The organism is Klebsiella sp. CSG-1, from assembly GCF_056521145.1.
In genome coordinates, this window is record NZ_JBWNLD010000001.1 from 341514 (window position 1) to 398642 (window position 57129).

Below are 57129 nucleotides of genomic sequence, written 5' to 3' on the forward strand. Positions count from 1 at the left end.
GTTGATCTCGTAAAACAGCTGAACAGCGCGGCCGTGTATCGGCTCATTGACCAGCACGGCCCCATTTCGCGCATTCAGATCGCGGAACAAAGCCAGCTTGCCCCTGCCAGCGTGACTAAAATCACGCGTCAACTGATTGAACGCGGGCTGATCAAAGAAGTCGATCAGCAGGCCTCCACCGGGGGCCGCCGCGCCATCTCTATTATTGCGGAAACCCGCAACTTCCATGCTATCGGCGTGCGCCTTGGTCGCTATGACGCGACCCTGACCCTGTATGATTTAAGCAGCAAGACGCTGGAAGAAGAACATTTTCCGCTGCCGGAACGTACCCAGGAGACGCTGGAACATGCGCTGCTGAATATCATTGCGGCCTTTACTGAACGCTGCCAGCGCAAGATCCGCGAACTTATCGCCATCTCCGTGATCTTACCCGGACTCGTTGACCCGGAAAGCGGTGTGATTCGCTATATGCCGCATATTCAGGTCGAGAACTGGGGGCTGGTTGAAGCGTTGGAAAAACGCTTTAAAGTCACCTGCTTTGTTGGCCACGATATTCGCAGCCTTGCGCTGGCAGAGCACTATTTTGGTGCAAGTCAGGATTGCGAAGACTCTATTCTGGTGCGCGTCCATCGCGGTACCGGCGCGGGAATCATCTCCAACGGACGCATTTTTATCGGTCGTAACGGCAACGTCGGTGAGATAGGTCATATTCAGGTCGATCCGCTGGGCGAACGCTGTCACTGCGGGAATTTTGGCTGCCTGGAGACCGTCGCGGCGAACGCCGCCATCGAACAACGCGTGCGCCACCTTCTTGAACAGGGCTACCAGAGTAAACTGACTGCGGATGAGTGCACGATCAAAGCTATCTGCAAAGCCGCTAACAAAGGCGACACCCTGGCCTGCGAGGCCATCGAATATGTGGGACGTCACCTGGGTAAAACCATTGCTATCGCCATTAACCTGTTTAATCCACAAAAAGTGGTGATCGCCGGCGAAATTGTCGAAGCAGAGAAGGTGCTGTTACCGGCGATTGAAGGCTGCATTAACGCTCAGGCACTGAAGGCGTTTCGCAAGAATCTGCCGGTCGTTCGCTCCACGTTAGATCACCGCTCCGCAATCGGCGCTTTTGCGCTGGTGAAACGCGCCATGCTCAACGGTATACTGCTCCAGCGTTTGCTGGAAAGCTAACGCGGCTATATAGTTTCGCCTTTCTTCAACGATGTCGGACTGTCCATGACCATTCAAAACGTAATCTGTGATATTGACGGCGTGCTGATGCACGACAATGTGGCCGTGCCGGGCGCTGCTGAATTTATCAAACGCATTCTTGAGAAAGATATGCCGTTGGTGATGTTGACCAACTACCCTTCCCAGACCGGGCAGGACCTGGCAAACCGCTTTGCGACCGCCGGGATCGACGTGCCGGATAGCGCCTTTTATACCTCCGCGATGGCCACCGCTGATTTCCTGCGCCGCCAGGAAGGCAAGAAAGCCTACGTGGTCGGGGAAGGCGCGCTGATTCACGAGCTTTATAAAGCCGGCTTTACCATTACCGACGTCAACCCGGATTTTGTTATCGTCGGTGAAACCCGCTCCTTTAACTGGGAGATGATGCATAAAGCGGCCTTCTTTGTCGCCAACGGCGCGCGCTTCATTGCCACCAACCCGGATACTCACGGCCGCGGCTTCTATCCGGCCTGCGGCGCTCTCTGTGCCGGAATTGAGAAGATCTCCGGCCGCAAGCCGTTCTACGTGGGAAAACCCAGCCCGTGGATTATCCGTTCTGCGCTGAATAAGATGCAGGCGCACTCCGAGCAGACGGTTATCGTCGGCGACAACCTGCGTACCGATATCCTGGCCGGTTTCCAGGCCGGTCTGGAAACCATTTTGGTTCTCTCCGGCGTGTCGACGCTCGACGATATCGACAGCCTGCCGTTCCGCCCTTCGTGGATCTATCCGTCCGTTGCCGAAATTGATATTTTCTGAACAAAACCACGTCCCAGGACGTGGTTTTTCATTTATCGCACTTCAAAAAACAAACACATCTAATAAAAACGCCATGTCACTGCATATTCATCAATAAAGATGCTCAAAACATGTTCTTTTTTTAATATTCAGCAATCGCCATTGCGTTTTTTCTTTTACTGACCGTAAATCTCTTGCGCCTCCCTCTCCTTTGCGGCATTTTCTTAGACATGCACTGAGACCTCGCGATAAGACGACGTCTGCACAACATCACAACACGACAGGGTAATGGAGAAGGTTATGTGTTCAATTTTCGGCGTACTGGATATTAAAACTGACGCGGTCGAGCTGCGTAAAAAGGCACTGGAACTTTCCCGCCTGATGCGCCACCGCGGTCCGGACTGGTCCGGCGTCTACGCCAGCGATAAAGCCATTTTGGTCCATGAGCGTCTGTCTATCGTCGACGTGAACGCCGGGGCCCAGCCGTTGTACAACGCGCAAAAAACCCACGCGCTGGCGGTAAACGGCGAAATTTACAACCATCAGGCGCTGCGTGCGGAATATGGCGACCGCTATACCTTCCAGACCGGCTCCGACTGCGAAGTTATCCTCGCCCTGTACCAGGAAAAAGGCCCGGCATTCCTCGACGATCTGCAGGGGATGTTCGCCTTCGCCCTGTACGATAGCGAGCAGGACGCGTATCTGATTGGTCGCGACCATATCGGCATCATTCCGCTGTATATGGGTCACGATGAGCACGGCAACTTCTACGTCGCCTCAGAAATGAAAGCGCTGGTACCGGTCTGCCGCACAATCAAAGAATTCCCGGCAGGTAGCTACCTGTGGAGCAAAGACGGCGAGATCCGTCAGTACTATCAGCGTGACTGGTTCGACTATGATGCGGTTAAAGACAACGTCACGGATAAAAACGAACTGCGTCAGGCGCTGGAAGAGTCCGTCAAAAGCCATCTGATGTCTGATGTGCCTTATGGCGTGCTGCTGTCCGGTGGTCTCGATTCGTCGGTTATCTCCGCCATCACCAAAAAATTCGCCGCTCGCCGGGTTGAAGATCAGGAACGCAGCGAAGCCTGGTGGCCGCAGTTGCACTCTTTTGCCGTCGGCCTGCAGGGCTCGCCGGATCTGAAAGCCGCGCAGGAAGTGGCGAACCATCTGGGTACCGTCCACCACGAGATCCACTTCACCGTGCAGGAAGGCCTTGATGCCATCCGCGACGTTATCTATCACATCGAAACCTACGATGTGACCACCATCCGCGCCTCGACGCCGATGTATTTAATGTCGCGTAAAATCAAAGCGATGGGTATTAAAATGGTGTTGTCAGGCGAAGGTTCTGATGAGGTGTTCGGCGGCTATCTCTATTTCCATAAAGCGCCAAACGCTAAAGAGCTGCATGAAGAGACCGTTCGTAAGCTGCAGGCGCTGCATATGTTTGACTGCGCCCGGGCAAACAAAGCCATGTCAGCCTGGGGTGTGGAAGCGCGCGTCCCGTTCCTCGACAAGCAGTTCCTTGACGTTGCGATGCGTATTAACCCGCAGGACAAAATGTGTGGTAACGGCAAAATGGAAAAACATATCCTGCGTGAATGTTTTGAATCCTATCTGCCGGCCAGCGTCGCATGGCGCCAGAAAGAGCAGTTCTCTGACGGCGTAGGCTACAGCTGGATCGATACGTTAAAAGAGGTGGCGGCAAAACAGGTCTCCGACCAGCAGCTGGAAACCGCCAGCTTCCGTTTCCCGTACAACACGCCGTCTTCCAAAGAAGCGTATCTGTATCGTGAAATCTTCGAGGAGCTGTTCCCGGTTCCTAGCGCTGCCGAATGCGTACCTGGCGGCCCGTCAGTCGCCTGTTCATCGGCTAAGGCGATTGAGTGGGACGAAGCGTTCAAAACCATGAACGATCCGTCAGGACGCGCCGTGGGCGTTCACCAGTCAGCTTATAAATAATCAATTTGTACGATCGGCGGACCCCTCGGGGTCCGTTTTTTTATTGCTTTTTTTACCGCAGAAAAGCGATAAATAACCAATAATTGCCGATTATTCCATCACGCTGTTCGCAACCTAACCAAACAGTCACATTCCGGCGATTTTCATTGAAAAAGGGGTTGACGCTCGCAGGCCCAATACGCATAATGCGCCCCGCAACGCCGATAAGGTAACGCGAAAAAAAGATGGCTACGTAGCTCAGCTGGTTAGAGCACATCACTCATAATGATGGGGTCACAGGTTCGAATCCCGTCGTAGCCACCATCTTTTTTTGCGGGAGTGGCGAAATTGGTAGACGCACCAGATTTAGGTTCTGGCGCCGCAAGGTGTGCGAGTTCAAGTCTCGCCTCCCGCACCATTCACCCAAAGCGTTGCACGGATGGGGTATATCCAGGCTGTAAGATAGCCATCAAGGCTGCCGTAATAAGTTTGTAGATAACCTCATCTGGAAGTAAAAGATTTTTTTGTTGGGGTATCGCCAAGCGGTAAGGCACCGGTTTTTGATACCGGCATTCCCTGGTTCGAATCCAGGTACCCCAGCCATTTTCTTCGATGTTTGCGGTTCACCGCGACGGTTATTGGGGTATCGCCAAGCGGTAAGGCACCGGTTTTTGATACCGGCATTCCCTGGTTCGAATCCAGGTACCCCAGCCATCGAAGAACATGATAAACTTGGCTACGTAGCTCAGCTGGTTAGAGCACATCACTCATAATGATGGGGTCACAGGTTCGAATCCCGTCGTAGCCACCATATAAAGGACTTATTGATTCATTTCGATAAATCCAGAAAGAATTGTTGGGGTATCGCCAAGCGGTAAGGCACCGGATTCTGATTCCGGCATTCCGAGGTTCGAATCCTCGTACCCCAGCCAATTTTAAAAAGTCGTTCACACTGTGGACGCACCCGTTGGGGTATCGCCAAGCGGTAAGGCTCTGGTTTCTGATACCAGCATTCCGAGGTTCGAATCCTCGTACCCCAGCCACTTAATAACAAAAAAGCTCGCTTCGGCGAGCTTTTTTGTTTTCTGCATTCGCTTCAATTCGCATCACGGTGTTAACGTCATATTCAGGCGATGTACAAGGCGCCGCGGTGATATCCCGGCTAAGCGGCGCGCCAGCCGGGAACCGGGTTTACAATCCCAAGGCGTATTTCAGCGCCTGGCGCTTTAAAACGCCCGCATGTGCCGCAGCCATTAAGCCGATATTGCGCAGCACGCGCACCGGCGCCAGATCGTTGCTGAAACCGGCATAAAACAGATCCATACCCGACTGCATAATAAAATTATCCGCTCTGCGTCGCGCCTGGTAGCGTTTTAGCACCGGCAGGCTTGCCCATGCTTCCCCCTGGCTTTTCGCCTCGCTCAAAATATCCAGCAGCGCGTCAACATCGCGATAACCCAGATTCACCCCCTGCCCCGCCAGCGGATGAATGGTATGCGCGGCATCCCCCACCAGCGCCAGTCCCGGCTGTACATACTGTAGCGCATGGCGACGGGTCAGTGGAAACGCCCCGGCACTCAGCGGCGTGACCTGACCCAGTCGGGACGGGAAGTGGCGCGCAATCTCCTGCTGTAGCTGCGGCATAGTCATGCCCTGCAGCTGGCGAATACGCGCAGGCGTGTCATACCACACCAGCGATGCCCACTTGTCAAACAGCGGCAGAAACGCGCGCGGGCCCGATGGCGTAAACTGCTGCCAGGTGCTGTTGCCTGGCTCCTGCACGCACTGCACGCTAATCAACATGCAGGATTGCTGATACTGCCACGCGTGAACACCAATGCCTGCCAACTGGCGCACCTGCGAGTTGGCGCCATCCGCGCCGATAACCAGGCTGGCCGCACACTCGCCGCCATTGGTCAGACGCAACGTCGTGCGGGTCTCCCCCCGCTGCATCTCCTGTAACGAGGCGCCAACCTGCAGCGTGACGGCCTCATGCGCCGTCAGCGCCTGCCATAGGGCGAGCTGCAGAACGTTGTTCTCCACCATATAACCCAGCTCAGGCAGCTTCAGCTCGACGGCATCAAAGGTCACATGCGCGTCCTCCCATTCCCAGGTCTCCAGCCGGCGATAGGGATGCGCACGCATGGCACGCACCGCATCCCAGACGCCAAGGCTTTTCAGTAACCCGACGGAAGCGGCGCTAATCGCCGAAATACGAACATCCGGCGGCGCTGAAGGCGCAAATGCTGGCGGTGCCGATGGCTCGATGACCGTTACCGTAAAACCGTGCTGCGCCAGCCCCAGCGCCAGGGCTCCGCCAACCATTCCGCCACCCACAATGGCGACATCTGTTGCATGAATTGTCATGGCAATTATCCTTAAACCTGAATCCGTTAAGTTTACCGGATTTTTCCCCACCTCGGGGTGATAACGCTCGCACTGGTCAGGGCGCGACCAAAGCATTACAATACGCGCCCTGCAATCCTGGCTTTATACCCGCTATCCTTCACATTGCAGAGTCATTCCCGGTGAAGAAAATAGCTTTGGGTATATATACTTAAGCATGAGCAAGTCGATGACAAAAAAACTCCATATTAAAACCTGGGGCTGTCAGATGAACGAATATGATTCATCAAAGATGGCCGATCTGCTGGATGCCACGCACGGGTATCAACTGACCGAAGTGGCGGAAGAAGCGGATGTGCTGCTGCTCAATACCTGCTCAATCCGTGAGAAGGCTCAGGAAAAAGTCTTCCATCAGTTAGGCCGCTGGAAGCTACTGAAAGAGAAGAACCCCGACCTGATTATTGGCGTCGGCGGTTGTGTCGCCTCTCAGGAAGGCCACCATATTCGCCAACGCGCCCACTACGTCGATATTATTTTCGGGCCGCAGACGCTGCATCGTCTGCCGGAGATGATCAACTCCGTTCGCGGCAACCGCAGTCCGGTAGTGGACGTCAGTTTCCCCGAAATCGAAAAATTCGATCGTCTGCCGGAACCGCGCGCCGAAGGCCCAACGGCATTCGTCTCGATTATGGAAGGCTGCAATAAATACTGTACTTACTGCGTGGTGCCTTACACCCGCGGTGAAGAAGTCAGCCGCCCCTGCGACGATATTCTGTTTGAAATCGCTCAGCTGGCCGCTCAGGGGGTCCGTGAAGTTAACCTGCTGGGTCAAAACGTCAATGCCTGGCGCGGCGAGAACTACGACGGAACGACCGGCAGTTTTGCCGATCTGCTGCGTCTGGTCGCGGCGATCGACGGTATCGACCGCATTCGCTTTACCACCAGCCACCCGATCGAGTTTACCGATGACATCATTGATGTCTATCGCGATACGCCGGAGCTGGTGAGCTTCCTGCATTTACCGGTGCAGAGCGGTTCCGACCGGGTGCTGAACCTGATGGGACGTACCCACACGGCGCTGGAATACAAAGCGATTATCCGCAAGCTGTACGAAGCGCGCCCGAATATCCAGATTAGCTCCGACTTTATCGTCGGCTTCCCTGGCGAAACCAACGAAGATTTCGAGAAGACCATGAAGCTGATTGCCGATGTGAATCTCGATATGAGCTACAGCTTTATCTTCTCTGCCCGTCCGGGAACGCCGGCGGCGGATATGGTCGACGACGTCCCGGAAAAGGACAAGAAGCAGCGCCTGTATATTCTGCAGGAGCGCATCAACCAGCAGGCTATGGCCTGGAGCCGCCGCATGCTTGGCACTACCCAACGCATTCTGGTTGAAGGCACCTCCCGCAAAAGCATCATGGAGCTCTCAGGGCGCACCGAGAACAATCGGGTAGTCAACTTCGAAGGCACCCCGGATATGGTCGGTAAGTTTGTCGATGTCGAAATCGTTGACGTCTACACCAACTCGCTGCGCGGTAAAATTGTGCGTACCGAAGAGGAAATGGGGCTGCGTATCGCGGAATCTCCGGAATCCGTTATCGCCCGCACCCGCAAAGAAAACGACCTCGGCGTCGGAACCTATCAGCCGTGATCCGTTCAGGCCTGCCGCCCCCGGCAGGCCTTGTATTTCCTCTCCCCGGCCCAATATTCATCGCAATGCTTGCGCCATATTCCCATGACGTGAATAATTTCCTTACTGGCCGGAGACGTTCGCTGTCCGGCAAAACGTGTAAAGAGGAACAGCTTGAACATAGAAACCCGTGAAATTACCCTGGAGCCAGCGGATAACGCACGCCTGCTGGGGCTGTGTGGCCCGTTTGACGACAACATCAAACAGCTGGAACGCCGATTAGGCATCGAAATTAATCGCCGTGACAATCACTTTAAACTGACCGGGCGCATGATATGCGTGAACGCGGCAGCCGATATCCTGCGCAGCCTGTACGTCGATACTGCGCCGATGCGCGGACAGATTCAGGATATTGAACCGGAACAGATTCATCTGGCCATTAAAGAGGCGCGGGTGCTGGAACAAAGCGCCGAGAGCGTGCCGGAGTACGGTAAGGCCGTCAATATTAAGACCAGGCGTGGCGTGATTAAGCCGCGTACGCCAAACCAGGCGCAGTACATCGCCAACATTCTCGATCATGATATTACCTTCGGCGTCGGCCCTGCCGGGACCGGGAAAACCTATCTGGCGGTTGCCGCGGCGGTCGACGCGCTCGAACGCCAGGACGTACGCCGTATTCTGCTGACCCGCCCTGCCGTCGAAGCCGGGGAAAAGCTCGGTTTCCTGCCCGGCGACCTGAGTCAGAAAGTCGATCCGTACCTGCGCCCGCTGTACGATGCGCTGTTCGAAATGCTCGGCTTTGAGAAGGTCGAGAAGCTGATTGAGCGCAACGTTATCGAAGTCGCACCGCTGGCCTATATGCGCGGCCGTACGCTGAACGATGCGTTTATTATTCTCGATGAAAGCCAGAACACCACCATCGAACAGATGAAGATGTTCCTGACCCGTATCGGTTTTAACTCAAAAGCGGTGATCACCGGCGACGTCACTCAGATAGACCTGCCGCGCAGCACCAAATCCGGCCTGCGCCACGCCATTGAGGTGCTGGCGGAAGTTGATGAAATCAGCTTCAATTTCTTCCATAGCGAAGATGTGGTACGCCACCCGGTGGTAGCTCGCATCGTGAATGCGTATGAAGCGTGGGAAGAAGCTGACCAAAAACGTAAAGCAGAACTGGCCGCCGAGCGCAAACGCGAAGCCCAGGAACAGGAGCAGAAATGAGTCAGGTTATTCTCGATTTACAGCTGGCTTGCGAAGATAACGCGGGGTTGCCGGATGAAGCCCAGTTTCAACGCTGGGTCGATGCCGTCATTCCTCAGTTCCAGGAGGAGTCAGAAGTGACCGTGCGCCTGGTAGACGAAGCCGAAAGCCATGAGCTGAATCTGACCTATCGCGGCAAGGATAAGCCGACAAACGTGCTGTCGTTCCCGTTTGAAGCGCCGCCGGGTATCGAACTGCCGCTGCTTGGCGACCTGATCATCTGCCGTCAGGTCGTTGAACAGGAAGCCAAAGAGCAAGACAAACCGCTGGAGGCGCACTGGGCGCATATGGTGATTCACGGCAGTCTGCACCTGCTGGGCTATGACCATATCATTGATGAAGAAGCGGAAGAGATGGAAGGCCTCGAAACAGAGATAATGCTTGCTCTGGGCTATGAGGATCCGTACATTGCCGAGAAGGAATAGCCTGTCGCCGGTTTAACCGGCGAGCGGCCCCCATGCCGTCCGGCGCTGAACACACGCGCGACGAGCGACAAATTAACTGACATGAGAACCCACACGACGCCATGAGCGACGACAATTCACACAGTAGTGACACAGTAAACAGCAAAAAGGGATTCTTCTCCCTGTTACTCAGCCAGCTTTTTCACGGAGAACCGAAAAACCGTGATGAACTGCTGGAGCTGATCCGTGATTCCGGGCAAAACGACCTTATCGACGAAGATACGCGCGATATGCTCGAAGGGGTAATGGACATCGCCGACCAGCGCGTCCGCGATATCATGATCCCCCGCTCGCAGATGATTACCCTGAAACGCAATCAGACCCTGGACGAATGCCTCGATGTGATCATCGAGTCCGCCCACTCGCGTTTCCCGGTCATCAGCGAAGATAAAGATCACATTGAAGGGATTCTGATGGCCAAGGACCTGCTGCCGTTTATGCGCAGCGATTCCGAAGCATTCAGCATGGAAAAAGTGTTACGCCCGGCGGTTGTCGTGCCTGAAAGTAAGCGGGTTGACCGCATGCTGAAAGAGTTCCGCTCCCAGCGTTACCATATGGCTATCGTGATCGATGAGTTCGGCGGCGTCTCCGGTCTGGTGACCATTGAAGACATTCTCGAGCTTATCGTCGGCGAGATAGAAGACGAATACGATGAAGAAGAAGATATCGATTTTCGTCAACTGAGCCGCCACACCTGGACGGTGCGCGCCCTGGCCTCCATTGAAGACTTCAACGAAGCCTATGGCACTCACTTCAGCGATGAGGAGGTGGATACCATTGGCGGGCTGGTGATGCAGGCCTTTGGCCATCTGCCGGCGCGCGGTGAGTCTATTGACATCGATGGTTACCAATTCAAAGTCGCCATGGCCGATAGCCGACGTATCATCCAGGTACATGTCAAACTTCCTGATGACGCACCGCAGCCGAAGCTGGAAGATTAATTACACGGGACGATTAACCTAAATGGTATTTGCCTCTCTAATCGAACGCCAGCGCGTACGTCTGCTGCTGGCGCTATTATTCGGAGCCAGCGGAACGCTGGCTTTTTCTCCTTATGACATCTGGCCGGCGGCGATTGTTTCGTTAATCGGCCTGCAGGGGTTGACCCTTAACCGACGTCCGCTGCAAAGCGCCTGGATCGGCTTTTTCTGGGGGATGGGGCTGTTCGGTTCCGGCATCAACTGGGTCTATGTCAGCATTGCCCAGTTCGGCGGCATGCCCGGCCCGGTCAACGTATTCCTTGTGGTACTGCTGGCGGCATATATGTCGCTGTATACCGGACTGTTCGCCGGTCTGCTGTCGCGCCTGTGGCCCAGAACAAACTGGATACGTGTCGCCGTCGCCGCCCCGGTCGTCTGGCAAATCAGCGAATTCCTGCGCGGCTGGGTGCTGACCGGCTTCCCGTGGCTGCAGTTTGGCTACAGCCAGATTGACGGCCCGTTGAAAGGGCTGGCGCCCGTGATGGGCGTTGAAGCCATTAACTTCCTGTTGATGGTGGTTAGCGGCCTGCTGGTTCTTGCGCTCATTCAACGCAGCTGGAAACCGTTGGTTGCCGCCATCGTGCTGTTTGCGCTGCCCTTCCCGCTGCGCTACATCCAGTGGTATCAGCTGCTGCCGGAGCGGGCAACCCAGGTATCTTTGGTGCAGGGCGATATTCCCCAGGCGCTGAAATGGGATGAAAACCAGCTGGTGAATACGCTGAAAACCTATCTGGATTTGACGCAGCCGCATATGGGTTCCTCCCAGCTGATCGTCTGGCCAGAATCGGCGATCCCGGATCTGGAAATCAACCAGCAGAATTTCCTGAGTATGATGGACGACCTGCTGCGCGCGAAAGACAGCTCGTTGATTACCGGTATTGTCGACGCCCGGCTTAACAAGCAGAACCGTTACAATACCTACAACACCATCATTACGCTGGGCAAAGATAACCCCTACAGCTACGATTCCAAAGATCGCTACAACAAGAATCATCTGGTGCCGTTTGGTGAATTCGTGCCGCTGGAGTCCATTCTGCGCCCGCTGGCTCCGTTCTTCGATTTACCGATGTCCTCATTCAGCCGCGGTCCGTACGTCCAGCCGCAGCTGGTGGCACATAACATGAAGCTGACGGCGGCTATCTGCTACGAGATTATTCTCGGCGAGCAGGTGCGGGATAACTTCCGCCCGGATACCGACTACCTGCTGACCATCTCCAACGATGCCTGGTTTGGCAAGTCCATCGGTCCGTGGCAGCACTTCCAGATGGCGCGGATGCGTGCCCTGGAGCTGGCGCGTCCGCTGCTGCGCAGCACCAATAACGGTATTACCGCCGTCATCGGTCCGCGTGGGGAAATTCAGGATATGATCCCGCAGTTTACCCGTGCAGTGCTGACCACCAAAGTCACTCCGACGTCCGGCCTGACCCCGTACGCCCGTACCGGTAACTGGCCGCTGTGGGCGCTGACCGCACTGTTGGGTTTTGGCGCGCTGATCATGAGTCTGCGCCAGCGTCGTCGCTAATCGTTACAGCCTGCGGATCTGAGTGTCGATCCGCATAGCCCCGGCCGGCAGCCGTCGCCGGGGCAGCCTTTCTCTCCATGCTTCCTTCTCGCCACTCGCCAACCTGGCACGCCCATTGCTTAATATTCTCAGGTCGCGGCGACATTTATTGCTGGTATAACCCGGTTGCACCAGCATCGCTCGCCTCAAGCACTAACCTGGTGCAATGGACGATTTTTGCCTTTAAATGGTGCGGAGCACTTCGCAAAAATAAACAATAAAGCAGCAAAATCTTTACATTAAGCCAAACTAAATGCTAACAAACACATACAAATGCTGCGCGTCAGCGTCGCAGCCATAATAACGCACACACACATTCACAATGGGTATCAAAAGCGTCAGTGACGCTGAGGATAAGGAGTTGGATATGCAATTACGTAAACTGGCCACAGCGATGCTGGTCATGGGCATGACCGCCGGTCTGGCGCATGCGGAAGATGCCGCCCCGGCAGCAGGCAGCACACTGGACAAAATCGCTAAAAACGGCGTTATCGTCGTCGGCCACCGTGAATCCTCCGTACCGTTCTCTTACTACGACAATCAACAAAAAGTGGTCGGTTACTCTCAGGACTACTCCAACGCTATCGTTGACGCCATCAAGAAACAGCTGAATAAGCCTGACCTGCAGGTAAAACTGGTTCCGGTGACCTCGCAAAACCGTATTCCGCTGCTGCAGAACGGGACTTATGACTTCGAGTGCGGCTCCACGACCAATAACCTTGAACGTCAGAAGCAAGCCGCCTTCTCCGATACCATTTTCGTCGTGGGTACCCGCCTGCTGGTGAAAAAAGGCGGGGCGATTAAAGATTTCCCGGATCTGAAAGACAAAGCGGTTGTCGTCACTTCCGGTACCACTTCCGAAGTTCTGCTGCATAAGTTGAATGACGAGAAGAAAATGAACATGCGCATTATCAGCGCCAAAGACCACGGCGACTCCTTCCGTACTCTGGAAAGCGGTCGCGCGGTGGCCTTTATGATGGACGATGCGCTGCTGGCTGGCGAACGCGCGAAAGCGAAGAAACCGGATAACTGGGAGATCGTCGGTACGGCACAGTCGAAAGAAGCCTACGGCTGTATGCTGCGTAAAGATGATCCGCAGTTTAAAAAGCTGATTGATGACACCGTCGCCACGGCCCAGACCTCCGGCGAAGCGGAAAAATGGTTTGATAAATGGTTCAAAAACCCAATTCCGCCGAAAAATCTGAATATGAACTTCGAACTCTCCGACGACATGAAGACGCTGTTCAAGACCCCTAACGACAAAGCTCTGAACTAATTAAAAAAACAAGGGGCAGGACACCCTGCCCTCCCGATTTTTGTGACAGCACGGACAGACTATACGGTGGCTGGTCGTTCCCCAGCCGCCGCGAATACCGAAACAGGCTGCACAATGATCTTCGAGGGTAGCGATGCTACCCTTTTTTTTCCAGGAGTCATTTATGTCAATAGACTGGAACTGGGGAATCTTCCTGCAACAGGCCCCGTTCGGCAATACCACCTATCTGGGTTGGCTCTGGAGCGGCTTTCAGGTCACCATCGCCCTGTCGATTAGCGCCTGGATTATCGCTTTTTTCGTCGGCTCGCTGTTCGGCATCTTACGCACCGCCCCCAACCGCTGGTTATCCAGCATCGGGACCTGCTACGTCGAACTGTTCCGTAATGTCCCGCTGATCGTTCAGTTCTTCACCTGGTACCTGGTGGTGCCGGAGCTGCTGCCGGAAAACATCGGCATGTGGTTTAAATCCGAGCTCGATCCGAATATTCAGTTCTTCCTCTCTTCGATGATGTGTCTGGGGCTGTTTACCGCCGCTCGCGTATGCGAACAGGTGCGCGCCGCCATTCAGTCACTGCCGCGCGGGCAGAAAAACGCCGGGCTGGCGATGGGCCTGACGCTGCCGCAGACCTATCGTTACGTCCTGCTGCCCAACGCCTATCGGGTGATTGTGCCGCCGATGACCTCTGAGATGATGAACCTGGTGAAAAACTCGGCCATCGCCTCAACCATCGGGCTGGCGGATATGGCGGCACAGGCAGGCAAGCTGCTGGATTACTCGGCCCACGCCTGGGAATCCTTTACCGCGATTACCCTCGCCTATGTGTTTATTAATGCGGTGATTATGCTGGTGATGTATGTGGTTGAACGCAAGGTCCGCCTGCCGGGCAATATGGGAGGCAAATAATCATGTACGATTTTGACTGGAGTTCTATCGTTCCATCGATGCCCTACCTGCTGGCCGGGCTGGTTATCACCCTGAAAATCACCGTGACCGCCATCATTTTTGGTATCGTCTGGGGCACTCTGCTGGCGGTTATGCGCCTGTCCAGCTTCCTGCCGCTGGCGTGGTTTGCGAAGACCTACGTCAACGTGTTCCGCTCGATCCCGCTGGTGATGGTCCTGCTGTGGTTTTATCTGATTGTTCCCGGCTTCCTGCAGAACGTACTTGGCCTGTCGCCGAAGAGCGATATCCGCTTGATCTCCGCGATGGTGGCCTTTTCGATGTTTGAAGCGGCGTACTATTCGGAAATTATCCGCGCGGGTATCCAGAGTATCTCTCGCGGCCAGTCGAGCGCCGCGCTGGCGCTGGGGATGACCCAGTGGCAATCCATGAAGCTGATTATTCTGCCGCAGGCGTTTCGCGCCATGGTGCCGCTGCTGCTCACCCAGGGGATCGTTCTGTTCCAGGACACCTCTCTGGTTTACGTTCTGAGCCTGGCCGACTTCTTCCGTACCGCCTCCACCATCGGCGAGCGCGACGGAACCCAGGTCGAGATGATCCTGTTCGCAGGCGCCGTTTATTTTGTCATTAGTCTCAGCGCATCGCTGTTGGTCAGCTGGTTGAAGAAAAGGACTGTGTAATGATTACCCTGAAAAACGTTTCAAAATGGTATGGTCACTTTCAGGTGCTGACCGATTGCTCCACGGAAGTGAAAAAAGGTGAAGTGGTGGTGGTGTGCGGGCCTTCCGGCTCAGGCAAATCAACGTTGATTAAAACCGTCAACGGCCTGGAGCCTATTCAACAGGGTGAGATCACCGTAGATGGTACCCGGGTCAACGATAAAAAAACCAACCTTGCCAAACTGCGCTCCCGCGTCGGGATGGTGTTCCAGCACTTTGAACTGTTTCCGCATCTGTCGATTATCGATAACCTGACGCTGGCGCAGGTCAAAGTGCTTAACCGCGACAAAGCCGCTTCCCGGGCAAAAGGCCTGAAGCTGCTGGAACGCGTGGGGCTCTCCGCCCATGCCGATAAATACCCGGCCCAGCTCTCCGGCGGTCAGCAGCAGCGCGTGGCTATCGCCCGTGCGCTCTGTATGGATCCGATTGCGATGCTGTTTGACGAACCGACTTCCGCGCTGGATCCGGAAATGATCAACGAAGTGCTGGATGTCATGGTCGAACTGGCCAACGAAGGCATGACGATGATGGTGGTGACGCACGAAATGGGCTTTGCCCGGAAGGTCGCCAACCGGGTGATCTTTATGGATGAAGGGAAAATTGTCGAAGACTCTGACAAAGAAGCCTTTTTCGCCAATCCGCAATCCGATCGCGCAAAAGACTTCCTCGCCAAAATTCTGCATTAACGGTCGCCTTGCCGACGCGCATCAGCAGGTGCGCGTCGGGTTTCATTCAGCCACCTCAGCGCGGCGTATCAAGGCTCAAAGGGACGACGCTGGAACTGGTCGTGGCCGCATTTCGGGCAACGCGGCAGAATATCCGGGGTATAGACCGCCAGGTGATAATGGCAGTGTTCGCACACCAGGTTTCCCAGCCCCACCACTTCGCCACTATGGTAAACCCCGTGGTGGTTGAGATCCTGGAACACTTCGCGCCATTCCAGCTGGGTTTTATCGGTAATATCCGCCAGCTCCTGCCACAGGCTCTCTTTTATCACCCGCATAAACACGCTGTCCGTCAGTTCGTCCTGACTCTCTTCATAACTGCGCGCGAACTCTTCGAGATCGCGTCTGACCGCGGTGGTCAGCGACTCCACTTCGCGCTGCGTTAACTCACCAGACTGGCTAATTTTCACCCGCGCCTGTTCCACCAGCGCGTCAATATCGCGTTCTCCATTGCGCAGCCGTTCACTGAGCGTCGACACCAGTTCACGGTAGAATTGAGCAACCTTGTTCATCATTTCGCCTCCGGTGTGGTTAACTTCTTCTAATAATAGACCTTATTTGCCATCTGCTTTGCCAGTTAGCCCACAGAGTCGCGAAATAATCTCCGCCGCTTTTGCCGATGTTAATGTGCGAAAGGCTGTTTTGACGTGGGCGTTTGGGCTATGCTATGCCGATCTGATAACACATCCATTGGCTACATTTTGTAGCTGTATTGAAAACAGGACCACTGGCTGCCATGCAAGAGCAATACCGCCCGGAAGAGATAGAATCGAAAGTCCAGCTTCACTGGGACGATCATCGTACATTTGAAGTAACTGAAGACGAGAGCAAAGAGAAGTATTACTGCCTGTCGATGCTTCCTTATCCTTCTGGTCGACTACACATGGGTCACGTGCGTAACTACACCATCGGCGACGTCATTGCCCGCTACCAGCGTATGCTCGGCAAAAACGTTCTGCAGCCGATCGGCTGGGATGCGTTTGGTCTGCCGGCGGAAGGCGCCGCGGTAAAAAATAACACCGCGCCGGCCCCGTGGACCTACGACAATATTGCCTACATGAAAAACCAGCTGAAAAAGCTGGGCTTTGGCTATGACTGGAGCCGTGAAGTGGCGACCTGCACCCCGGAATACTACCGCTGGGAGCAAAAGTTCTTCACCGAGCTGTATAAAAAAGGCCTGGTGTACAAAAAAACGTCTGCGGTGAACTGGTGCCCTAACGACCAGACCGTTCTCGCCAACGAACAGGTTATTGACGGTTGCTGCTGGCGCTGCGATACCAAAGTTGAGCGTAAAGAGATCCCGCAGTGGTTTATCAAAATCACCGCCTACGCCGACGAGCTGCTCAACGATCTGGATAAGCTGGATCACTGGCCTGATACCGTTAAGACCATGCAGCGCAACTGGATCGGCCGTTCGGAGGGGGTAGAAATCTCCTTCAACGTTAACGAGTATGCCGACAAGCTGACCGTCTACACCACCCGTCCGGACACCTTCATGGGCTGTACCTACCTGGCCGTAGCCGCGGGTCATCCGCTGGCGCAGCAGGCGGCAGCGAACAACCCGGAGCTGGCTGCGTTTATCGACGAATGCCGTAACACCAAAGTCGCCGAAGCAGAAATGGCGACGATGGAGAAAAAAGGCGTCGATACCGGCTACAAAGCGATTCACCCGCTGACCGGCGAAGAGATTCCGGTCTGGGCGGCAAACTTCGTGCTGATGGAATACGGCACCGGCGCCGTCATGGCCGTTCCGGGTCACGATCAGCGCGACTACGAATTTGCCAGCAAATATGGTCTGAACATTAAGCCGGTTATTCTGGCGGCAGACGGCTCAGCACCGGATCTGTCCGAGCAGGCGCTGACTGAAAAAGGCACCCTGTTCAACTCCGGCGAGTTCGACGGCCTGAGCCACGAAGCGGGCTTCAACGCTATCGCCGACAAACTGGCGGCCATGGGCGTTGGCGAACGCAAAATTAACTATCGCCTTCGCGACTGGGGCGTTTCCCGTCAGCGTTACTGGGGCGCACCGATTCCAATGGTCACCCTCGAAGACGGTACCGTCATGCCGACCCCGGAAGATCAGCTGCCGGTCATTCTGCCGGAAGATGTGGTCATGGACGGCATCACCAGCCCAATCAAGGCCGATCCGGAGTGGGCAAAAACCACCGTTAACGGTCAGCCTGCGCTGCGCGAAACCGACACTTTCGATACCTTTATGGAATCCTCCTGGTACTACGCGCGCTATACCTGCCCGCAGTACAATGACGGAATGCTGGATCCAGACGCCGCCAACTACTGGCTGCCGGTCGATATTTACATCGGCGGGATCGAACATGCGATTATGCACCTGCTGTACTTCCGCTTCTTCCATAAGCTGATGCGCGACGCGGGTATGGTTAACTCCGACGAGCCGGCGAAACAGCTGCTGTGCCAGGGGATGGTACTGGCTGACGCCTTCTATTACGTTGGTGAAAACGGCGAGCGCAACTGGGTTTCTCCGGTTGATGCCACCGTGGAGCGCGATGAAAAAGGCCGTATCGTTAAAGCCTACGATCCGCAGGGTCGCGAGCTGGTGTACACCGGCATGAGCAAAATGTCCAAGTCGAAGAACAACGGCATCGACCCGCAGGTGATGGTTGAACGCTACGGCGCGGATACCGTTCGTCTGTTCATGATGTTCGCCTCTCCGGCAGATATGACTCTGGAATGGCAGGAGTCCGGCGTTGAAGGGGCAAACCGCTTCCTGAAACGTGTCTGGAAACTGGTTTATGAGCACACGACTCAGGGCCCGGTTGCCGCACTGGACGTTGCCAGCCTGAGCGAAGATCAGCAGGCGCTGCGTCGCGATGTGCACAAAACGATCGCCAAAGTGACCGATGATATCGGTCGTCGTCAGACCTTCAACACCGCGATCGCCGCGATCATGGAGCTGATGAACAAACTGGCGAAAGCGCCGCAGGAAAACGAACAGGATCGCGCGCTGATGCGTGAGGCTCTGCTGGCGGTTGTGCGTATGCTCAATCCGTTCACCCCGCACGCCTGCTTCACGCTGTGGCAGGAGCTGGGCGGCGAAGGCGATATCGACAACGCGCCGTGGCCGGTCGCCGATGAAAGCGCCATGGTTGAAAATACCACCCTGGTTGTTGTTCAGGTTAATGGTAAAGTCCGTGGTAAAATTACCGTTCCGGTCGATGCAACCGAAGAACAGGTTCGTGCACGTGCGGGTCAGGAACATCTGGTCGCGAAGTATCTCGACGGTGTCACCGTACGTAAAGTGATTTACGTCCCGGGTAAACTGCTCAACCTGGTCGTTGGCTAAGCGCAGGAGGAAGCGTGCGATATCTGGCAACATTGTTGTTATCTCTGGCGGTGCTCATCACCGCCGGATGCGGTTGGCATCTGCGGAGTACCACTCAGGTTCCCACCGCGATGAAAACCATGATCTTTCAGTCGAGCGATCCGAATGGTCCGTTAAGTCGTTCGGTGCGTAATCAGCTGCGTCTGAATGGCGTCGAGATCGTCGACGGCAGCACGCTGCGCAAGGATATTCCGTCCCTGCGCCTGGATGCGTCATCCATTCAGAAAGATACGGCCTCTATTTTCCAGGATGGTCGTACGGCTGAATATCAGATGGTGCTGACGGTGCAGGCAAGCGTGCTAATCCCGGGTCATGATATCTATCCGATCTCGACGAAAGTCTACCGCTCGTTCTTCGATAACCCGCAGGCAGCGTTAGCGAAAGACGCCGAGCAGGATATGATCGTCCAGGAGATGTATGACAAAGCCGCTGAACAGCTGATTCGTAAGCTGCCAAGCGTCCACGTTGCTGATGTCGAAGCCACGAAAGGGGAAGAGAAGACGGTCACGCCGACCCCCGCTTCCGCAACCTCTGGCAATCGCGTCTCCACCACGCTGGGTAACTGATGATTCGGCTGTACCCAGAACAACTCCGCGCGCAGCTCACCGAAGGGCTGCGCGCGGCCTATTTATTACTCGGCAGCGATCCGTTGCTGTTGCAGGAAAGTCAGGACGCGATTCGCGAAGCCGCTGCTACCCAGGGCTTTACCGAACACCATACCGCGACCCTCGACGCCAGCACCGACTGGCCCGCCCTCTTCTCACTCAGCCAGGCCATGAGCCTGTTCGCCAGCCGTCAGACGCTGCTTCTGGTCCTGCCGGAAAACGGCCCTAACGCGGCGATTAACGAACAGCTTGCCACCCTGGTCAGCATGCTCCATGACGACCTGCTGTTAATCGTTCGCGGTAATAAGCTCACCAAAGCGCAGGAAAATGCCGCCTGGGTAACCGCCCTGGCCAGCCGCGCGGTTCAGGTGAGCTGTCAGACGCCGGAATATGCGCAGCTGCCGCGCTGGCTGGCGGCGCGAGCAAAACAGCACCATTTGCAGCTTGATGACGCCGCCAGTCAGCTGCTGTGCTACTGCTACGAAGGCAACCTGCTGGCGCTGGCGCAGGCACTGGAGCGTCTCTCTCTGCTGTGGCCGGACGGCAAGCTCACGCTGCCACGCGTCGAGCAGGCGGTAAACGATGCCGCCCACTTCACTCCCTATCACTGGGTGGATGCGCTGCTGGCTGGTAAAAGCAAGCGGGTGCTGCATATCCTGCAGCAGTTACGTCTGGAAGGAAGCGAACCGGCGATTCTGCTGCGTACGCTCCAGCGGGAGCTGCTGCTGCTGGTTAACCTGAAACGCCAGTCGGCCCATACGCCGCTGCGTACGCTCTTCGATAAGCATCGGGTATGGCAGAACCGTCGACAGCTGTTAAGCGATGCGCTCGCGCGCCTCAGCACGGATCAGTTACGCCAGGCCGTCACTCTGCTGACCCGAGCGGAACTCACCTTTAAGCAGGATTACGGCAGCGCCATCTGGCCGGAATTAGAGAGCCTTTCTTTGTTGCTCTGCCATAAAGCGCTGGCAGACGTGTTTATTGATGGTTGATATGACTCAGTTGCAGGCAATGTACGGCGGCACCTTCGATCCGGTGCACTATGGTCACCTCAAACCGGTTGAGGTTCTGGCGAATCAGATAGGCCTTGGCAAAGTCATTATCGTCCCAAACAATGTTCCGCCACACCGCCCGCAGCCTGAGGCCACCAGCGCCCAGCGCAAACAGATGCTGGAACTGGCCATCGCCGATAAACCCCTGTTCGTGCTTGATGAGCGCGAGCTGCAGCGGCAGACGCCCTCCTGGACCGCGCAAACCCTTGAAGAGTGGCGACAGGAACAAGGGCCTGACCAGCCGCTGGCGTTCATTATTGGTCAGGACTCGCTGCTCACCTTCCCGACCTGGCACAATTACGCCACGATTCTCGATAATGCGCATCTGATCGTCTGCCGACGCCCGGGATATCCGCTGGTGATGAAACGGGAAGAGGATCAGCGGTGGCTGGACAAACATTTAACGCACGACGCCGAACAGCTGCACAGCCGTCCCGCCGGGGTCATCTATCTGGCGGAAACTCCGTGGTTTGATATTTCGGCAACGCTTATCCGCCAGCGCCTTGAACGCGGGGAATCCTGCGCTGACATGCTGCCGGCCGCGGTACTGACGTATATCCATCAGCAAAAACTCTACTGTTAACCGGCCGTTGCCCCAACGTTCGTGACGCCGGATGCGATAGCAGAGCGCCGATTCGCTTATACTCTCCCCATCCCTTGACGATGTCAGAAGGCGTATATTCAGTGAAATTATGGTTAGTTCGACATGGTGAAACTGAGGCCAATGTTGCCGGCCTTTACAGCGGACACGCTCCGACCCCGCTAACCGAGCGCGGCATGATGCAGGCGCAAACACTCGGCCAGCTGCTGCAGGCGGTAGCGTTCGATCGCGTGCTTTGCAGTGAGCTGGAACGTACCCACATCACCGCCGACCTGCTGCTCGGCACACGGGATATCCCCCGGCAGATTGTCCCCGAACTCAACGAGATGTTTTTTGGCGACTGGGAAATGCGCCATCATCGGGACTTACGGCTCGAAGACGCCGAAAACTATGCCGCCTGGTGCGCGGACTGGCAACATGCGGCGCCCACCAACGGCGAAAGTTTTCAGCACTTCACCCACCGCGTCCGTGCGTTTGCGGAGAAGCTGACGCACCATCCGCAGCCAGACCATCTGCTGATCGTGGGCCATAAAGGTGGACTGAGTCTGCTCATCGCGCTGTTGCTGAAGCTGCCGGCGGAAGCCATGTGGCATTTTCCCGTCGCCCATGGCACATGGAGTGAACTCGAACTGCACGCTGATTTTGCCACGCTGCGGGTATTAAATAGCCAGGCGCGCTGGCAGAAGGAACAAGAATTCCGTGCAGACCATTGACAGGTCAGAGCAGGCTGTTATTCTCCGCAGCCTGGACGTATCGGCTAAACGATGTTTCCAGAAATTGTTTTACAAAAATGGCGATGCAATCACGGGCGATGGATGGGATGATAGCCGCCGCCATCGCTTGCTGACCGACATTTATCCCGACTTTTCGACGAGTTCAGGTATACTGTCAGGCTGTTTATTATTATCAATCTTCACTCACCCAGGGGGAACTCTTGCAGGGTAAAGCACTCCAGGATTTTGTTATCGACAAAATTGATGACCTGAAAGGTCAGGACATCGTTGCCATTGACGTTCATGGCAAATCCAGCATTACAGATTGCATGATTATTTGCACCGGCACCTCTACGCGCCATGTAATGTCCATCGCCGACCACGTAGTACAAGAGTCTCGCGCCGCAGGCATGCTGCCGCTTGGCGTTGAAGGTGAAAGCGCCGCCGACTGGATTGTTGTCGATCTTGGCGACGTCATGGTTCACGTGATGCAGGAAGAGAGCCGTCGTCTGTACGAGCTGGAAAAACTCTGGAGTTAATGCGTGAAGCTGCAGCTGGTGGCCGTTGGCACCAAAATGCCGGACTGGGTTCAGACCGGCTTTAGTGAATATTTGCGCCGTTTTCCAAAAGATATGCCGTTCGAGCTGCTGGAAATCCCTGCCGGTAAACGCGGTAAAAATGCCGACATCAAACGAATCCTCGACAAAGAAGGGGAAATGATGCTGGCAGCCGCAGGTAAAAATCGCATCGTGACCCTGGATATTCCGGGAAAACCGTGGGATACGCCGCAGCTGGCACGAGAGCTGGAGCGCTGGAAACAGGATGGCCGCGACGTCAGCCTGCTCATCGGCGGTCCCGAGGGGCTCTCTCCGGCTTGTAAAGCAGCAGCGGAACAGAGTTGGTCGCTCTCCACCCTCACGTTGCCTCACCCGCTGGTACGCGTACTGGTCGCTGAGAGCCTGTATCGTGCGTGGAGTATTACCACCAACCACCCTTACCACCGTGAATAATGATGACCAGGGTAGACTAAGCAGCGAATGAAATTACAGAATTCTTTCCGCGACTATACGGCTGAATCCTCGCTGTTCGTGCGCCGGGCGCTGGTCGCTTTTTTGGGGATTTTGCTGCTTACCGGCATACTGGTTGCCAATCTTTATAACGTGCAGATCGTTCGCTACACCGACTATCAAACGCGTTCCAACGAAAACCGTATCAAGCTGGTTCCCATTCCGCCCAGTCGCGGCATTATCTATGACCGCAACGGTACGCCGCTGGCGCTGAACCGCACCATCTACCAGCTGGAGATGATGCCGGAGAAAGTCGATAACGTGCAGCAAACGCTGGATGCGTTACGCGACGTCATCGATCTGACCGATGATGACATTGCAAACTTCAAGAAAGAACGCTCGCGTTCCCATCGCTTCACCTCGATTCCCGTCAAGGTCAACCTGAGCGAAGTCCAGGTGGCTCGTTTTGCGGTTAACCAGTACCGCTTCCCCGGTGTCGAAGTGAAAGGCTATAAACGCCGCTACTACCCCTATAATTCCGCGCTGACCCACGTTATCGGCTACGTCTCGAAAATTAACGATAAAGACGTCGATCGCCTCGATAAAGAGGGCAAGCTGGCCAACTATGCCTCCACGCATGACATTGGCAAGCTGGGAATCGAGCGCTATTACGAAGACGTACTGCACGGTCAGACCGGCTATGAAGAGGTTGAGGTCAATAACCGCGGCCGCGTCATTCGCCAGCTCAAAGAGGTGCCGCCGCAGGCCGGGCGCGATATCTATTTGACCCTCGATCTCAAACTTCAGCAGTACATTGAGACCCTGCTCGCCGGCAGCCGCGCTGCCGTGGTCGTCACCGACCCGCGTACCGGCAGCATACTCGCGCTGGTCTCCACGCCGAGCTACGACCCGAACCTGTTTGTGGACGGCATATCCAGTAAAGACTACTCCGCCCTGCTGAACGACCCGAATACTCCGCTGGTCAATCGCGCGACCCAGGGGGTCTACCCGCCGGCGTCGACGGTCAAGCCTTATGTCGCCGTATCGGCCCTCAGCGCGAACGTCATCACCCGCAATACCAGCCTGTTCGACCCGGGTTGGTGGCAGCTGCCGGGCTCTGACAAACGCTACCGCGACTGGAAAAAATGGGGCCACGGGCACCTGAATGTGACCAAAGCGCTCGAAGAGTCTGCGGATACCTACTTCTATCAGGTCGCCTATGATATGGGGATCGACCGCCTCTCTGAATGGATGAGCAAATTCGGTTACGGCCACTATACCGGTATCGATCTGTCGGAAGAGCGTTCCGGGAATATGCCGACCCGCGAATGGAAGCTGAAACGCTTTAAGAAGCCCTGGTACCAGGGTGACACTATCCCGGTCGGCATCGGCCAGGGCTACTGGACCGCAACGCCGATTCAGATGAACAAAGCGCTGATGATCCTGATAAACGACGGTCTGGTAAAAGTGCCGCATCTGCTGCAAAGCACCGTCGAAGATGGTAAGCAGGTTCCCTGGGTTCAACCGCACGAGCCGCCGGTCGGCGATATTCACTCCGGCTTCTGGGAAATCGCCAAGGACGGGATGTTCGGCGTCGCCAACCGTGGCAACGGGACCGCGCATAAATACTTCGCCAGCGCGCCGTATAAAATTGCGGCGAAATCCGGTACGGCCCAGGTGTTTGGTCTGAAAGCCAATGAAACCTATAACGCGCACCGAATCGCAGAACGTCTGCGTGACCATAAACTCATGACGGCGTTTGCCCCTTATAACAATCCCCAGGTTGCTGTTGCCATCATTCTTGAGAACGGCGGCGCTGGCCCGGCGGTCGGCACGATTATGCGCCAGATTCTCGACCACATTATGCTGGGTGATAACAACACAAACCTGCCGAGTGAGAACCCGGCGGTCACGGCGGGTGAGGATCAATAATGACCGATAATCCGAATAAAAAATCACTATGGGATAAAATCCATCTCGATCCGACCATGGTGCTGATTCTGCTGGCGCTGCTGACCTACAGCGCGCTGGTTATCTGGAGCGCCAGCGGCCAGGACATCGGGATGATGGAGCGCAAAATAGGCCAGATCGCCATGGGTGTGGTGATCATGATCTTGATGGCGCAAATCCCGCCGCGGGTGTATGAAGGCTGGGCGCCCTATCTCTATATCTTCTGTATCATTTTGCTGGTGGCGGTTGACGCTTTCGGCGCGATTTCCAAAGGCGCCCAGCGCTGGCTGGATCTTGGCGTCGTGCGCTTTCAGCCGTCGGAAATTGCCAAAATCGCCGTCCCGCTGATGGTCGCGCGCTTTATCAACCGCGACGTTTGCCCACCCTCGCTGAAGAATACCGCCATTGCGCTGGTGCTGATTTTCCTGCCAACCCTGCTGGTTGCCGCCCAGCCCGACCTCGGGACATCGATTCTGATTGCGTTGTCTGGCCTGTTCGTGCTGTTCCTTTCCGGGCTGAGCTGGCGTCTTATCGGCGTGGCGGTGGTGCTGGTTGCGGCGTTTATTCCGATTTTATGGTTCTTCCTGATGCATGATTATCAGCGTCAGCGCGTCATGATGTTGCTCGACCCGGAGACCGATCCGCTGGGCGCCGGCTATCATATTATCCAGTCGAAAATCGCCATTGGCTCCGGCGGATTACGCGGTAAAGGCTGGCTGCACGGCACCCAGTCGCAGCTGGAATTCCTGCCGGAACGCCATACCGACTTTATCTTTGCGGTCCTGGCAGAAGAGCTCGGCCTGATTGGCGTGCTGATTCTGCTGGCGCTCTATATTTTGCTCATCATGCGCGGGCTGTGGATCGCCGCCCAGGCGCAGACCACCTTCGGTCGCGTGATGGCCGGTGGTTTAATGTTGATTTTATTCGTTTATGTCTTCGTAAATATTGGTATGGTGAGTGGTATTTTACCAGTGGTGGGGGTACCGTTGCCGCTGGTCAGCTACGGGGGCTCAGCCCTGATCGTATTGATGGCCGGGTTTGGTATCGTGATGTCGATCCACACCCACAGAAAAATGTTGTCGAAAAGCGTTTAAGGGGTTCGCGATGCGTAAGCAATGGCTGGGGATCTGCATAGCAGCGGGGCTGCTGGCGGCATGTTCGGGTGAAGACGTGCAACAGAAGACGGTCAGCACTCCACAGCCGGCCGTCTGTAATGGCCCAAGCGTGGAAATCAGCGGCGCCGATCCGCATTATGAGACGCCAAATGCCACGGCGAATCAGGATTACGAGCGCGATGGTAAAAGTTATAAAATCGTCCAGGATCCGTCTAACTTTACTCAGACCGGTCTGGCCGCCATTTATGATGCGGAACCCAACAGCAACCTGACGGCATCCGGCGAAGCCTTCGACCCGACGCAGCTTACCGCAGCGCACCCGACGCTGCCGATTCCGAGCTACGTGCGCGTGACGAACGTGGCGAATGGCCGCATGATCGTCGTGCGTATTAACGATCGCGGCCCGTACGGCACCGATCGCGTGATTTCGCTTTCTCGCGCCTCTGCCGATCGCCTGAACACCTCCAATAACACCAAAGTGCGTATCGATCCGATCATCGTCGCAGCGGACGGGTCGCTTTCCGGCCCGGGTATGGCCTGTACTACCGTCGCCAAACAAACCTATGCGCTACCTGCCCGTCCGGATCTTGACGGCGGCGCGGGTGTTTCCAGCGAACCGACGGCGCAAACCGACGTTCGCCCGATCAGCAATGCCACGCTGAAACCGGAAGACAACGTTGGCGCCCCGGTGAACAGCAGCGGCTTCCTCGGCGCGCCGACGCCCCTGAATAGCGGCGTGCTGGAAAGCAGCGAGCCTGCGGTGCAGACTGCTACCCAAAGCGCGCCGGTTACCGCGCCTGGTTCTGTACAAGGCAGCGTCACGCCGGCAGCGCCGGCGGCTGCTGCGACCGCGGCTGTCGCCGCCTCTTCGGCAAGCGCCAGCGGCGATTTTGTCGTCCAGGTCGGTGCCGTCAGCGATCGGGCCCGCGCGCAGCAATATCAGCAGCGCCTGAGCCAGCAGTTTTCCGTGCCTGGCCGCGTCGTGCAGAACGGCGCAGTGTGGCGCATTCAGCTCGGGCCGTTCGCCAGTAAATCGCAGGCCAGCACGGTACAACAGCGCCTGCAAAGCGAAGCTCAGCTGCAATCATTTATTACTCACGCCAACTAAACAGCCAGGGTCGTGGTCCGTACTGTGATGCGCATGAAAAAGTCATTAACAAAGTCATGCGCAATGTCGGATGCCGGTCCACAGAGCATTTGTTATAGTAAGGCACTTTTTTTAACTCCATCACGGATGCCGTTGTTCTGACCATGAAGACCTCTTTCACCGCACGTTTACTCGTTACGGCCCTCTCCGTTGCAGCGCTCTCCTCCGCTGCCCACGCCGATGACCTGAATCTCAAAACCATGATCCCAGGCGCGCCGCAGATTGATGCCGAATCCTGGATTCTTATTGATTACAATTCGGGCAAAGTGCTGGCGGAGAATAACGCTGATTCCCGCCGCGACCCGGCGAGTCTGACCAAAATGATGACCAGCTACGTCATCGGTCAGGCCATGAAAGCGGGAAAATTTAAAGAAACCGACCTGGTGACGGTGGGTAACGATGCGTGGGCAACCGGTAACCCGGTGTTTAAAGGCTCTTCACTGATGTTCCTCAAGCCGGGTATGCAGGTTCCGGTTTCTCAGCTGATCCGCGGCATCAACCTGCAGTCAGGTAACGATGCCTGCGTCGCCATGGCCGACTATGTTGCTGGCAGCCAGGATGCCTTCGTCAGCCTGATGAACAGCTACGTCAATGCGCTGGGCCTGAAAAACAGCCACTTCCAGACCGTTCACGGCCTCGATGCCGACGGCCAGTACAGCTCTGCGCGCGATATGGCGCTGATTGGCCAGGCGCTGATCCGCGATGTACCGAACGAATACACCATCTATAAAGAAAAAGAGTTCACCTTTAACGGCATTCGTCAGCTGAACCGTAATGGTCTGCTGTGGGATAACAGCCTGAACGTCGACGGGATTAAAACCGGGCATACCGACAAAGCGGGCTATAACCTCGTGGCCTCGGCGACCGAAGGCCAGATGCGTCTGATCTCCGCCGTCATGGGCGGCCGCACCTATAAAGGTCGCGAATCCGAAAGCAAAAAGCTGCTGACCTGGGGCTTCCGCTTCTTCGAAACCGTCAATCCGCTGAAAGCCGGGAAAGAGTTCTCTTCCGAACCGGCCTGGTTTGGCGACAGCGATCGCGCTTCGCTGGGTGTCGATAAAGACGTTTATCTGACTATCCCTCGTGGCCGCATGAAAGATCTGAAAGCCAGCTATGTGCTGAACAATACCGAACTGCACGCCCCGCTGCAGAAAAACCAGGTTGTCGGCACCATTAACTTCCAGCTGGATGGTAAAACCATCGATCAGCGCCCTCTGGTGGTCCTGCAAGAAATTCCTGAAGGCAATTTCTTCGGAAAAATGATTGATTACATCAAGTTAATGTTCCACCACTGGTTTGGTTAAAAATCGAACGCTTGAAAGTGTGATTTACATCCCCATATACTAATCATCAAAGTAACCTGATAACTCCCACCCTTCGTGGGAGTTATTATTTTTTGTCGTAACACCGGAGCTGACATGAAAACCAAACTTAACGAACTGCTTGAATTCCCTACTCCATTTACTTACAAAGTAATGGGGCAGGCGTTGCCTGAGCTGGTTGATCAGGTGGTGGAAGTGGTACAGCGCCATGCGCCGGGTGATTACTCTCCACAGGTAAAACCGAGCAGCAAAGGGAACTACCACTCAGTTTCTATCACCATCAACGCAACCCATATCGAGCAGGTCGAAACCCTGTACGAAGAGCTGGGCAATATCGACATCGTCCGGATGGTGCTGTAACCCATTCCCAGACCCGGTCCTGCGCCGGGTCATCTCTCCCCGCTGTGCTGTGATATACTCCCCCCTCAAGTCACTTCTCTCTCTGCGGAGACGTTGTTTTGCAGCATAACAAAATCCTTATCCGTCAACTTGGCCTGCAACCTTACGAACCGGTCTCGCAGGCGATGCATGAATTTACCGATACCCGCGACGACAGCACGCTGGACGAAATCTGGCTGGTAGAACACCCTCCGGTCTTTACTCAAGGCCAGGCGGGAAAAGCCGAACACGTGCTGGTTCCGGGAGATATTCCGGTCATTCAAAGCGATCGCGGCGGCCAGGTGACCTACCACGGGCCAGGGCAACAGGTGATGTATGTTCTGCTGAACCTCAAGCGCCGGAAACTGGGCGTGCGCGAACTGGTGACACTGCTGGAACAGACCGTGGTTAATACGCTGGCGGAATACGCGATTGAATCACATCCACGCGCCGATGCGCCCGGTGTCTATGTCGGCGAGCAAAAAATCTGCTCTCTGGGTTTGCGTATCCGGAAAGGTTGTTCGTTTCACGGGCTGGCGCTGAATATTGCGATGGACCTGTCGCCGTTCCTGCGGATCAACCCCTGCGGCTATGCCGGAATGGAGATGGCCCAAATGCGCCAGTGGCAGCCGGATATTCAACCGCAGATGGTGGCGCCTCATCTGGTAGCCAACCTGCTGGCCCTACTCGGTAACCCGCCTCACGAGATGATTGCCGCCGCTTAACTCCCGCCGGCTCGCGCCCCTGTCACAGGGGCGCGACATCCGCATTATCGCTAGTTAAGCCCTTATCTCTGCAATTAAATGTCATGCGCGGCGCCGCTGGTGAGCCAAAGCGATATGTTCGGGCTGATGCCGGAGCGGATGTTTTTTTGCTGGCGCGAACGGGGTCGCTGGCAAGGCTCGAGACGCTGAATGACCCGAAGAGCGCATTGAGATGTTACCGGCTGAGCGTGCAGGAACCGTTGCTGAATCAGGTCATCGCGGTGGTTTGCCAGTCGTTTAAACAATAAAGCACGTGAGGATAAGCATAAAACAACAACTATTTTACAATTTGCCGAACAGGTAGGCTGCTTTCTGTCCCATATCAATGGTATACTGCCTGTCCTTAATTCAAAAATAGTTGATAATTACAACATTTCCTTGAATTGATTCGCTTTCCTTCGTGACTCGCAACTGGAACACGCACGCTATGAGTAAACCCATTGTGATGGAACGCGGTGTTAAGTACCGCGACGCCGATAAAATGGCCCTTATCCCGGTGAAAAACGTGGCAACTGAGCGTGAAGCTCTGCTCAGAAAACCGGAATGGATGAAAATCAAACTTCCGGCTGACTCGTCCCGTATCCAGGGAATCAAAGCAGCGATGCGTAAGAACGGTTTGCACTCCGTGTGCGAAGAAGCTTCTTGCCCAAACCTTGCGGAATGCTTCAACCACGGAACGGCCACCTTTATGATCCTCGGCGCGATTTGTACCCGCCGCTGCCCGTTCTGTGACGTTGCGCACGGTCGTCCGGTGACCCCGGATGCCAACGAACCGCAGAAACTCGCGCAAACTATCGCCGATATGGGCCTGCGTTACGTCGTCGTGACCTCCGTTGACCGCGACGATCTTCGCGACGGCGGCGCTCAGCACTTTGCCGATTGCATCAGCGCTATTCGTGAGAAAAACCCGACAATAAAGATTGAGACCCTGGTCCCTGACTTCCGTGGCCGTATGGATCGCGCGCTGGATATCCTCACGGTGACTCCGCCGGATGTGTTTAACCACAACCTGGAAAACGTGCCGCGTCTGTATCGTCAGGTTCGCCCGGGCGCCGACTACAACTGGTCGCTGAAACTGCTGGAGCGCTTTAAAGAAGCGCATCCGGAGATCCCGACTAAATCAGGTTTGATGGTCGGTCTCGGCGAGACCAACGAAGAGATCATCGAAGTCATGCGCGACCTGCGTCGCCATGGCGTGACCATGCTCACCCTGGGCCAGTATCTGCAGCCAAGCCGCCATCACCTGCCGGTTCAGCGCTACGTTAGCCCGGACGAGTTTGAAGAGATGAAAGCCGAAGCGATGGCGATGGGCTTCACCCACGCCGCCTGCGGTCCGTTCGTTCGTTCGTCTTATCATGCCGACCTGCAAGCCAAAGGGATGGAAGTGAAGTAAAACTCACTGCCCGGCAATCGCCGCGTGAACGCTTTCGCGCGGCGATCTGTTTTTACCCCGCCCGTCTGACGTTTCCCTGGCCACTGGTAACAACTGGTTGCATTTTTTCCGCATCTTCGCGAACAAGCAATAAAAAGAGGCCGCAACGCTTATCGCTGCAGCCTCTTCAACGTCCAGACTTTCGCCTGTCGGTTACGCCCTCCCGCTGTCGGGGAACGCGCCTTTAATTACTCTTTATGAGAGAGCTTTTGTGCCGGAGCGTCTTCTTCCGCACTGGTTTTCTTTGCGCTATCGTCATCGTCGTTCATGGCTTTCTTGAAGCCTTTGATAGCGGAACCCAGGTCTCCACCCAGCGTACGTAATTTTTTGGTACCAAACACTAAAATAATCAGTGCTGCGACAACCAGCAGTTTGGTAATACTAATCTCACCCATAGCTAACCTTCTTCTCTAAAACAAGCTGCGAATACGCCATCATACACGCGAACAATTAACGGCTATTTGACGCGCGGACACAATAGCAATCTGTAACAAGGTGAATCAAGCCTTGTTTAAAAAAACATCACAATAATTGCGGTGGCGCAAAGCGGCGGTTCTTCAGCACCGGCAAACGCTCGCGAACCTGGCGCAGCGACGCTGTCGAAATGTCGGCAGTAATCATCTGCGGCCCGTCCCCTGCCCCCGCCATTATCGTTCCCATCGGGTCGATAATGCGGCTCTGGCCAATATTGCGGGTTCCGCATTCACCTGCCGCCACAATATAGCAGGTCGTATCCAGAGCCCTGGCCGCCAGTAGCGTGGCCCAATGATACTCCTTCATCGGCCCTTTTACCCACGCGGTGGGTAAAACCAGCACTTCAGCACCGTTAAGTGCCAGCGTTAACGCCAGTTCAGGAAAGCGTAAATCGTAACAGGTCATCAGGCCCACGCGCACCCCGTCGACATCAATCAGCGGCGGGATCTGTTGCCCGGCATCAACAAGTCGCGACTCCTGCATCGCAAACGCGTCATACAAATGGAGCTTCTGATATTGGGCAATAACCTCGCCCTGGCGTATTGCCACCAGCGTATTCGTCGCTCGCCCCTCACCCGAAGGCACATGCAGCGTCAGCACCGTGGTTAAACTATAATTCCGGCTTTCATCACGCAACAGCTGCAGAAAACCGCCATCAATCTCCTGCGCCGACTTTACCGAGAGATCCGGATCGCTGTCGTCGCGCGCCAGCAACGCTTCCGGTAATACCAGCAATGATACTCCCTGCCCGGCCGCCTGGTTCATCAACGCCACGCAGGTACGCGCATTGACTCGCCAGTCCGCCGTAACGGCAAATTGTCCCGCAGCAACCCGCATTCTCTTCTCCCGTCAGGTATTTCGTAGCCAGCGACGTATTTGACGCGCTACACTCAAACCCCTGTATTAACCAAATAGCAGGGAATGAGAGTGTCACAACTACTTTTAGCCGTTTTTGTTGGTGGCGGTACCGGCAGCGTATTGCGCTGGTGGCTTGGAATGAAGTTCAATCCAATGCATCACGCTATTCCCATCGGCACACTCGCGGCAAACCTGCTGGGCGCATTCATCATTGGCGCCGGGCTGGCATGGTTTAACCGCCTGACAAACATTGACCCAATGTGGAAACTGCTGATCACGACCGGTTTTTGCGGCGGGCTGACGACGTTTTCAACCTTCTCATCGGAGGTCGTTTTCCTGCTGCAACAGGGCCGTTTCAGCTGGGCGCTGCTGAATATTCTGGTCAATCTGTTAGGCTCATTCGCCATGACGGCAACGGCATTCTGGCTCTTTTCCCACGCAGCCAGTCGCTAACGGCAGGCAAAAAAAAACCCGCGTTTAGCGGGTTTTTATATTCTACTGACGCAATGCTTAGATAGCGTTTACGTTTGCAGCAGAAGGGCCTTTGGCACCGTTAGTGATTTCGAACTCTACGCGCTGACCTTCAGCCAGAGTTTTGAAACCGTTGGACTGGATTGCAGAGAAATGTACGAATACATCTTTGCTGCCATCTTCCGGAGTAATGAAACCGAATCCTTTGGATTCATTAAACCACTTAACGTTACCTTTAATCTTAGACATCAAAATTACCTTTATATGAAAAAACGACACTGATACTGTGTCGGACACCAGTACATCAATTGTGATGCCTTTTGTCCAGTGCAACTTTATTAAAAAGTGACAAATATCGCTATCTTTTTTAGGAGGTCACGCCTTAGTTGTTGTTTTTTCACGGGACAAACGACTTAGCTCATTTGTTGCTAAGTTATGCCGGTTCTAAAACTGAAAACGGGCCCAGGCAAAGTAGACGTTACCGTTGTTGTAGGTCCCGGGGATATAGGTCATCTGGAAGGTTGCAGGACCATAACCAATGGATGCCAGTGGCAAAATGACCGGAATGGGAATGTAATTCCAGTTATCTCGCGCCGTCACGCCCAGCGTGTACCCCAGACCAAGATGAAAATTGTCGTCTGCTAACGGACGCCAGGTTTTCTCCCAGCCGTAGCCGCCAATCGGCTCCCATTTGTTAAAAGAGTCCTTAAAAGCCATCAGGTACAGGCCATGCCAGTTGCCTTTATCATCCCAGCGCGAAACCCCGAATCCAGCCCCCCACGGACGCTCGTTATACCCATCGGTCTTTTCTTTGTCATAGGCAAAGCGGGCATGCCAGGTAATCGCGGGAACATACAGATCGTAGTGTTCAGGTTCCTGCCAGGTTTGCACGACGTTATCACTTAAGGTGTTATACCCATCGCGAATCGTCGACGTAAACGACGCGTTAGCCGCGCCACAAGAGAGCATTAACCCCAAAAAACCAAGAAAAAACAATACGAAATGACGTTGTCTCAACACTTATCTCTTACCAATATCGATTTTAAAGCGCAATAAGTTAACAAGTATAATCTTAATATTACCTTAACGAAATTAGGTAAGTTTCTGATTTATGATCGGAAAAACAGCAACCTTTTCACCTTGTCGTTTTGTGATAGCGGCCGCCCCTCCGCTGATGATTGCAGGGTTCTCATCGGTTTATTGATTTGCGTCAGCATGTTTCGCCCATTAATTAGGCACATTCGCTCACTTAATTTTCTCTTCACTTTATTTATTAGCAGATTCTTTGGGTAAAAGGCTTAGGGGTAAAAAATGCTTACGCTAGTTGAGATCCTGATCGGGGTTGTGGTCATTGTGGGTGTTGCCCGCTATATCATAAAAGGGTATTCCGCCACCGGCGTGCTGTTCGTCGGCGGTTTGGCGTTACTCATCGTCAGCGCGTTGATGGGGCACAAGATTTTACCCGGCGATACGAAAAGCACGGGGTATTCCGCGACCGATATCATCGAATACGTCAAAATCCTCCTGATGAGCCGCGGCGGCGATTTGGGCATGATGATTATGATGCTCTGCGGCTTCGCCACCTATATGACCCATATTGGCGCTAACGATATGGTGGTAAAGCTGGCCTCAAAGCCGCTGCGCTATATTAACTCCCCCTATCTGCTGATGATCGCCGCCTATTTCGTGGCCTGTCTGATGTCGCTGGCCGTCTCCTCGGCAACCGGTCTGGGCGTTCTGCTGATGGCCACGCTGTTCCCGGTGATGGTGAACGTCGGTATCAGCCGCGGCGCCGCGGCGGCAATTTGTGCCTCGCCGGCCGCGATTATCCTCTCTCCGACCTCCGGCGACGTGGTGCTGGCCGCCAAAGCCGCAGAAATGCCGCTCATCGACTTCGCGTTTAAAACCACGCTGCCGATCTCCATCGTCGCGATTATCAGCATGGCCATTGCCCACTACTTCTGGCAGCGCTATCTGGATAAAAAAGAGAATGTCGTTCACGAAATGCTTGATGTGAATGAGATCACCACTACCGCCCCCTCCTTCTACGCCCTTCTGCCCTTTACGCCGATTATCGGCGTACTGATTTTCGACGGGAAATGGGGCCCGGAGCTGCATATTATTGCCATCCTCGTACTCTGCATGCTGCTGGCGGCCGTGCTGGAGTTCGTTCGCGGCTTTAATACCAAAAATGTTTTCGCCGGACTGGAAGTCGCCTACCGCGGCATGGCCGATGCCTTCGCCGGCGTCGTCATGCTGTTAGTGGCCGCAGGCGTCTTTGCTCAGGGCCTGAGCACCATTGGCTTTATCAATAGCCTGATCTCAATCGCCACATCATTTGGCTCGGCGAGCATCATTTTAATGCTGGTGCTGGTGATTCTGACCATGCTGGCGGCAATGACCACCGGTTCCGGTAATGCGCCGTTTTACGCCTTCGTCGAGATGATCCCGAAATTAGCCCACTCTTCAGGCATCAACCCGGCCTATCTGTCCATTCCTATGCTACAGGCTTCAAACCTGGGTCGGACTATTTCGCCGGTCTCGGGCGTGGTGGTAGCCGTTGCCGGGATGGCCAAAATCTCCCCCTTTGAAGTAGTGAAACGGACCTCTGTTCCGGTTATCGTCGGTCTGCTGGTGGTGATTATCGCCACCGAAGTTCTGGTGCCCGGTAGCGCACTTTAATAAACGCGAAAAGGCGCCAGCAGGCGCCTTTTTTATGCTTTAATCATTTCCTGTAAATCATTGTCACCCACTATCAGGATTAAAAATGTTCAGGAAGGATTTCGTCGCCATTGCCCTTTTACTGACGGCAACCCAGGCCGGCGCTGAACCACTCACCGCAACGCAGTATAGCGATTTCGACCGTTATGTACTGGCTTTGTCATGGCAAACGGGATTCTGCCAGAGCATGCATGACAGAAACCGTAGCGAGCCGGAAGAGTGTCGCTTGCAGCAGGAATTACCGAATAAAGCGGATTTCCTGACGGTACATGGCCTCTGGCCTGGCTTGCCAAAATCCATTGCTGCCCGGGGCGTCGACGATCGGCGCTGGATGCGTTTTGGCTGTGCCACCCGCCCTGTCCCCAACATGCCTGAAGTTAAAGCCGGGCGTAAATGCCAGGCCGCTGAAACCGGGCTGTCGCTCGAGATGGCGAATAAACTCAATAGCGTAATGCCAGGAGCCGGCGGCAATTCGTGTCTCGAGCGTTATGAGTATGCGAAACACGGCGTCTGCTTTGGCTTCGATCCCGATAGCTACTTTGGCACGATGGTGCGTCTTGATAGTGAAGTGAAGCAGAGCCCGCTGGGCCTCTTTCTGGCGAAACACTACGGGCAGAGCGTCAGCCGCGATGAGTTCGATACCGCGGTCGCGCAGGCATATGGTCAGCAGAGCGTGAAAGCATTTAAGCTGACCTGTAACGGCAATCCGGCTTATTTAACCGAAATGCAAATCGCCATCAAAGCGGAGGCCATCAATCAGCCGCTTTCAGCCAATAGCCTCTTGCCCCAGCCTCATCCGGGGAATTGCGGCAAACAATTTATCATTGATAAAGCCGGCAACTGATGATTCGGCGGCGTAAGCCGCCGGTAGATTATGCGCGAATAAAATCGAGCAAATCCTGGTTAATCTGGTGTTTATGGGTTGTACAGATCCCGTGAGACCCACCCTGATAGACCTTTAATTCGCCGTCAGGCAGTAGCTGCGCCGCCACTTTACCGCAGGTTTCAAACGGGACAATCTGGTCATCATCCCCATGAATCACCAGCGTCGGGATTGTCATCTTACGCAGGTCCTCACGGAGATCGGTTTCAGAAAACGCTTTAATACAGTCATAAAGCGCTTTGATTGACCCCTGCAACCCCTGCTCGACAAACCCTTCGCGTACCGCTTTTGACTCTTTGGCGCCGTCCCGATTGTAGCCGTAGAAAGCTGCGCTCAGCTCATAGAAGAACGCCCCGCGATCCTCGATAACGCCCTCTCTGATACTGTCGAAGACCGCTTTGGGTACGCCGTTCGGGTTAAAATCCGTCTGAATCATAATCGGCGTCACGGCGCCAATCAGCACCGCTTTCGCCACTCGGTCAGTCCCGTGCCGGCCGATATAACGCGCGACTTCTCCGCCGCCGGTTGAGTGTCCGACATGAATGGCATCACGTAAGTTCAGATGGGCGGTGAGCTGAGCCAGATCGTCGGCATAGCGATCCATGTTGTGGCCATCCCAGGGCTGCGCCGAACGACCATGCCCCCGACGATCGTGAGCAATCACACGGAATCCATGCGATCCAAGAAACAACATTTGATCTTCAAAAGCATCAGCCGTTAACGGCCAGCCGTGGCTGAACACCACCGGTTGCCCGCTGCCCCAGTCTTTAAAATACAGATAACTACCGTCGTTAAGAGTAAGTTTGTCAAAACCGCTCATTTCAGTCTCCTGTACTGGAAGGGTACTACCTGATACCGCTTAAAAAGGATAAGACAGATTTTTCACTTGCGACGGCAGTATCATAAATTTCATATGTCCCTTTCGGCGATCATCACTTAATGTGCGTTTAATCACTTCAAACCGCCGACAAGTCTCAGTATGATGGGACGACATTAACCCTTGCCTTTTCGGTGAGGGTTTTCTTTTACGGACAGGTTCCTGGATAACACGGAGTATGCGATGACCAGACCCGCAATCATCATTAATGAGCTCGATGCAGAACGCATCGACAGGCTGCTCGAACAGCCGGCTTTCGCGAATTCCCCGGTGGCAGATGCGCTGAACGACGAACTGGATCGTGCACAAATGCTGGCGCCCGAAGCGATGCCGCATGATGTTGTCAGCATGAACAGTAAAGTCAGATTTCGCGATTTGACCAGCGGTGAAGAACGCGTGCGGACACTGGTGTTTCCCTCGCAGGTGACCGACAGCGCAACCCAACTTTCCGTGCTCGCCCCCGTTGGTGCCGCGCTGCTCGGCCTGAAAGTCGGCAGTGCGATCCACTGGGAATTACCGGGCGGGGCATCGGCCCATCTCGAAGTACTGGAGCTGCTTTACCAGCCGGAAGCCGCAGGTGAGTTTCATCGTTAATTATCCCGCTGCCTGAGGCGTTTCACGCTTTATTCAGAGGATGTCTTCGCATCCTCTTTCTGCCCCCCACCCTCTCTCCTGGCGCTGACAAAATTTTACCCCTCTCTTCGTCTGAGCTGACAGTTTTGCGAGCTGAATGACACTATATCTTCCTATAATGTGTTGATATAGAAACAGTCGAACAAGGAGGAATGCATATGTATAAAACTATCATTATGCCCGTTGATGTTTTTGAGATGGAGTTGAGCGACAAGGCCGTCCGCCACGCGGAATTTTTGGCTCAGCAGGATGGGATTATTCACCTGCTCCACGTATTACCCGGATCGTCCAGCTTCACAATGAGCCGCTTTACCGCCGATCTGCGCCGTTTTGAAGAGCATCTACAGCACGAGGCGGAAACGCGTCTGAAAACAATGGCCGGTCATTTCAGCATCGACCCTTCGCGGATTAAAATGCACGTCCGCTTTGGTAACGTGCGGGACATGGTGAATGAACTGGCGAACGAAATTAAAGCCGATGTGGTGGTGATTGGTTCGCGCAACCCGTCTATCAGCACGCACTTACTTGGCTCTAATGCCTCAAGCGTCATCCGCCACGCCCATATTCCGGTGATGGTCGTTCGGTAACACCGAACGATAAAAGAAGAGGCTACCCTGGGGTAGCCTCTTTTATATGCAGGTGTAGTCTTACTTTATTATGCGGTTTTGGTACGAATCAGATAATCGAACGAACTCAGGGAAGCTTTCGCCCCCTCGCCCGCGGCGATAATGATCTGTTTGTACGGTACGGTTGTGCAGTCGCCGGCGGCAAACACGCCCTTGACGTTGGTTTCACATTTCGCGTCGATGATAATTTCACCCATCCGGTTACGCTCGATGGTGCCTTCCAGCCAGTTGGTGTTCGGCAGCAGTCCAATCTGCACGAAAATCCCCGCCAGCTCGATATGGTGTTCATCACCGCTGACCCGGTCACGATACTGCAGGCCGGTCACTTTGCTACCATCGCCCGTCACTTCAGTGGTCTGCGCATTGAGAATGATATCGACATTTTTCAGGCTGCGGACTTTATCCTGCAGGACCTGGTCGGCTTTCATTTCCGGCGCGAACTCCAGCAGGGTCACATGTTCTACCAGACCAGCCAGATCGATGGCCGCTTCAACGCCGGAGTTACCGCCGCCGATAACCGCCACGCGTTTACCTTTAAACAGCGGGCCGTCGCAGTGTGGGCAATAGGTCACCCCTTTGGTGCGGTACTGATCCTCACCCGGCACGTTCATGTTGCGCCATTTTGCCCCGGTGGCGATGATCACGCTGCGTGCTTTCAGCACCGCGCCGGAGGCCGTTTCAATTTGGTGCAGGCCGCCTTCTACCGAAGCCGGAATCAGTTTCGATGCGCTCTGAGAGTCAATCACATCCACAGCATAGTCGCTGACGTGCGCTTTTAACGCCCCGGCCAGCTTCTGCCCTTCCGTTTTCGGTACAGAGATGTAGTTTTCGATATCCACGGTATCCAGCACCTGGCCACCGAAACGTTCACCCATCAGGCCGGTACGAATGCCTTTACGCGCAGAATAGACCGCCGCTGCGGCGCCTGACGGGCCGGAACCGACGATCAGCACATCGTAAGCATCGCGTTTATTCAGCTCTTCCGCCGCCCGTTTTTCGGCGCCGGTATCGACTTTAGCGACGATTTCCGCCAGCGTCATACGGCCCTGACCGAACTCCTGGCCATTCATAAAGACAGCCGGAACGCCCATCACGTTGCGGTCGGTAATCTCATTCTGGAAAGTCCCGCCGTCAATCGCCGTATGTTTGATACGCGGATTCAGTACCGCCATCAGGTTCAGCGCCTGCACGACATCCGGGCAGTTATGACAAGAGAGCGAGTAATAGGTTTCAAACTCAAAATCACCGTCCAGATCGCGGATCTGTTCGAGCAGTGACTGGGTCTCTTTAGAGGGATGACCGCCGGTCCACAGCAGCGCCAGCACCAAAGAGGTAAATTCATGTCCCAGCGGAGAACCGGCAAAGCGCGGCCCCTGGAGGGATCCAGGATTGGCAATCAGGAACGAGGGCTTGCGGACAGGCAAGCTGTTATCTTCTCTGAAGGTCACTTTTTCCGACAGTTCGGCGATTTCAGCCAGCAGTTCCTTGATTTCTGCCGATTTTGCGCTGTCATCCAGCGTGGCAACCAGCTCAACAGGTTTAGTCAGTTTCTCAAGGTAGGCCTTGAGCTGGGTTTTCATGTTGGTGTCGAGCATTTTTAATCTCCTGCTTAAAAAACATCATCATGCAAGCTGCCTTGCGGGCGGCCTGAATGCGGCTTGCATCATGGTGTTGGAATAAAACGGGCGCAGATGCACCCGCTTGAGGATAAATTCGCAAGCATTTCGTGTTACAGGAAGGCGGCAAGCTTATGAATCCCCGGGAGCTTACATAAGTAAGTGACCGGGGTAATTAAGCGTCGCCAACACACCTGTGGCATGAAAGACGCCGGAATTTTTAGATTTTACCGACCAGGTCCAGAGACGGAGCCAGAGTCGCTTCACCTTCTTTCCATTTCGCCGGGCAAACTTCACCTGGGTGAGAAGCAACGTACTGAGCAGCTTTGATTTTACGCAGCAGGTCAGATGCGTCGCGGCCGATACCTTCAGCGGTAACTTCGATAGCCTGGATGATACCCTGCGGGTCAACAACGAAGGTTGCGCGGTCTGCCAGACCTTCGTCTTCACGCATGTTGTCGAAGTTACGGGTCAGGGCGCCAGTCGGGTCGCCGATCATCGCATATTTGATTTTCGCGATGGTGTCAGAGCTGCTGTGCCATGCTTTGTGGGTGAAGTGGGTATCGGTAGAAACGGAGTACACGTCTACGCCCAGTTTCTGCAGTTCTTCGTAATGGTCTGCAACGTCGCCCAGTTCAGTCGGGCATACGAAGGTGAAGTCAGCCGGATAGAAGAAGAATACGCTCCAACGGCCTTCGGTGTCTTTTTCGGTAACTTCGATGAATTCACCGTTTTTGAATGCCTGGTTTTTAAAAGGTTTGATTTTAGTGTTAATCAAGGACATCTATACTTCCTCCGTGTTTTCGTTGAGGTCTAAGTTAACGAACTTTTCCTGATTCGACCAATGCGTTTGCATTATCAAATCAATAAGCGATATCTAACAACCGGAACAAGACAGCTTTGTGAACCCGTCGCGACAATCGCCGCGTTTCGTTACTTTTGCATCCCGTGGCACTGAAAGTAAAAAGGCCGCCCTGTTCAGGCGGCCCCGTTACCTGAAATACCCGCAGGTAGGTTCAGTGCCAGACAAGCTGGCTATGTGTTGCGCTCTACATTACCTTAATGTAACAGCAAGGCCGATTACACCATCCGCAGTATTAAAGGGCAATCCACCCGCGAGCAGGTCTTACCTATAGCTGTGATAGGCTTCATCATCTTTTCACCTTATACATTGATTTAAAAGGAATAATCATGTTAAAGCGTCTGTTTTTTCTGAGTTTTTTACCCTTTTTCTGCCAGGCTGAAGATCTCCCGGCTCCCGTAAAAGCGATAGAAAAACAGGGAATTACCATTATTAAGCCCTTTGAAGCGCCGGGTGGAGTGAAGGGATGGCTGGGGAAGTATCAGGATATGGGGGTCGCTATCTATCTGACCCCCGACGGCAAGCACGCCATTTCCGGCTATATGTACGATGAAAATGGCAATAACCTGAGCGAACAGCTGTTCCAGAAAGAGCTCTATACGCCGGCAGGCCAGGCGATGTGGAAGAAAATGGAGGCCGCCAGCTGGCTACAGGAAGGGAAAAAGGAGGCGCCGATCATTCTGTATGTCTTTGCCGATCCCTTCTGCCCGTACTGCCTGCAATTCTGGCAACAGGCGCGTCCGTGGGTAGAGTCAGGCAAAGTACAGATTCGCACGCTGTTGGTTGGCGTCATCAAACCCGAAAGCCCGGCAACGGCCGCCGCAATTCTCGCCACCCAGGATCCGGCGAAAACCTGGCGTGATTACGAACAATCCGCCGGTAAAATGCCTATTAAGCTCCCGGCTCATCTCTCCCCGGAAAAAATGAAGATCGTCAGCGAGAATCAGCAGCTAATGGATGAACTCGGCGCGAACGCAACGCCGGCCATTTACTACATGAACAAAGATAATATGCTGCAGCAGGTGGTCGGACTGCCTGAAGCCGACAAGCTGCAGGTCATGATGGGAGAAAAGTAACCCCTCAGCTCTGCTTTCTGGCCAGGTTCCTGAGCAAAAAGAACCTGGCTTACGCCTCTCCAGTCATATACATTCAGTAATGGCGAAGAATAAACGCCAGCATGAATTCACCAAATCAATAATTACAAAAAATAAAATACAAAATATTAATCATTTTTATCACCACGACTTAATCCGGACATTAGCCATGGCGAATCTTTACGGCCTGAAAAAATTCGATCTTAACTTGCTGGTTATTTTTGAATGCATCTATCAACATCTGAGCATCAGTCGGGCGGCGGAAACATTGTTTATTACCCCCTCCGCCGTCAGCCAGTCACTGCAACGCCTGCGCACTCAGCTTAACGATCCTCTGTTTATTCGTTCGGGGAAAGGAATTACGCCCACCAAAACGAGCGTCAACTTGCATTATCTCCTCGAAAAAAACTTAAGCCAGCTTGAGAAAACGATTTCTATGGCCAACCCGGCCAACTTTAAAAAACGTTTTGTCATTTATAGCCCACAGTTATTTATTACCCCCGATGCGTCACAATTCATCCACGCCCTCTACCAGAGCGGCAATATGCAGGTGGAACACCATGACCTGCAGCTCACCAGCGGGTCGGTGGAGAGCCTACTCTCACAGCGCAAGGCGGACCTGATACTCAGTTTGTCCCCCTGTAAAAGCGCGGAGACACTCTGTCAGCCCTTCCGGGAGGCTGAGATGGTACTGGTCTGTGGCCAACACCATCCGCGGGCCGATGAACTCAACGATCGGCAGGCCATCATGCGGGAAAGTTTCGCCGCCTATCTTTCCAGTGAGGTCGGCATAAAGAACTTTCATGCGCACATGAAAAAAAGTTTGCCGGAGCGAATGATTGCCTTTCGCAGCGATTCTCTGATAGCGATTGTCAATATGATTAACCAGACCGACCTTATCGGCTTTGTTCCTAAAGCTCTATTTAACCACCCGCTTTTCAATCTGAAATTAATACCACTGCCCGTTCCGGCGCCATCTATTATGATCTACATGATTTATCACCAGACGCAGATAAATACGCCCATATTCTCCTCGCTGATCGACAAGATAATCCAGCCGCAACCTCAGATAAATAATTCATAACTTGAATGGTTTAATAAAAACCAATACACCACACAAATGCACAGCATAAAGAATGACGATGATGGCTTTCTGTCGTAGCATGATATGCAATCAGATCGTCAACTGCAGTTAAGGAACAGAGACCGTGACATTAATAAAACTTCCGTTACCCGAGTCCGTTCTGCAGGCCGCGCAGAAACGCATTGAATGGGTGATGGATAATTTCCCACGTATCTGTGTCTCTTTTTCCGGGGGCAAGGATTCCACCCTGATGTTACATCTGACCGCGCTTCACGCGCGATGTACAGGCCGCAAAATTAGCGTGCTGTTTATCGACTGGGAAGCGCAGTTTTCCTGCACCATTACCCATTGTGAAGCGCTGCGGGAAACGTATCAGGATGTCATCGAACGATTTTTTTGGGTTGCTCTGCCGCTAACCACGCAGAACTCACTCAGCCAGTTCGCTCCGGAATGGCAATGCTGGGAACCAGGCTCCCATGGGTACGCCAGCCTCCTCCACATGCCATTACCGACCCCGGCTATTTTTCTTTTTACACCCCGGGGATGAGCTTCGAAAACTTTGTTCGCGAATTCGCCGACTGGTTTTCCGCTAACCGTCCCGCGGCGGTCTTAGTCGGCATCCGCGCGGATGAATCCCTTAACCGATTCATCACCATCTCGTCGCGCCGCAAACAGCGCTTTGCCGATGACAAGCCCTGGACCACCGCAGCGCCGGGGGGCCACGCGTGGTACGCCTACCCTATTTATGACTGGAAAACCGCTGATATCTGGACCTGGTTTGCCAAAAGCGGACTCGCCTGTAACCCACTCTATAATCTGATGTATCAGGCCGGCGTACCGCTGCGCTACATGCGTATCTGTGAACCTTTCGGTCCGGAACAACGCCAGGGGCTTTGGCTTTATCACGTACTGGAACCTGAGCGCTGGGCCGCCATGTGTCAGCGGGTGAGCGGCGCGTGCGGCGGCGGCATCTACGCCGGCCAGGATAACCAGTTCTACGGGCATCGCAAGCTGGAGAAGCCCGGACATCATAGCTGGAAGAGCTACGCCCTGTTTTTACTCGACAGCATGCCGGAAAAAACGGCCGAACATTACCGGAATAAAATTGCCGTCTATCTGCGCTGGTATCAAAAGCAGGGGATGGAGGAGATACCTGACCTCCAGAAGGCCGATACCGGCGCGAAGGATATTCCGTCCTGGCGACGTATCTGCAAGGTGCTACTGAATAACGATTACTGGTGCCGCATGCTCTCTTTCAGTCCAACCAAATCCAGCCATTACCGGCGCTACCGCGAACGAATGAGTCAAAAACGCCAGCAGTGGGGAATCCTATGCAACAACAAATAATGCAGGATCTTGAGCGCTATCTGAACACGCTTTCGCAGGCAGAACGCATTGAGGCGCTGAATGCTTTTCGCCAGCTTTTGCACGACTACAGTCCGTTCAAATCGCATCCCGTTGACTGTGTGCTGTGGGTAAAACAGGAAAGCGTTGCGCCAAATGATTACAACCCCAACAACCTCGCCCCGCCGGAAAAACGTCTGCTGCTCACTTCGCTGGAAACGGACGGTTTTACGCAACCCATCGTGGTGCTCAGACAAGATGAGGCGCGCTACACCATCGTTGACGGATTCCATCGTCACGAGCTGGCCAGCAACAAAGCGCCGTTAAAACAGCAGTTGAACGGCTATCTCCCGGTCACCTGCCTGGAAAACCATTCAGCCACTCGCGATACGCTGATGGCCGCCACTATTCGCCATAACCGCGCGCGGGGCCGCCATCAGATCCCGGCCATGTCGAGTATCGTCCATGAACTGGCGAATCTTGGCTGGTCTGACGCTAAAATCAGTCAAGAGCTGGGTATGGATGCTGACGAAGTGTTACGCCTGAAACAAATTAATGGTCTTGCCGAACTGTTTGGCGACCGGCAATTTTCTCAGGCGTGGACCGTAAAATAGCTACAGCTGGCAGAGACGTTCCGCTGCGGCCAGCAAAGTTGCCGGCTGTTTTGCAAAGCACAGGCGTATGAGTTTGTGCGGGAACGGATCGGCGCAGAACACCGACAGCGGGATCGCCGCGACGCCCACCTCGGTTGTCAACCAACGGCAGAAGCTCACATCGTCGAGATCGGAAATCGCGCTGTAGTCAGCCAGCAGGAAGTAGGTGCCCTCGCAGGGCAGAATCTCCAGACGGCTACTGCGCAGGGCATCGACAAACAGATCTCGCCGCTCGCGGTAGAATTCCGGCAGCTGGCGATAGTGCTGCGGCTCATGGCGCAGCATGTCGGCGATAGCCAGCTGGGCGGGCGTATTCACCGCGAAGGTCAGATACTGATGAACCTTGCGCAGCTCAGCGCTTATTGCCGCCGGCGCCACGCAGTACCCCACTTTCCAGCCGGTCATGTGGAAGGTTTTGCCAAATGAAGAGACCGCCACCGCCCGCTCGCGCAGCTGAGGGTGTGCCAGTACGCTGGCATGCCCGTGCGGCGCAAAGCAGATATGCTCATAGACCTCATCGCTGATCACATAAATTTCGCGATCGGCAATCGCCTGCCACAGCGCGGCAAAATCCTCGCCCTGCCAGACCGTCGCCGACGGGTTATGTGGCGTATTGAGAATCACCAGCCGGGTGCGCTCGCTAAGCGCTGCGGCAAATTCTTGCCAGTCAACGCGAAAATGCGGCGGCTGCAGAGCGATACGTTTCAATACGCCGCCGGATAACTCTACGGCCGGCGCGTAGCTGTCGTAGCTGGGGTCAAAACAGATGACCTCGTCGCCGGCGCGTACCAGCGCGGCGATCGCCGCGTAGAGCGCTTCGGTCGCCCCCGCCGTGACGGTAATATCGCTATTTGCATCCGGGCGATGGCCGTACAGTTCGGCGGTTTTATCGGCGATCGCTTCACGTAATGCCGGGACACCGGTCATCGGCGCGTACTGGTTAGCCCCCTGAGCGACATGATACGCCAGGCGCTCCTGCAGGTAGCGCGGCCCGTCAAAATCCGGGAACCCCTGCGACAGATTGATCGCCCGGTGTTCCTGCGCCAGCGCGCTCATTTGTGTAAATATGGTGGTGCCAAGAGAAGGAAGTTTACTTTCAGGAATCAGTGGCTTATTACTCATTTTATAATTACCGATTGTAATGCTGTTGTTGAAGCCACTATAACACGATGTTAATATTTGGCAATCAAGACGCTTAGACGTCTAAATGATAATGTTATGCCGGTTCTCGCCTGAAGCAGCCCATCACGGCGCACCGCCCACTCTGGAGAAACCATGATCCGCGCTATCGTGACCGATATTGAAGGCACCACCAGCGACATTTCTTTTGTCCACAACGTTCTGTTTCCGTACGCCCGCGAGCGGCTAGCGGCCTTTGTCACCGCGCAACAGTACGCCGATCCGGTGAAGACTATCCTTGATAATCTGCGAGCGGAAATCGGTAACCCCGCCGCCAGCACCGCCGAACTGATTGATACCCTGCTGGCCTTTATGGACGAAGACCGCAAGTCAACGGCGCTCAAGGCGCTGCAGGGTATTATCTGGCGCGAAGGCTATGTTAATGGCGACTTTACCGGCCATCTCTATCCGGACGTTCTGCCCGCGCTGGAAAAATGGAAGTCCCAGGGAATTGATTTATATATATATTCCTCTGGCTCCATCGCGGCGCAGAAATTGTTATTTGGCTACAGCGACGAAGGTGATATTACTCATCTGTTCAGTGGCTATTTCGATACCTTGACGGGAGCCAAGCGAGAAACGCAGTCCTATCGCAATATTGCCGAACAGCTGGGGCATCATCCGGCAACGATTCTGTTCCTCTCCGATATTCATCAGGAGCTGGATGCGGCAGAAGCCGCCGGTTTTCGTACGATCCAGCTGGTGCGCGGCGACCGCGATCCTGCCAGCCATCACCCGCAAGTTCAGCGTTTTGACGACATTCATCCGGAGCAGATCCCAGCATGAGCGCATTAACGATTTATTCAGAAAAAGACGCCGGTACCCCTCTCTGGCAAAGCACCGACGGCGATGAAATCCAGCAGCAGCTCAACGCCAAAGGCGTGCGCTTCGAACGCTGGCAGGCCGACCGCGATCTGGGTGTCTCCCCGACGCCGGAAACGGTGATTGAGGCCTATCAGCACGCCATTGACAAACTGGTCGCTGAAAAAGGCTACCAGAGCTGGGACGTGATCAGCCTGCGCGCCGATAATCCGCAGAAAGAGGCGCTACGCGCGAAGTTTCTCAACGAACACACCCACGGTGAAGACGAGGTCCGCTTTTTTGTTGAAGGCGCCGGGCTGTTCTGCCTGCATATCGGCAACGAGGTGTTTCAGGTACTGTGCGAGAAGAACGATTTGATTTCGGTACCGGCCGACACGCCGCACTGGTTTGATATGGGCTCGGAACCCAACTTCACCGCTATCCGCATTTTCGACAACCCGGAAGGCTGGGTAGCGAAATTTACCGGCGACGATATCGCCGACGCCTACCCGCGGCTGGCATAACGCCGCAATGCAATAATGCCGGGTGGCGGCTACGCCTGACCCGGCCTACAACGTCCCCAGCTTTCCATAGGCCCGCGCAGCTGGGTTTGCTCCGCAGCCTGGGCGGGCGATAAACCGGCCCTGTCCCAGCTGGCGGCTACGCCTGACCCGACCGACAGCGTCCCCAGCTTCCCGTAGGCCCGTGCAGCCGGGTTTGCTCCGCAGCCTGGGCGGGCGATAAACCGACCCTGTCCCAGCTGGCGGTTACGCCTGACCTGACCGACAACGTCCGCAGCTTCCCGTAGGCCCGTGCAAGCGAAGCGCCGCCGGGCAACACCCCCCCCTAACCCCTAATAAACCCCGGCGGATCGAAAGCGGTAATCGGCGGTAACGGTTCGCGCCATGGTTCGATCTCCACCCGGCAGGTCTGGGCGCTACAGCCCTGTCCCAGCTGGCGGTTACGCCTGACCTGACCGACAACGTCCGCAGCTTCCCGTAGGCCCGTGCAAGCGAAGCGCCGCCGGGCAACACCCACTCCCTAACCCCTAATAAACCTCGGCGGATCGAAGGCGGTAATCGGTGGTAACGGTTCACGCCATGGTTCGATCTCCACCCGGCAGGTCTGGGCGCTACAGCCCTGACCCAGGCGCGAACTGCCGCGATCTTCGGTCAATACGTTCGGATTGCCATGCTTGTCCAGCGAACCTTTGACCTTCGGATCCAGCGGGTCGTACCAGGCTCCCGTTGACATCTGCACCACCCCCTTGAGGATCTGCTCGCTAAGATGCACCCCGGCGAGAATCGCCCCGCGGGCGTTATACACCTTCACCACGCTGCCTTCGACAATGCCCCGCGCCTGCGCATCCTGCGGATGCATCCACAGCGGCTCGCGGCCCTGAATTTTCGTCGCCCGGCTGACGCTGCCGTGATCGTACTGGCTGTGCAGACGGGTGCGTGGCTGGCTGGAGAGCAGATGCAGCGGCCAGCGCCCGGCCTCCGCCTGCTGCCGGGCCGCCTCTTCTGTATCCCACCACGGGTGGCCTGGGCATTCGCGATAGCCAAAAGCGGCAATCGTTGCCGAGTAGAGTTCAATTTTGCCGGAGGGAGTGGATAGCGGATAGCGCTGCGGGTCGGCGCGGAACTCCGCCAGAAAGACCTGCGGTTTTTCCGGGGCACGATATTCCAGCACGCCCTGCTGCCAGAACTCATCGAACGAAGGCAGCTCAATCCCCTCTTCCTGCGCCCGCGGCCGGGAGGCTTCATAAATCTGCCGCAGCCACTGGCCGGCGTCCCGCCCTTCACTAAACTGCTCGCCAATGCCCAGCCGCGCCGCGAGATCGCAGAAAATCGCGTAATCATCGCGCGCCTCACCCACCGGCGGGATCTGGGCGCTCATGGCTATCATAAAGCCGTCGTGACCACCGCTGCCGATATCTTCACGCTCCAGCGAGGTGGTTACCGGCAACACGATATCGGAGAATTTAGCCTGCGCGGTCCAGTACTGCTCGTGGACCACCACCGTTTCCGGCCGCCGCCACGCTTCACACAGCTGGTTGAGATCCTGATGGTGATGGAACGCGTTCCCCCCCGCCCAGTACACCAGGCGGATATCGGGATAGCGCAGACGCTGGCCGTCAAACTCGTACTCCTCGCCGGGATGCAGCAGCATATCCGCCAGTCGCGCCACCGGGATCACGCTGCTGACCGCATTTTCTCCGGCCGGTAAGCGCGGGCCGGAGAACGCTTTACGCGAGGCTCCCGCCAGGTTGGTGCAGGCGTAACCGAAGCCCAACCCGCCGCCCGGCGTACCGATTTGCCCCAGCAGCGCGGTCAGCGCTACCGTGGCCCAGTAGGCCTGTTCCCCCTGGCGCGCGCGTTGAATGGACCACGAGATATTCACCATCGTACGCTGGCTGGCCATCATCCGCGCCAGAGAGACAATGTCTTGTTCAGCAATACCGGTAATCGCCGCCGCCCAGCGCGGCGTTTTCGCTATCCCGTCGCTCTCGCCGAGCAGATAAGCGCGATACGGTTCAAAGCCTACCGTATGGCTGGCGACAAATTGCGCATCGTACAAAGATTCCACTATCAGCACGTGGCACAGCGCCAGCAGCAGGGCCGTATCGGTGCCCGGACGAATCGCCAGCCACTGCGCGCTCTCCACGGCGCTGAGATCGTTACGCACCGGGCTGATGTTGACAAAGCGCGTTCCCCCTTCCTGCATTTTATCCAGCCAGTGCTTCAGCATATGGTCATTGGCGCCGCCGCCGTTGACCTGCGCATTACGCAGCGGTAAACCGCCGATGGCGACAAACAGCTGGCACTCGCGCGCCAGCTCAGAGAAGTGAGTATGCTGGCGATGCAGCGAACTGAGCGGCCCGAGCACATGCGGCAAAATGCGCTCCCCGGCGGCGCTGCTGTAGGTATTGGTGCTGGCGGTGTAGCCGCCGAAGGTTTTCAGGAAACGATGCAGCTGGCTCTGGGCATGGTGAAAACGTCCGGCGCTGGCCCAGCCGTAAGAGCCACCAAAAATCGCCTCGTTGCCGCAGCGCGTCTTCAGCGAAGTCAGCTCGCGGGCCAGCAGGTCAAGCGCGACCTCCCAGCTCACCTCCACGAAAGGCTCTGTGCCCCGCCCCTCGCGGGAAGCCGGACCATTTTTCAGATAGCCTTCTCGCACCGCCGGACGGCGAATACGCGCATTGCCGGTGACCGCATCGGGGAGTGATTGACCGATACGTGAAGGAGACTTATCCCAGGGGACCGGCGTGACCGCAGCGATATGGCCATCGCGGGCCTGAACCTGCCAGGTTCCCCAGTGCATCACGGTCAGATTATGCTGTTTTCTCATAGTGCCTGTTTTCTTCTCACCCGCTAAAGAGCGCTATAATAGAGCGCGATCCTCAGCAAGATAAAACGCCACCCGCCATATAATATGCTGCATATATGGCAATTAACCCCTCACACTTCGCGGTCCTCCGGGTTATTTACCAGATTTCCCGTCAACTAAACCATAATAATTAAGCAGCAATGATTATTTGCACTAAAAATAACGCATCAGTTTTAATATCCACAATATAAAAGAGGATTAAATTATGCATCATGAAATATTTTCAGCTTACTAATGATAAAATTACGTTTTCCTCGGCTAATCCTGCGATATAACATTGTTGGAATAACTTAGACATATTTCGTATTTGAGGTTGCGTGCTCGTTATTGTCATGCTACGACTCCGCAGCCACCTTCATCACAGGATCATAATAAGAATGTCGCAGAGAAAAAAATTATTACCCGCCGCACTGGGTCTGCTCTCGCTCGTCTCCATTAGCGCATCAGCCGCCGAAGCCCTGTCGCTTCAGGGGAAAACCATCGGCGTCGCCGTGGTTGGCACTCAGCACTTCTGGGATCGTGAAGCCTACAAAGGCGCAACGGAGGAGGTGGAGAAACTCGGTGGCAAGGTCATTGGCGTCGACGGCGGCCGTGATAATCAGGTCCATGCCAACAACCATGATATTTTACTGTCACGTAAAGTCGATGCGGTAATTAGTATTCTCGGCGACAGCGCTGTCGAACCTAAATTTAAAGCCCTGCGCGATGCCGGCATTCCGGTATTTACCGTTGACCATGTGTCAAAATATTCGGTCAATAACACCACTTCCGACAACTACACCCTGGGCTCGACCATTGGCCGCTATATGGCCGATGAATTAGGCGGTAAAGGCAACGTTGCCGTATTCAATGCGTTCTCCAGCTCCTTGCGTATTTGTGGCATTCGCTACGATCAGTGGAAATATGTCCTTAAGGATTATCCGGATATTCATATTATCCAGCCGGAGCTGGCCGAACAGTTTGCCAATTCCCCGGAAGACGCGCGTAAGAAAACCCTCGAATTACTCAGCCAGTATCCTAAAGGCAAACTCGATGCCATCCATGTCGCCTGCTGGGATCAGCCGGCTATCGGCATTGTCCAGGCGCTGGAAGAGACCGGTCGCGATAAAGACGTGAAGGTTACCGCTATCGATGCCGGTCCGGAAACGCTGGAGATCATGGCCGAACCGAATAGCCCGTTCGTCGCCAACGTGGCTCAGCAGCCGCATCTGATTGGCCAGACCTCCGCCGACAACGTCGCGCGCTACTTCGCCAAAGAGAAACTGCCGCTGCAGACCTTTATTCCGGTGGTCCCGGTTAAAGGGCCGCAGGAGGCGAAAGCAGTCTACAAACAGCTGGGATATGGCGAACTGCAGTGATCACTCAATCCTCCGGCGGGGCTAACCCCGCCGCTGGTCTGGCGATGAACCAGATCAGCAAAAGCTTTGCCAACGTGACTGCATTAAATGCGGTCACGCTGCTTCTGAATCCCGGCGAAATTCACGGTCTGATCGGCGAGAATGGCGCCGGAAAATCGACGCTGATCAAAATCCTCGCCGGCGTCTACCAGGCCGATAGCGGCAACGCCACCCTGGACGGCGCGCCGCTGCCGCTTGGTCATCCGGCGGCGATTGAAGCGCTGGGCATTCGCGTCATTCACCAGGAGCTCAACCTGATCCCCCACTTTACGGTGGCGGAATCGGTGTTCCTCGGCCAGGAGTACCGTACCCGCTGGGGGGCGCTGGACCGGCGGCGAATGAATGCCGCCACCGAAGCGTTTTTCCGCGACAGCTGGCAGCTGGACATCAATCCCCGCCGCCTGATCCGCGACCTCAGCCTCGCTGAACGCAAGCTGGTGCAAATAGCCCGCGCGCTGATCGACGGCGCGGCAAAGCTGGTGGTATTCGATGAGCCTACCGCGCCGCTGGAAGCGCAGGAAGCCAGCCTGGTCTCCTCAGCGATTCTGCGCCTGCGGCAGCAGGGGATCGCGATTCTCTATATTTCTCACTATCTCAATGAAATCGCCGCCCTGTGCGATCGCGGCACGGTACTGCGTAACGGCGAAGTCGTCGGCTATCCCGACCGGGAGCTCCTGCAAAACACCGACGCGCTGATTAAAATGATGGTCGGGCGCGATATCGAACAGCTCTATACTCCGCGCCAGAGTAGCGCTCATCAGGTCGATGCCGCCGTACCGGTCCTGTCGGTGCGCCAGCTCAGCGACGGCGCGCAATTAAACGCGATGACCTTTGATATTCAGCCGGGAGAGATCGTCGGCGTCGCCGGTCTGCTGGGCGCCGGCCGCGACGTGCTGGTCGATCTGCTTTACGGGCTACGCCGCGCCCGCAGCGGCACGATTAGCATCGACGGCCAGCCGAAGCGGCTGCGTACGCCGTATCAGGCCACCCGCGCCGGGATGGCGCTGGTGCCGCGCGACCGCCGCCATCAGGGGCTGATTCTTCCCTTCTCCACCGCCGACAATATTAATCTCGCCTCCCTGCCGGAGACCGCCACCCTCGGCTGGGAGCATCGCGGTCGGGCGCTGGAAAAAGCGCGCAGCTGGATAGACCAACTCTCTATCCGCCCGGGTCGTCCGGAACTGCCGGTGCGTTTTATGAGCGGCGGCAATCAGCAAAAAGCCATTCTGGCCCGCTGGCTGGGTACCGACGCACGGCTCTTTATTCTCGATGAACCCACTCTCGGGGTCGATATCGGCGCCCGCAGCGATATTTATCAGCGCACCCGCGAGCTGGCGGATCGCGGACGCGCGGTACTGGTCTCCTCCAGCGATGCGCCTGAGCTACTGGGCCTTTGCGACCGCATCCTGGTGATGTGGCGCGGCGAGCTGGTGGCCAATCTCCTGACCCGGGGGCTGACGCTCGACGCGCTGCTGGCGACGATTAACGGTGGACAGGAACAACAGGTATGAGTGCAGGTATCCAGCGCCGCCCGCTTCCGGGCATAACGACGCTTATCGAAAAATTCCCGCTGATTCTCTTTTTTGCGCTGCTGGTCTGGCTCAGCCTCCAGTCGCCTTTCTTTTTAAGCTGGCAGAATATCAGCATGATGCTGGTGCAGAGCGTGCCGCTGGCGATTCTCTGTTTCGGCCTGGTGTGCGTGATTGCCGTTGGCGGCGATGACGTGGTCTCCGGCGGTATCGACCTCTCGCTTCCCGCTATCGCCGTGCTCGGCGTCGCCCTGCTGAGCCTCGGTATGGTCGAATGGAACACCCCGTATCTGCTGCTGTTACTGCTGCTGATCGCGGTATCTCTCGCCTGCGGAGCGGTGAACGCGATACTGGTGCTCGCCGCCGGCTTGCCGCCGCTGCTGGCGACGCTGTCTACCTCCGTCGCCTTTACCGGCCTGACGGATCTGCTGACCGGCCAGCGGCGCATCGCGGTCAACGACCCGCTAATGGTCGCTTTTCGCGACAACGCGGTGCTCGGGGTTCCCTGGCCGCTGATCTACCTGCTGGCGGTATTCGTGCTGTTTCAGTTCTTGCTCCATCACTCCCGCTTCGGCCAGCATTTACAGGCGGTAGGCGGTAACCGCGATATGGCGCAGATGAGCGGTCTCAACGTCCGTCGTCTGACGATTATGGTCTGGCTACTGGCCGGGATCGCCGCCGGGCTGGCGATTTTGCCGCTGCTCAGCCAGGGCTCCGGTAGCTCCAGCGGCACGGCGACGCCGCTGCTGCTGGAAACCGTCCTCGCCACCTTTATCGGCGCGGCGTTCTCGCGGCGTCGCGTGGTCACCATCTGGGGCGCGCTGCTCGGCGCGGTGCTGGTCAACGCGCTCTCTAACGGCCTTGGCCTGCTGGGGGTGAATATCTTCTGGATGGGCGCCATCAAGGGCGGCCTGATCCTCATCGTTCTGGCGGCCTCGGCGGTCAGGCATCAAGGAGGCCGCTGATGAGTCAGCTGACGCTCAAATCCTCAACCAACCGGTCGGGCAGCAGCCCGCTGGCATGGCTGTCGCGGGCCGGATTCGGCATTATCACCCTGCTGGCGGTCGCCCTGTTCGGCTGGGCCAATCCGGTCTTTCTGACCCTCGATAACTGGGCGAATCTACTCCAGGGCAGCGCCATTCTGCTGATTGTGGCGATGGCGATGACCTTAATCGTCAGCGCCGGCGCCATCGACCTGTCGGTAGGCGTAGCGCTCGATTTCGGCGCCGCCTTTGCGCTGGTCGCCTTAAAAACCTGGCACCTGCCGTGGCAGGCGGCGGTGGGCTGCGCCCTGCTTGGCGGAGTGATGATTGGCCTGCTGAATGCCTTCCTGATCCTTATCTGCCAGATTCGTCCGTTCCTCGCCACCCTCGGCACCTGGTTTATCGCCAGCAGCGCCGAGCGCATCTATACCGACGGCGGCGGCTCTATCTCCTACCGCAGAATGGCGCCTGAATATCATGACCTGGCGGTCGGCAATATCGCCGGCATTCCAACGCCGGTGGTGATTGTCCTCGCGCTGTGGCTGGCGGCCTGGCTGATTACCGAACGCACGCTGTTTGGCAAATATGTCCGCGCCATCGGCCAGAACGGTGAAGCGGCGCGAATCGCCGGGATCCGCGATCGCCGGACTCTGCTGTGGGTTCTGGTGGCGGCCTCCGCGCTGTGCGCCGTCGGCGGCGTTATTCTTTCCGCCAACCTGCGCCAGTTTACCCCGCTGGCCGGTCAGGCCTATTTGATGGACGCTATCGCCGCGGTATTTATCGGCACCGCCTTTAACCGACTGGGTCGGGTCAGCATCGCCGGCACTCTCGGCGGCGTGCTGTTCCTCGCCATTATTGATAACGGCCTGAACCTGATGGGACTCAACTACCTGGTGAAAGATGCGCTGGTTGGCGTGATTCTGGTGGTAGCGCTGGCCCTCTCCTTCTGGCAGGCGCGTCTGCGCCAAACCCATCGTTAAGTGGAGCACCTATGGCAGCCTTTGACGCCGTCTTTGTCGGCCTGACTATTCTTGATATCGCCGGTCGCCCGGTGATTGACATCCCGCCGCGCGGCGGGGTGGCCTTTATCGAACAAATTCGCCTTAACCCCGCCGGTACCGCCGCCGGAGCCAATATTAACGCAGCAAAGCTGGGCATTCGTACCGCCGCGGTCGCCTGCCTTGGCGAAGATGAAAAAGCCGATTTTATCCTTGCCAGCTATGCGCGGCTGGGGATCGACTGCTCGCTGATCCAGCGCACGGCGCAGCAGGAAACGTCGGCGACGATCCTGCCGATCCGTCCCAACGGCGAGCGCCCGGCGCTGCACTGCCGGGGCGCTTCCGATGCCCTTTTCGTCAGCGAAGAAGAGTTTGACGCGATTCTCGACTGCCGCTTCCTGCACCACGGCGGCAGCGGCCTGCTGGCGGCGATGGATCGCGGGCAAAGCGCCCTTCTGCTGCGGGCGGCGAAGGCCCGGGGTGTTGTCACCAGTTTTGATTTGATCGCCCCGAATGAGAACACGCTGGAACTGCTGCGCCCGTTGCTGCCGTCGGTTGACTACTTTATGCCTTCGCTGGAAGAGGCAAGCTACCTCAGCGGGCGCACCGACCCCGCCGACATCGCCCGCTTCTTCTTCGAGCTGGGCGTCGGAACCTGCATTCTGAAGGATGGCGAAAACGGCTCGTGGCTGCTGACCGGCGACGGTGGCATCGAACATATCGCGGCGTATCGGGTCAATGCCGTGGATACCACCGGTTGCGGCGACAGCTACTGCGGCGGCTTTATTGCCGCGCTGGCCCGCGGGTTAAGCATCAAAGAGGCGTGCGAGGTGGCTTCCGCCGTCGCCGCGCTGGTGGCGACCGGGATGGGATCGGATGCCGGCGTGGTGGACTGGCAGCATACGCAGGACTTTATGGCGGCAAACCGGCGCGGATAAACAGCTTCGCCGCCGCATCGCGCGGCGGCAAGAGCGGCTTAGCGCCACTGATAGAGCAGCGGCTCGCCAGCGACATAGCGCTGGAGGTCGGCGGCAATCATCGCCGTATGCTTAGCGATGCTCTCCCGCGTCGCGCCGGCAATATGCGGCGTGATGATCACGTTATCAAACTCGGTGATAAACGGATGGTCGCGCCACAGCGGTTCGCGGTGATAGACATCCAGCGCCGCGCCGCCGAGCGGGCCATGACGCAGCGCGTGAATCAACGCCTCTTCATCCACTACCGCGGCCCGCGAGGTGTTAATCAACAGCGCGCCGGGCTTCATGCTATTCAACAACGCCGCGCTCACCAGACCATCGCTGTGCGGGCCGCTGCTCAGATGCAGGCTGACGATATCCGCCTCGCGGAACAGTCCCTCAAGCGTCGTTTTCTGTAGACCCGGTTCGTTGATATCTTCGGCGGCGACAAACGGATCCACCACCAGCACCGCCATGCCAAA

General features: G+C 55.7%; 53 protein-coding genes, 7 tRNA genes and 2 pseudogenes (2 of these 62 running past the window's edge). 49 read left to right on the forward strand and 13 right to left on the reverse strand.

Translation table 11 applies throughout. The features are described from left to right. The 10 genes from nagC to AC007G_RS01730 all read left to right on the forward strand — a co-directional run. Positions 1–1188 carry the 3' portion of a DNA-binding transcriptional regulator NagC gene (nagC, locus tag AC007G_RS01685; RefSeq protein ID WP_142630161.1) on the forward strand. It extends 33 nt beyond the left edge of the window, so the window shows 1188 of its 1221 coding nt (coding positions 34–1221); the start codon falls outside the window, past its left edge; it ends in the stop codon at positions 1186–1188. A gap of 45 nt (positions 1189–1233) precedes the next feature. Continuing rightward, positions 1234–1986 (forward strand): HAD-IIA family hydrolase, encoded by a 753-nt coding sequence (locus AC007G_RS01690; RefSeq protein ID WP_015584887.1) that lies wholly within the window; start codon positions 1234–1236, stop codon positions 1984–1986. A gap of 279 nt (positions 1987–2265) precedes the next feature. Further along, complete coding sequence (gene asnB / locus AC007G_RS01695) at positions 2266–3930, forward strand: asparagine synthase B (protein WP_004859583.1); 1665 nt, start codon at positions 2266–2268, stop codon at positions 3928–3930. 226 nt (positions 3931–4156) lie between these two features. Further along, positions 4157–4233: transfer RNA gene (locus AC007G_RS01700), tRNA-Met, on the forward strand. Positions 4234–4242: 9 nt separating this feature from the next. After that, positions 4243–4327, forward strand: a tRNA-Leu gene (locus AC007G_RS01705). 110 nt (positions 4328–4437) lie between these two features. Next, positions 4438–4512, forward strand: a tRNA-Gln gene (locus AC007G_RS01710). A gap of 36 nt (positions 4513–4548) precedes the next feature. After that, positions 4549–4623: transfer RNA gene (locus AC007G_RS01715), tRNA-Gln, on the forward strand. Between the two features lie 20 nt (positions 4624–4643). Then, a tRNA-Met gene (locus AC007G_RS01720) sits at positions 4644–4720 on the forward strand. Between the two features lie 46 nt (positions 4721–4766). Beyond that, positions 4767–4841 (forward strand) — tRNA-Gln (locus AC007G_RS01725). A gap of 36 nt (positions 4842–4877) precedes the next feature. Then, a tRNA-Gln gene (locus AC007G_RS01730) sits at positions 4878–4952 on the forward strand. A gap of 148 nt (positions 4953–5100) precedes the next feature. Here AC007G_RS01730 and ubiF read toward each other — a convergent pair. Further along, positions 5101–6276, reverse strand: a complete 1176-nt coding sequence (gene ubiF / locus AC007G_RS01735) for a 3-demethoxyubiquinol 3-hydroxylase (RefSeq protein ID WP_064384169.1) — start codon at positions 6274–6276, stop codon at positions 5101–5103. A 208-nt stretch (positions 6277–6484) separates the two neighbouring features. On the opposite strand from ubiF, the gene miaB reads away from it, so the two are divergent. From miaB to AC007G_RS01780, 9 genes are all read left to right on the forward strand, one after another. Beyond that, a complete protein-coding gene (miaB, locus tag AC007G_RS01740; RefSeq protein ID WP_032696397.1) occupies positions 6485–7909 on the forward strand; it encodes a tRNA (N6-isopentenyl adenosine(37)-C2)-methylthiotransferase MiaB in 1425 nt (474 codons plus the stop codon). Positions 7910–8062: 153 nt separating this feature from the next. Further along, entirely contained in the window at positions 8063–9109 is a 1047-nt protein-coding gene (locus tag AC007G_RS01745; RefSeq protein WP_004859576.1) for a PhoH family protein, read from the forward strand. After that, entirely contained in the window at positions 9106–9573 is a 468-nt protein-coding gene (gene ybeY / locus AC007G_RS01750; protein ID WP_032688862.1) for an rRNA maturation RNase YbeY, read from the forward strand. The genes AC007G_RS01745 and ybeY overlap by 4 nt, the downstream gene beginning before the upstream one ends. Positions 9574–9674: 101 nt before the next feature. Further along, complete coding sequence (gene corC / locus AC007G_RS01755; protein WP_004859572.1) at positions 9675–10553, forward strand: CNNM family magnesium/cobalt transport protein CorC; 879 nt, start codon at positions 9675–9677, stop codon at positions 10551–10553. A 22-nt stretch (positions 10554–10575) separates the two neighbouring features. Beyond that, positions 10576–12114 (forward strand): apolipoprotein N-acyltransferase, encoded by a 1539-nt coding sequence (gene lnt, locus AC007G_RS01760; protein WP_032688865.1) that lies wholly within the window; start codon positions 10576–10578, stop codon positions 12112–12114. Between the two features lie 406 nt (positions 12115–12520). After that, positions 12521–13429: an amino acid ABC transporter substrate-binding protein gene (locus tag AC007G_RS01765; protein WP_032688868.1), complete on the forward strand. Its 909-nt coding sequence runs from the start codon at positions 12521–12523 to the stop codon at positions 13427–13429. 163 nt (positions 13430–13592) lie between these two features. Further along, a complete protein-coding gene (locus AC007G_RS01770) occupies positions 13593–14333 on the forward strand; it encodes an amino acid ABC transporter permease (protein WP_004859566.1) in 741 nt (246 codons plus the stop codon). Positions 14334–14335: 2 nt separating this feature from the next. Continuing rightward, positions 14336–15010 carry a glutamate/aspartate ABC transporter permease GltK gene (gene gltK, locus AC007G_RS01775; RefSeq protein ID WP_004859564.1) on the forward strand — a complete coding sequence of 225 codons (675 nt, stop codon included), beginning with the start codon at positions 14336–14338 and terminating at the stop codon, positions 15008–15010. After that, positions 15010–15735: an amino acid ABC transporter ATP-binding protein gene (locus tag AC007G_RS01780; RefSeq protein WP_032688870.1), complete on the forward strand. Its 726-nt coding sequence runs from the start codon at positions 15010–15012 to the stop codon at positions 15733–15735. Before gltK ends, AC007G_RS01780 begins: the two co-directional genes overlap by 1 nt. A 68-nt stretch (positions 15736–15803) precedes the next feature. On the opposite strand, the gene AC007G_RS01785 is transcribed toward AC007G_RS01780, so the two are convergent. Next, on the reverse strand, positions 15804–16289 hold the full coding sequence (locus AC007G_RS01785) for a zinc ribbon-containing protein (protein WP_172958370.1): 486 nt from the start codon (positions 16287–16289) through the stop codon (positions 15804–15806). A 221-nt stretch (positions 16290–16510) separates the two neighbouring features. Here AC007G_RS01785 and leuS point away from each other — a divergent pair, with 221 nt between their 5' ends. From leuS to lipA, 14 genes are all read left to right on the forward strand, one after another. Then, positions 16511–19093, forward strand: coding sequence for a leucine--tRNA ligase (leuS, locus tag AC007G_RS01790; protein WP_099001234.1), 2583 nt, complete (start codon positions 16511–16513; stop codon positions 19091–19093). A gap of 14 nt (positions 19094–19107) precedes the next feature. Beyond that, positions 19108–19698: an LPS assembly lipoprotein LptE gene (gene lptE / locus AC007G_RS01795; RefSeq protein WP_032688873.1), complete on the forward strand. Its 591-nt coding sequence runs from the start codon at positions 19108–19110 to the stop codon at positions 19696–19698. Then, positions 19698–20729 carry a DNA polymerase III subunit delta gene (gene holA, locus AC007G_RS01800; protein ID WP_047664373.1) on the forward strand — a complete coding sequence of 344 codons (1032 nt, stop codon included), beginning with the start codon at positions 19698–19700 and terminating at the stop codon, positions 20727–20729. The genes lptE and holA overlap by 1 nt, the downstream gene beginning before the upstream one ends. Beyond that, positions 20722–21372 carry a nicotinate-nucleotide adenylyltransferase gene (gene nadD, locus AC007G_RS01805; protein ID WP_032688877.1) on the forward strand — a complete coding sequence of 217 codons (651 nt, stop codon included), beginning with the start codon at positions 20722–20724 and terminating at the stop codon, positions 21370–21372. The genes holA and nadD overlap by 8 nt, the downstream gene beginning before the upstream one ends. Before the next feature lie 101 nt (positions 21373–21473). Beyond that, positions 21474–22103: an adenosylcobalamin/alpha-ribazole phosphatase gene (locus AC007G_RS01810; protein WP_142630163.1), complete on the forward strand. Its 630-nt coding sequence runs from the start codon at positions 21474–21476 to the stop codon at positions 22101–22103. 221 nt (positions 22104–22324) lie between these two features. After that, entirely contained in the window at positions 22325–22642 is a 318-nt protein-coding gene (gene rsfS / locus AC007G_RS01815) for a ribosome silencing factor (protein WP_004859547.1), read from the forward strand. A gap of 3 nt (positions 22643–22645) precedes the next feature. Further along, the gene (gene rlmH, locus AC007G_RS01820) at positions 22646–23113 is read left to right on the forward strand and encodes a 23S rRNA (pseudouridine(1915)-N(3))-methyltransferase RlmH (RefSeq protein ID WP_015584895.1); all 468 of its coding nucleotides are present in this window, start codon (positions 22646–22648) and stop codon (positions 23111–23113) included. Positions 23114–23140: 27 nt separating this feature from the next. After that, positions 23141–25042: a peptidoglycan DD-transpeptidase MrdA gene (gene mrdA / locus AC007G_RS01825; RefSeq protein ID WP_004859539.1), complete on the forward strand. Its 1902-nt coding sequence runs from the start codon at positions 23141–23143 to the stop codon at positions 25040–25042. Next, on the forward strand, positions 25042–26154 hold the full coding sequence (gene mrdB, locus AC007G_RS01830; RefSeq protein WP_142630166.1) for a peptidoglycan glycosyltransferase MrdB: 1113 nt from the start codon (positions 25042–25044) through the stop codon (positions 26152–26154). The genes mrdA and mrdB overlap by 1 nt, the downstream gene beginning before the upstream one ends. 10 nt (positions 26155–26164) lie before the next feature. Then, positions 26165–27283 carry an endolytic peptidoglycan transglycosylase RlpA gene (rlpA, locus tag AC007G_RS01835; protein WP_032688882.1) on the forward strand — a complete coding sequence of 373 codons (1119 nt, stop codon included), beginning with the start codon at positions 26165–26167 and terminating at the stop codon, positions 27281–27283. A 143-nt stretch (positions 27284–27426) separates the two neighbouring features. Continuing rightward, positions 27427–28626, forward strand: coding sequence for a D-alanyl-D-alanine carboxypeptidase DacA (dacA, locus tag AC007G_RS01840; RefSeq protein ID WP_015584896.1), 1200 nt, complete (start codon positions 27427–27429; stop codon positions 28624–28626). 114 nt (positions 28627–28740) lie between these two features. Continuing rightward, positions 28741–29004 carry a DUF493 family protein YbeD gene (gene ybeD / locus AC007G_RS01845; protein ID WP_004859527.1) on the forward strand — a complete coding sequence of 88 codons (264 nt, stop codon included), beginning with the start codon at positions 28741–28743 and terminating at the stop codon, positions 29002–29004. A 98-nt stretch (positions 29005–29102) separates the two neighbouring features. After that, positions 29103–29747, forward strand: a complete 645-nt coding sequence (lipB, locus tag AC007G_RS01850; protein ID WP_032688884.1) for a lipoyl(octanoyl) transferase LipB — start codon at positions 29103–29105, stop codon at positions 29745–29747. A gap of 466 nt (positions 29748–30213) precedes the next feature. Then, positions 30214–31179: a lipoyl synthase gene (gene lipA, locus AC007G_RS01855; RefSeq protein ID WP_004859521.1), complete on the forward strand. Its 966-nt coding sequence runs from the start codon at positions 30214–30216 to the stop codon at positions 31177–31179. Positions 31180–31406: 227 nt separating this feature from the next. On the opposite strand, the gene tatE is transcribed toward lipA, so the two are convergent. Both tatE and AC007G_RS01865 read right to left on the reverse strand, forming a co-directional pair. Next, positions 31407–31613, reverse strand: coding sequence for a twin-arginine translocase subunit TatE (gene tatE / locus AC007G_RS01860; protein WP_004859519.1), 207 nt, complete (start codon positions 31611–31613; stop codon positions 31407–31409). Between the two features lie 127 nt (positions 31614–31740). After that, a complete protein-coding gene (locus tag AC007G_RS01865; RefSeq protein ID WP_032688887.1) occupies positions 31741–32529 on the reverse strand; it encodes a deaminated glutathione amidase in 789 nt (262 codons plus the stop codon). A 90-nt stretch (positions 32530–32619) separates the two neighbouring features. Between AC007G_RS01865 and crcB the strand changes: the two genes are divergently transcribed. Next, positions 32620–33003, forward strand: a complete 384-nt coding sequence (gene crcB / locus AC007G_RS01870; RefSeq protein WP_004859513.1) for a fluoride efflux transporter CrcB — start codon at positions 32620–32622, stop codon at positions 33001–33003. 57 nt (positions 33004–33060) lie between these two features. Here the strand turns inward: crcB and cspE are convergent, their stop codons facing one another. After that, positions 33061–33270, reverse strand: coding sequence for a transcription antiterminator/RNA stability regulator CspE (cspE, locus tag AC007G_RS01875; RefSeq protein ID WP_004859511.1), 210 nt, complete (start codon positions 33268–33270; stop codon positions 33061–33063). A gap of 195 nt (positions 33271–33465) precedes the next feature. After that, complete coding sequence (gene pagP / locus AC007G_RS01880) at positions 33466–34041, reverse strand: lipid IV(A) palmitoyltransferase PagP (RefSeq protein ID WP_032688888.1); 576 nt, start codon at positions 34039–34041, stop codon at positions 33466–33468. A gap of 291 nt (positions 34042–34332) precedes the next feature. Between pagP and dcuC the strand changes: the two genes are divergently transcribed. Further along, the gene (gene dcuC, locus AC007G_RS01885; RefSeq protein ID WP_032688890.1) at positions 34333–35703 is read left to right on the forward strand and encodes an anaerobic C4-dicarboxylate transporter DcuC; all 1371 of its coding nucleotides are present in this window, start codon (positions 34333–34335) and stop codon (positions 35701–35703) included. Positions 35704–35788: 85 nt separating this feature from the next. After that, positions 35789–36586 carry a ribonuclease I gene (gene rna / locus AC007G_RS01890; protein ID WP_136895292.1) on the forward strand — a complete coding sequence of 266 codons (798 nt, stop codon included), beginning with the start codon at positions 35789–35791 and terminating at the stop codon, positions 36584–36586. Between the two features lie 28 nt (positions 36587–36614). Here the strand turns inward: rna and AC007G_RS01895 are convergent, their stop codons facing one another. Continuing rightward, on the reverse strand, positions 36615–37445 hold the full coding sequence (locus tag AC007G_RS01895; RefSeq protein ID WP_032688892.1) for an alpha/beta fold hydrolase: 831 nt from the start codon (positions 37443–37445) through the stop codon (positions 36615–36617). 240 nt (positions 37446–37685) lie between these two features. On the opposite strand from AC007G_RS01895, the gene rnk reads away from it, so the two are divergent. After that, on the forward strand, positions 37686–38096 hold the full coding sequence (gene rnk / locus AC007G_RS01900) for a nucleoside diphosphate kinase regulator (protein WP_032688893.1): 411 nt from the start codon (positions 37686–37688) through the stop codon (positions 38094–38096). Positions 38097–38293: 197 nt separating this feature from the next. Beyond that, entirely contained in the window at positions 38294–38722 is a 429-nt protein-coding gene (gene uspG, locus AC007G_RS01905; protein ID WP_004859493.1) for a universal stress protein UspG, read from the forward strand. 68 nt (positions 38723–38790) lie between these two features. Here the strand turns inward: uspG and ahpF are convergent, their stop codons facing one another. Then, positions 38791–40356 carry an alkyl hydroperoxide reductase subunit F gene (gene ahpF, locus AC007G_RS01910; RefSeq protein ID WP_032688894.1) on the reverse strand — a complete coding sequence of 522 codons (1566 nt, stop codon included), beginning with the start codon at positions 40354–40356 and terminating at the stop codon, positions 38791–38793. 241 nt (positions 40357–40597) lie between these two features. Beyond that, positions 40598–41161, reverse strand: a complete 564-nt coding sequence (gene ahpC / locus AC007G_RS01915; protein WP_004859485.1) for an alkyl hydroperoxide reductase subunit C — start codon at positions 41159–41161, stop codon at positions 40598–40600. 407 nt (positions 41162–41568) lie between these two features. Between ahpC and dsbG the strand changes: the two genes are divergently transcribed. From dsbG to AC007G_RS01935, 4 genes and pseudogenes are all read left to right on the forward strand, one after another. After that, entirely contained in the window at positions 41569–42315 is a 747-nt protein-coding gene (dsbG, locus tag AC007G_RS01920; RefSeq protein ID WP_032688896.1) for a thiol:disulfide interchange protein DsbG, read from the forward strand. Positions 42316–42502: 187 nt separating this feature from the next. Further along, complete coding sequence (gene citR / locus AC007G_RS01925; protein WP_032700580.1) at positions 42503–43417, forward strand: DNA-binding transcriptional repressor CitR; 915 nt, start codon at positions 42503–42505, stop codon at positions 43415–43417. Positions 43418–43541: 124 nt separating this feature from the next. Further along, a pseudogene (locus AC007G_RS01930) lies at positions 43542–44764 on the forward strand (phosphoadenosine phosphosulfate reductase). After that, entirely contained in the window at positions 44749–45375 is a 627-nt protein-coding gene (locus AC007G_RS01935) for an IbrB-like domain-containing protein (protein WP_032688901.1), read from the forward strand. The pseudogene AC007G_RS01930 and the gene AC007G_RS01935 overlap by 16 nt, the downstream one beginning before the upstream one ends. Here the strand turns inward: AC007G_RS01935 and AC007G_RS01940 are convergent, their stop codons facing one another. Further along, a complete protein-coding gene (locus tag AC007G_RS01940) occupies positions 45376–46521 on the reverse strand; it encodes a pyridoxal phosphate-dependent aminotransferase (RefSeq protein WP_185935626.1) in 1146 nt (381 codons plus the stop codon). 168 nt (positions 46522–46689) lie between these two features. Here AC007G_RS01940 and mtnC point away from each other — a divergent pair, with 168 nt between their 5' ends. Both mtnC and AC007G_RS01950 read left to right on the forward strand, forming a co-directional pair. Then, positions 46690–47379: an acireductone synthase gene (gene mtnC / locus AC007G_RS01945; RefSeq protein ID WP_032688905.1), complete on the forward strand. Its 690-nt coding sequence runs from the start codon at positions 46690–46692 to the stop codon at positions 47377–47379. Then, positions 47376–47918: a 1,2-dihydroxy-3-keto-5-methylthiopentene dioxygenase gene (locus AC007G_RS01950; RefSeq protein WP_032688906.1), complete on the forward strand. Its 543-nt coding sequence runs from the start codon at positions 47376–47378 to the stop codon at positions 47916–47918. Before mtnC ends, AC007G_RS01950 begins: the two co-directional genes overlap by 4 nt. Before the next feature lie 322 nt (positions 47919–48240). Here the strand turns inward: AC007G_RS01950 and AC007G_RS01955 are convergent. Then, positions 48241–48354: pseudogene (locus tag AC007G_RS01955) on the reverse strand (hypothetical protein); the annotation flags it as partial. A gap of 81 nt (positions 48355–48435) precedes the next feature. Then, positions 48436–50745, reverse strand: a complete 2310-nt coding sequence (locus AC007G_RS01960; protein ID WP_142630170.1) for a molybdopterin-dependent oxidoreductase — start codon at positions 50743–50745, stop codon at positions 48436–48438. 416 nt (positions 50746–51161) lie between these two features. Between AC007G_RS01960 and AC007G_RS01965 the strand changes: the two genes are divergently transcribed. The 5 genes from AC007G_RS01965 to AC007G_RS01985 are packed head-to-tail and all read left to right on the forward strand — an operon-like array spanning position 51162 to position 56629. After that, positions 51162–52142 carry a sugar ABC transporter substrate-binding protein gene (locus tag AC007G_RS01965; protein ID WP_032688908.1) on the forward strand — a complete coding sequence of 327 codons (981 nt, stop codon included), beginning with the start codon at positions 51162–51164 and terminating at the stop codon, positions 52140–52142. Positions 52143–52186: 44 nt separating this feature from the next. Beyond that, positions 52187–53692 (forward strand): sugar ABC transporter ATP-binding protein, encoded by a 1506-nt coding sequence (locus AC007G_RS01970; protein WP_185935627.1) that lies wholly within the window; start codon positions 52187–52189, stop codon positions 53690–53692. Next, complete coding sequence (locus tag AC007G_RS01975) at positions 53689–54675, forward strand: ABC transporter permease (RefSeq protein WP_004859449.1); 987 nt, start codon at positions 53689–53691, stop codon at positions 54673–54675. The genes AC007G_RS01970 and AC007G_RS01975 overlap by 4 nt, the downstream gene beginning before the upstream one ends. After that, positions 54675–55673 carry an ABC transporter permease gene (locus AC007G_RS01980; protein ID WP_032696416.1) on the forward strand — a complete coding sequence of 333 codons (999 nt, stop codon included), beginning with the start codon at positions 54675–54677 and terminating at the stop codon, positions 55671–55673. Before AC007G_RS01975 ends, AC007G_RS01980 begins: the two co-directional genes overlap by 1 nt. Positions 55674–55684: 11 nt before the next feature. Next, positions 55685–56629, forward strand: coding sequence for a carbohydrate kinase family protein (locus tag AC007G_RS01985; protein WP_032696417.1), 945 nt, complete (start codon positions 55685–55687; stop codon positions 56627–56629). Between the two features lie 38 nt (positions 56630–56667). Here AC007G_RS01985 and AC007G_RS01990 read toward each other — a convergent pair whose 3' ends face one another. Continuing rightward, positions 56668–57129: the 3' end of a 2-hydroxyacid dehydrogenase gene (locus AC007G_RS01990; protein WP_046852955.1), read on the reverse strand. The gene runs 567 nt beyond the window's last position; the window shows 462 of its 1029 coding nt (coding positions 568–1029); its start codon lies off the right edge, out of view; it ends in the stop codon at positions 56668–56670.

What these genes read in the sequence shown, in the direction of transcription:
- AC007G_RS01690 (WP_015584887.1), top strand. Translation starts at nt 1,234, where the DNA reads ATGACCATTCAAAACGTAATCTGTGATATTGACGGCGTGCTGATGCAC.
- asnB (WP_004859583.1), top strand. Translation starts at nt 2,266, where the DNA reads ATGTGTTCAATTTTCGGCGTACTGGATATTAAAACTGACGCGGTCGAG.
- ubiF (WP_064384169.1), bottom strand. Translation starts at nt 6,276, where the DNA reads ATGACAATTCATGCAACAGATGTCGCCATTGTGGGTGGCGGAATGGTT.
- miaB (WP_032696397.1), top strand. Translation starts at nt 6,485, where the DNA reads ATGACAAAAAAACTCCATATTAAAACCTGGGGCTGTCAGATGAACGAA.
- ybeY (WP_032688862.1), top strand. Translation starts at nt 9,106, where the DNA reads ATGAGTCAGGTTATTCTCGATTTACAGCTGGCTTGCGAAGATAACGCG.
- corC (WP_004859572.1), top strand. Translation starts at nt 9,675, where the DNA reads ATGAGCGACGACAATTCACACAGTAGTGACACAGTAAACAGCAAAAAG.
- lnt (WP_032688865.1), top strand. Translation starts at nt 10,576, where the DNA reads ATGGTATTTGCCTCTCTAATCGAACGCCAGCGCGTACGTCTGCTGCTG.
- AC007G_RS01765 (WP_032688868.1), top strand. Translation starts at nt 12,521, where the DNA reads ATGCAATTACGTAAACTGGCCACAGCGATGCTGGTCATGGGCATGACC.
- AC007G_RS01770 (WP_004859566.1), top strand. Translation starts at nt 13,593, where the DNA reads ATGTCAATAGACTGGAACTGGGGAATCTTCCTGCAACAGGCCCCGTTC.
- gltK (WP_004859564.1), top strand. Translation starts at nt 14,336, where the DNA reads ATGTACGATTTTGACTGGAGTTCTATCGTTCCATCGATGCCCTACCTG.
- AC007G_RS01780 (WP_032688870.1), top strand. Translation starts at nt 15,010, where the DNA reads ATGATTACCCTGAAAAACGTTTCAAAATGGTATGGTCACTTTCAGGTG.
- AC007G_RS01785 (WP_172958370.1), bottom strand. Translation starts at nt 16,289, where the DNA reads ATGATGAACAAGGTTGCTCAATTCTACCGTGAACTGGTGTCGACGCTC.
- leuS (WP_099001234.1), top strand. Translation starts at nt 16,511, where the DNA reads ATGCAAGAGCAATACCGCCCGGAAGAGATAGAATCGAAAGTCCAGCTT.
- holA (WP_047664373.1), top strand. Translation starts at nt 19,698, where the DNA reads ATGATTCGGCTGTACCCAGAACAACTCCGCGCGCAGCTCACCGAAGGG.
- nadD (WP_032688877.1), top strand. Translation starts at nt 20,722, where the DNA reads ATGGTTGATATGACTCAGTTGCAGGCAATGTACGGCGGCACCTTCGAT.
- mrdA (WP_004859539.1), top strand. Translation starts at nt 23,141, where the DNA reads ATGAAATTACAGAATTCTTTCCGCGACTATACGGCTGAATCCTCGCTG.
- mrdB (WP_142630166.1), top strand. Translation starts at nt 25,042, where the DNA reads ATGACCGATAATCCGAATAAAAAATCACTATGGGATAAAATCCATCTC.
- rlpA (WP_032688882.1), top strand. Translation starts at nt 26,165, where the DNA reads ATGCGTAAGCAATGGCTGGGGATCTGCATAGCAGCGGGGCTGCTGGCG.
- dacA (WP_015584896.1), top strand. Translation starts at nt 27,427, where the DNA reads ATGAAGACCTCTTTCACCGCACGTTTACTCGTTACGGCCCTCTCCGTT.
- ybeD (WP_004859527.1), top strand. Translation starts at nt 28,741, where the DNA reads ATGAAAACCAAACTTAACGAACTGCTTGAATTCCCTACTCCATTTACT.
- lipA (WP_004859521.1), top strand. Translation starts at nt 30,214, where the DNA reads ATGAGTAAACCCATTGTGATGGAACGCGGTGTTAAGTACCGCGACGCC.
- tatE (WP_004859519.1), bottom strand. Translation starts at nt 31,613, where the DNA reads ATGGGTGAGATTAGTATTACCAAACTGCTGGTTGTCGCAGCACTGATT.
- AC007G_RS01865 (WP_032688887.1), bottom strand. Translation starts at nt 32,529, where the DNA reads ATGCGGGTTGCTGCGGGACAATTTGCCGTTACGGCGGACTGGCGAGTC.
- cspE (WP_004859511.1), bottom strand. Translation starts at nt 33,270, where the DNA reads ATGTCTAAGATTAAAGGTAACGTTAAGTGGTTTAATGAATCCAAAGGA.
- dcuC (WP_032688890.1), top strand. Translation starts at nt 34,333, where the DNA reads ATGCTTACGCTAGTTGAGATCCTGATCGGGGTTGTGGTCATTGTGGGT.
- rna (WP_136895292.1), top strand. Translation starts at nt 35,789, where the DNA reads ATGTTCAGGAAGGATTTCGTCGCCATTGCCCTTTTACTGACGGCAACC.
- AC007G_RS01895 (WP_032688892.1), bottom strand. Translation starts at nt 37,445, where the DNA reads ATGAGCGGTTTTGACAAACTTACTCTTAACGACGGTAGTTATCTGTAT.
- rnk (WP_032688893.1), top strand. Translation starts at nt 37,686, where the DNA reads ATGACCAGACCCGCAATCATCATTAATGAGCTCGATGCAGAACGCATC.
- uspG (WP_004859493.1), top strand. Translation starts at nt 38,294, where the DNA reads ATGTATAAAACTATCATTATGCCCGTTGATGTTTTTGAGATGGAGTTG.
- ahpF (WP_032688894.1), bottom strand. Translation starts at nt 40,356, where the DNA reads ATGCTCGACACCAACATGAAAACCCAGCTCAAGGCCTACCTTGAGAAA.
- ahpC (WP_004859485.1), bottom strand. Translation starts at nt 41,161, where the DNA reads ATGTCCTTGATTAACACTAAAATCAAACCTTTTAAAAACCAGGCATTC.
- dsbG (WP_032688896.1), top strand. Translation starts at nt 41,569, where the DNA reads ATGTTAAAGCGTCTGTTTTTTCTGAGTTTTTTACCCTTTTTCTGCCAG.
- citR (WP_032700580.1), top strand. Translation starts at nt 42,503, where the DNA reads ATGGCGAATCTTTACGGCCTGAAAAAATTCGATCTTAACTTGCTGGTT.
- AC007G_RS01935 (WP_032688901.1), top strand. Translation starts at nt 44,749, where the DNA reads ATGCAACAACAAATAATGCAGGATCTTGAGCGCTATCTGAACACGCTT.
- mtnC (WP_032688905.1), top strand. Translation starts at nt 46,690, where the DNA reads ATGATCCGCGCTATCGTGACCGATATTGAAGGCACCACCAGCGACATT.
- AC007G_RS01950 (WP_032688906.1), top strand. Translation starts at nt 47,376, where the DNA reads ATGAGCGCATTAACGATTTATTCAGAAAAAGACGCCGGTACCCCTCTC.
- AC007G_RS01960 (WP_142630170.1), bottom strand. Translation starts at nt 50,745, where the DNA reads ATGAGAAAACAGCATAATCTGACCGTGATGCACTGGGGAACCTGGCAG.
- AC007G_RS01965 (WP_032688908.1), top strand. Translation starts at nt 51,162, where the DNA reads ATGTCGCAGAGAAAAAAATTATTACCCGCCGCACTGGGTCTGCTCTCG.
- AC007G_RS01970 (WP_185935627.1), top strand. Translation starts at nt 52,187, where the DNA reads ATGAACCAGATCAGCAAAAGCTTTGCCAACGTGACTGCATTAAATGCG.
- AC007G_RS01975 (WP_004859449.1), top strand. Translation starts at nt 53,689, where the DNA reads ATGAGTGCAGGTATCCAGCGCCGCCCGCTTCCGGGCATAACGACGCTT.
- AC007G_RS01980 (WP_032696416.1), top strand. Translation starts at nt 54,675, where the DNA reads ATGAGTCAGCTGACGCTCAAATCCTCAACCAACCGGTCGGGCAGCAGC.
- AC007G_RS01985 (WP_032696417.1), top strand. Translation starts at nt 55,685, where the DNA reads ATGGCAGCCTTTGACGCCGTCTTTGTCGGCCTGACTATTCTTGATATC.